This window comes from Chitinophaga sp. G7 BAM 1005, from assembly GCF_057126945.1.
On the sequence record NZ_CP181478.1, the window covers coordinates 1,268,772 to 1,326,442 of the forward strand.

At 47.1% G+C, this 57,671-nt stretch carries 46 protein-coding genes and 1 tRNA gene (2 of these 47 cut by a window edge); 35 read left to right on the plus strand and 12 right to left on the minus strand.

The window, feature by feature from the left end:
* On the plus strand, nt 1–541 hold the 3' portion of the coding sequence (locus ACMXI2_RS05095) for an alpha/beta fold hydrolase (RefSeq protein ID WP_483780622.1). The gene continues 383 nt to the left of window position 1, outside the view; only the last 541 of its 924 coding nucleotides appear in the window; its start codon lies beyond the left edge, outside the window; the stop codon is at nt 539–541.
* Here ACMXI2_RS05095 and ACMXI2_RS05100 read toward each other — a convergent pair.
* On the minus strand, nt 528–2,435 hold the full coding sequence (locus ACMXI2_RS05100; RefSeq protein ID WP_483780623.1) for an AAA domain-containing protein: 1,908 nt from the start codon (nt 2,433–2,435) through the stop codon (nt 528–530). The two genes, ACMXI2_RS05095 and ACMXI2_RS05100, sit on opposite strands and share 14 nt — an antisense overlap.
* Nucleotides 2,436–2,562: 127 nt before the next feature.
* Between ACMXI2_RS05100 and ACMXI2_RS05105 the strand changes: the two genes are divergently transcribed.
* The 11 genes from ACMXI2_RS05105 to ACMXI2_RS05155 all read left to right on the plus strand — a co-directional run bounded on the left by ACMXI2_RS05105 (nt 2,563) and on the right by ACMXI2_RS05155 (nt 19,572).
* Entirely contained in the window at nt 2,563–2,976 is a 414-nt protein-coding gene (locus tag ACMXI2_RS05105; protein WP_483780624.1) for a DoxX family protein, read from the plus strand.
* Nucleotides 2,977–3,160: 184 nt separating this feature from the next.
* Entirely contained in the window at nt 3,161–3,517 is a 357-nt protein-coding gene (locus ACMXI2_RS05110) for a hypothetical protein (protein ID WP_483780625.1), read from the plus strand.
* A gap of 189 nt (nt 3,518–3,706) precedes the next feature.
* Nucleotides 3,707–4,309 carry an RNA polymerase sigma-70 factor gene (locus tag ACMXI2_RS05115; protein ID WP_483780626.1) on the plus strand — a complete coding sequence of 201 codons (603 nt, stop codon included), beginning with the start codon at nt 3,707–3,709 and terminating at the stop codon, nt 4,307–4,309.
* Nucleotides 4,310–4,405: 96 nt separating this feature from the next.
* On the plus strand, nt 4,406–5,368 hold the full coding sequence (locus ACMXI2_RS05120; RefSeq protein WP_483780627.1) for a FecR family protein: 963 nt from the start codon (nt 4,406–4,408) through the stop codon (nt 5,366–5,368).
* Nucleotides 5,369–5,574: 206 nt separating this feature from the next.
* Entirely contained in the window at nt 5,575–9,174 is a 3,600-nt protein-coding gene (locus ACMXI2_RS05125) for a SusC/RagA family TonB-linked outer membrane protein (protein ID WP_483780628.1), read from the plus strand.
* Nucleotides 9,175–9,191: 17 nt separating this feature from the next.
* Entirely contained in the window at nt 9,192–10,802 is a 1,611-nt protein-coding gene (locus ACMXI2_RS05130) for a SusD/RagB family nutrient-binding outer membrane lipoprotein (RefSeq protein ID WP_483780629.1), read from the plus strand.
* A 32-nt stretch (nt 10,803–10,834) separates the two neighbouring features.
* Nucleotides 10,835–11,455 (plus strand): hypothetical protein, encoded by a 621-nt coding sequence (locus ACMXI2_RS05135; protein ID WP_483780630.1) that lies wholly within the window; start codon nt 10,835–10,837, stop codon nt 11,453–11,455.
* Between the two features lie 36 nt (nt 11,456–11,491).
* Nucleotides 11,492–14,239, plus strand: coding sequence for a M14 family metallopeptidase (locus tag ACMXI2_RS05140; RefSeq protein ID WP_483780631.1), 2,748 nt, complete (start codon nt 11,492–11,494; stop codon nt 14,237–14,239).
* Between the two features lie 3 nt (nt 14,240–14,242).
* Nucleotides 14,243–15,694 carry an amidohydrolase gene (locus ACMXI2_RS05145; protein WP_483780632.1) on the plus strand — a complete coding sequence of 484 codons (1,452 nt, stop codon included), beginning with the start codon at nt 14,243–14,245 and terminating at the stop codon, nt 15,692–15,694.
* A gap of 17 nt (nt 15,695–15,711) precedes the next feature.
* Nucleotides 15,712–18,522 (plus strand): M14 family metallopeptidase, encoded by a 2,811-nt coding sequence (locus tag ACMXI2_RS05150; protein WP_483780633.1) that lies wholly within the window; start codon nt 15,712–15,714, stop codon nt 18,520–18,522.
* Between the two features lie 249 nt (nt 18,523–18,771).
* Nucleotides 18,772–19,572: a DUF4382 domain-containing protein gene (locus ACMXI2_RS05155; RefSeq protein WP_483780634.1), complete on the plus strand. Its 801-nt coding sequence runs from the start codon at nt 18,772–18,774 to the stop codon at nt 19,570–19,572.
* A 4-nt stretch (nt 19,573–19,576) separates the two neighbouring features.
* Here the strand turns inward: ACMXI2_RS05155 and ACMXI2_RS05160 are convergent, their stop codons facing one another.
* Entirely contained in the window at nt 19,577–19,711 is a 135-nt protein-coding gene (locus tag ACMXI2_RS05160) for a hypothetical protein (protein ID WP_483780635.1), read from the minus strand.
* 206 nt (nt 19,712–19,917) lie between these two features.
* On the opposite strand from ACMXI2_RS05160, the gene ACMXI2_RS05165 reads away from it, so the two are divergent.
* Nucleotides 19,918–20,727 (plus strand): carbon-nitrogen hydrolase family protein, encoded by an 810-nt coding sequence (locus ACMXI2_RS05165; RefSeq protein ID WP_483780636.1) that lies wholly within the window; start codon nt 19,918–19,920, stop codon nt 20,725–20,727.
* Between the two features lie 170 nt (nt 20,728–20,897).
* Here ACMXI2_RS05165 and ACMXI2_RS05170 read toward each other — a convergent pair whose 3' ends face one another.
* The gene (locus ACMXI2_RS05170; protein ID WP_483780637.1) at nt 20,898–21,617 is read right to left on the minus strand and encodes a FadR/GntR family transcriptional regulator; all 720 of its coding nucleotides are present in this window, start codon (nt 21,615–21,617) and stop codon (nt 20,898–20,900) included.
* 204 nt (nt 21,618–21,821) lie between these two features.
* Between ACMXI2_RS05170 and ACMXI2_RS05175 the strand changes: the two genes are divergently transcribed.
* From ACMXI2_RS05175 to ACMXI2_RS05205, 7 genes are all read left to right on the plus strand, one after another.
* Entirely contained in the window at nt 21,822–23,030 is a 1,209-nt protein-coding gene (locus ACMXI2_RS05175) for a sialidase family protein (RefSeq protein WP_483780638.1), read from the plus strand.
* Between the two features lie 21 nt (nt 23,031–23,051).
* Nucleotides 23,052–23,993, plus strand: a complete 942-nt coding sequence (locus tag ACMXI2_RS05180) for a D-2-hydroxyacid dehydrogenase (RefSeq protein WP_483780639.1) — start codon at nt 23,052–23,054, stop codon at nt 23,991–23,993.
* A gap of 12 nt (nt 23,994–24,005) precedes the next feature.
* Nucleotides 24,006–25,133 carry a mandelate racemase/muconate lactonizing enzyme family protein gene (locus ACMXI2_RS05185; RefSeq protein ID WP_483780640.1) on the plus strand — a complete coding sequence of 376 codons (1,128 nt, stop codon included), beginning with the start codon at nt 24,006–24,008 and terminating at the stop codon, nt 25,131–25,133.
* Between the two features lie 51 nt (nt 25,134–25,184).
* Entirely contained in the window at nt 25,185–25,952 is a 768-nt protein-coding gene (locus tag ACMXI2_RS05190; protein ID WP_483780641.1) for a hypothetical protein, read from the plus strand.
* A gap of 479 nt (nt 25,953–26,431) precedes the next feature.
* The gene (locus tag ACMXI2_RS05195; RefSeq protein ID WP_483780642.1) at nt 26,432–27,184 is read left to right on the plus strand and encodes a MerR family transcriptional regulator; all 753 of its coding nucleotides are present in this window, start codon (nt 26,432–26,434) and stop codon (nt 27,182–27,184) included.
* A 446-nt stretch (nt 27,185–27,630) separates the two neighbouring features.
* Complete coding sequence (locus tag ACMXI2_RS05200; protein WP_483780643.1) at nt 27,631–28,992, plus strand: AAA family ATPase; 1,362 nt, start codon at nt 27,631–27,633, stop codon at nt 28,990–28,992.
* Nucleotides 28,976–29,623, plus strand: a complete 648-nt coding sequence (locus ACMXI2_RS05205; RefSeq protein ID WP_483780644.1) for an RloB family protein — start codon at nt 28,976–28,978, stop codon at nt 29,621–29,623. Before ACMXI2_RS05200 ends, ACMXI2_RS05205 begins: the two co-directional genes overlap by 17 nt.
* Nucleotides 29,624–29,675: 52 nt before the next feature.
* On the opposite strand, the gene ACMXI2_RS05210 is transcribed toward ACMXI2_RS05205, so the two are convergent.
* Nucleotides 29,676–29,819, minus strand: a complete 144-nt coding sequence (locus ACMXI2_RS05210) for a hypothetical protein (RefSeq protein ID WP_483780645.1) — start codon at nt 29,817–29,819, stop codon at nt 29,676–29,678.
* 120 nt (nt 29,820–29,939) lie between these two features.
* Here ACMXI2_RS05210 and ACMXI2_RS05215 point away from each other — a divergent pair, with 120 nt between their 5' ends.
* Nucleotides 29,940–32,549, plus strand: coding sequence for a DUF7133 domain-containing protein (locus ACMXI2_RS05215; protein ID WP_483780646.1), 2,610 nt, complete (start codon nt 29,940–29,942; stop codon nt 32,547–32,549).
* Nucleotides 32,550–32,666: 117 nt separating this feature from the next.
* Entirely contained in the window at nt 32,667–33,203 is a 537-nt protein-coding gene (locus tag ACMXI2_RS05220) for a hypothetical protein (RefSeq protein WP_483780647.1), read from the plus strand.
* Between the two features lie 202 nt (nt 33,204–33,405).
* Here ACMXI2_RS05220 and ACMXI2_RS05225 read toward each other — a convergent pair whose 3' ends face one another.
* Entirely contained in the window at nt 33,406–34,692 is a 1,287-nt protein-coding gene (locus ACMXI2_RS05225) for a hypothetical protein (RefSeq protein ID WP_483780648.1), read from the minus strand.
* Nucleotides 34,693–34,863: 171 nt separating this feature from the next.
* The gene (locus ACMXI2_RS05230; protein ID WP_483780649.1) at nt 34,864–35,958 is read right to left on the minus strand and encodes a terpene synthase family protein; all 1,095 of its coding nucleotides are present in this window, start codon (nt 35,956–35,958) and stop codon (nt 34,864–34,866) included.
* Between the two features lie 604 nt (nt 35,959–36,562).
* On the opposite strand from ACMXI2_RS05230, the gene ACMXI2_RS05235 reads away from it, so the two are divergent.
* Nucleotides 36,563–36,886 (plus strand): ISAon1 family transposase N-terminal region protein, encoded by a 324-nt coding sequence (locus ACMXI2_RS05235; protein ID WP_483777571.1) that lies wholly within the window; start codon nt 36,563–36,565, stop codon nt 36,884–36,886.
* A gap of 40 nt (nt 36,887–36,926) precedes the next feature.
* Nucleotides 36,927–37,862 (plus strand): ISAon1 family transposase, encoded by a 936-nt coding sequence (locus ACMXI2_RS05240; protein ID WP_483782390.1) that lies wholly within the window; start codon nt 36,927–36,929, stop codon nt 37,860–37,862.
* Nucleotides 37,863–37,967: 105 nt separating this feature from the next.
* Here the strand turns inward: ACMXI2_RS05240 and ACMXI2_RS05245 are convergent.
* Nucleotides 37,968–38,051: transfer RNA gene (locus ACMXI2_RS05245), tRNA-Leu, on the minus strand.
* Nucleotides 38,052–38,169: 118 nt separating this feature from the next.
* On the minus strand, nt 38,170–38,982 hold the full coding sequence (locus ACMXI2_RS05250) for a 2,3,4,5-tetrahydropyridine-2,6-dicarboxylate N-succinyltransferase (protein ID WP_483780650.1): 813 nt from the start codon (nt 38,980–38,982) through the stop codon (nt 38,170–38,172).
* Between the two features lie 138 nt (nt 38,983–39,120).
* Here ACMXI2_RS05250 and ACMXI2_RS05255 point away from each other — a divergent pair, with 138 nt between their 5' ends.
* From ACMXI2_RS05255 to miaA, 5 genes are all read left to right on the plus strand, one after another.
* Nucleotides 39,121–40,263 carry a glycosyltransferase family 4 protein gene (locus ACMXI2_RS05255; RefSeq protein WP_483780651.1) on the plus strand — a complete coding sequence of 381 codons (1,143 nt, stop codon included), beginning with the start codon at nt 39,121–39,123 and terminating at the stop codon, nt 40,261–40,263.
* Nucleotide 40,264: 1 nt separating this feature from the next.
* Nucleotides 40,265–40,831, plus strand: a complete 567-nt coding sequence (locus tag ACMXI2_RS05260) for an L-threonylcarbamoyladenylate synthase (protein ID WP_483780652.1) — start codon at nt 40,265–40,267, stop codon at nt 40,829–40,831.
* A 70-nt stretch (nt 40,832–40,901) separates the two neighbouring features.
* Nucleotides 40,902–42,338: a CCA tRNA nucleotidyltransferase gene (locus ACMXI2_RS05265; protein WP_483780653.1), complete on the plus strand. Its 1,437-nt coding sequence runs from the start codon at nt 40,902–40,904 to the stop codon at nt 42,336–42,338.
* Between the two features lie 102 nt (nt 42,339–42,440).
* Nucleotides 42,441–43,019, plus strand: coding sequence for an IS1096 element passenger TnpR family protein (locus tag ACMXI2_RS05270; RefSeq protein ID WP_483780654.1), 579 nt, complete (start codon nt 42,441–42,443; stop codon nt 43,017–43,019).
* 127 nt (nt 43,020–43,146) lie between these two features.
* On the plus strand, nt 43,147–44,049 hold the full coding sequence (gene miaA / locus ACMXI2_RS05275; protein ID WP_483780655.1) for a tRNA (adenosine(37)-N6)-dimethylallyltransferase MiaA: 903 nt from the start codon (nt 43,147–43,149) through the stop codon (nt 44,047–44,049).
* A gap of 218 nt (nt 44,050–44,267) precedes the next feature.
* Here miaA and ACMXI2_RS05280 read toward each other — a convergent pair whose 3' ends face one another.
* Together ACMXI2_RS05280 and ACMXI2_RS05285 are read right to left on the minus strand one after the other, a co-directional pair.
* Nucleotides 44,268–45,821 carry an OmpP1/FadL family transporter gene (locus ACMXI2_RS05280; protein ID WP_483780656.1) on the minus strand — a complete coding sequence of 518 codons (1,554 nt, stop codon included), beginning with the start codon at nt 45,819–45,821 and terminating at the stop codon, nt 44,268–44,270.
* Between the two features lie 157 nt (nt 45,822–45,978).
* A complete protein-coding gene (locus ACMXI2_RS05285; protein WP_483780657.1) occupies nt 45,979–46,992 on the minus strand; it encodes a hypothetical protein in 1,014 nt (337 codons plus the stop codon).
* 285 nt (nt 46,993–47,277) lie between these two features.
* Here ACMXI2_RS05285 and proS point away from each other — a divergent pair, with 285 nt between their 5' ends.
* From proS to ACMXI2_RS05300, 3 genes are all read left to right on the plus strand, one after another.
* Nucleotides 47,278–48,753: a proline--tRNA ligase gene (proS, locus tag ACMXI2_RS05290; RefSeq protein WP_483780658.1), complete on the plus strand. Its 1,476-nt coding sequence runs from the start codon at nt 47,278–47,280 to the stop codon at nt 48,751–48,753.
* Nucleotides 48,754–48,873: 120 nt separating this feature from the next.
* Nucleotides 48,874–51,798: a sensor histidine kinase gene (locus ACMXI2_RS05295; RefSeq protein ID WP_483780659.1), complete on the plus strand. Its 2,925-nt coding sequence runs from the start codon at nt 48,874–48,876 to the stop codon at nt 51,796–51,798.
* Nucleotides 51,795–52,556 (plus strand): LytR/AlgR family response regulator transcription factor, encoded by a 762-nt coding sequence (locus ACMXI2_RS05300; RefSeq protein WP_441574461.1) that lies wholly within the window; start codon nt 51,795–51,797, stop codon nt 52,554–52,556. The genes ACMXI2_RS05295 and ACMXI2_RS05300 overlap by 4 nt, the downstream gene beginning before the upstream one ends.
* Before the next feature lie 192 nt (nt 52,557–52,748).
* Here the strand turns inward: ACMXI2_RS05300 and ACMXI2_RS05305 are convergent, their stop codons facing one another.
* A complete protein-coding gene (locus ACMXI2_RS05305) occupies nt 52,749–54,323 on the minus strand; it encodes a trypsin-like peptidase domain-containing protein (protein ID WP_483780660.1) in 1,575 nt (524 codons plus the stop codon).
* A 234-nt stretch (nt 54,324–54,557) separates the two neighbouring features.
* The gene (locus tag ACMXI2_RS05310; protein WP_483780661.1) at nt 54,558–55,556 is read right to left on the minus strand and encodes an acyl-CoA reductase; all 999 of its coding nucleotides are present in this window, start codon (nt 55,554–55,556) and stop codon (nt 54,558–54,560) included.
* Between the two features lie 94 nt (nt 55,557–55,650).
* On the opposite strand from ACMXI2_RS05310, the gene ACMXI2_RS05315 reads away from it, so the two are divergent.
* The 3 genes from ACMXI2_RS05315 to ACMXI2_RS05325 all read left to right on the plus strand — a co-directional run.
* On the plus strand, nt 55,651–55,998 hold the full coding sequence (locus tag ACMXI2_RS05315) for a 4Fe-4S dicluster domain-containing protein (protein WP_483780662.1): 348 nt from the start codon (nt 55,651–55,653) through the stop codon (nt 55,996–55,998).
* A 147-nt stretch (nt 55,999–56,145) separates the two neighbouring features.
* Complete coding sequence (locus ACMXI2_RS05320) at nt 56,146–57,132, plus strand: D-alanine--D-alanine ligase (protein ID WP_483780663.1); 987 nt, start codon at nt 56,146–56,148, stop codon at nt 57,130–57,132.
* A gap of 26 nt (nt 57,133–57,158) precedes the next feature.
* Nucleotides 57,159–57,671, plus strand: the 5' portion of a protein-coding gene (locus ACMXI2_RS05325; RefSeq protein ID WP_483780664.1) for a PASTA domain-containing protein. Its footprint extends 306 nt past the window's final position; only the first 513 of its 819 coding nucleotides appear in the window; its start codon is at nt 57,159–57,161; its stop codon lies off the right edge, out of view.

Sequence of the window (57,671 nt, forward strand, 5' to 3'; positions counted from 1 at the left end):
TGCCCACCCGGAAAAGGTACGCGCACTGGTGCTGGCAAATCCCGGCTATTATAAGTTCTCGGCCGGTTTCATGACCACGCATATGAACAACCTGCGCGGGCGGCTGGGAGTGTCCGACCTGGTTGTAATGGACTCGCTGGGCAAAAAGATAGAAGGAGGGAAGGCAAATGGTGCGGATAGTGCGCTGTATAACCGTACCGTACGACTGGCATACATTTACAACAAAGCGGACATCGACAGCCTCATGGCGAAAATTTATGTCGCAAAACCCAATGGCCGCATGCAAACGCTGATGGTGTCGGACCTGCAGCGGGTACATTTTGATCTCAGTAAAAACCTGCCGCAATATAAAGGGCCGGTAACCGTGATTGGCAGCCGCCAGGACCCACTGGCTTTCTATACTTACGAACTAAAAATCATCCGGCCGGATATAGTACTGCATTGGATCCAGGCTTCGGGCCACTTTCCGATGTTTGAACAACAACCCGCGTTTTTCCAGGTATTGGAAAAGGTAATGACAGCCAGCGTTACACATCCATAAATTCCCAGGCGCTCTGGTAAGCGTTTTTGTGCGCTGCATAAGTGATAAAGTCAGCATAAAACCCAAGCTGGGAAAGGGTGCCGCTGTCGCCTATCACCACCAGCTTCTTACGGGCGCGGGTCATCGCCACATTCATCCGGCGGATATCTGATAAGAAGCCTATTTTATTTTCCGTGTTGCTGCGCGTCATGCTGATGTATACAATATCACGCTCCTGTCCCTGGAAACTATCGATGGTGTTTACAGATATTTTGTCTGCATAGGGCTGTAACAGCGGGGAGTGGTGCAGTTGTTCTTTTAATAATTGTATTTGTTGTTTATAGGGAGATATAACCGCCACCGTTGGAAAGTCTTTCGGCTGGTAATGTTCTCCCAGTGCGGTGACCAGCCGGGTAAGATGTTTAAATAAAAATACAGCTTCTTCCGGGTTGGTGGTGCTGGTGCCATCCAGCTTTTCATCAAAACCGCAACCGGCGGTATCTACAAAGCTGAGCGGGTTATCTTCAGAAAACAGCAGGTGTCCGGCAACAGAGGCGTGTGCCTTTAGTTTATCTTCATAAAAGATGCTGGCAGAATATCCCATGATGGTAGCATGCATGCGGTACTGCTCTTCCAGCAGGGTTACGCTTTCCGGGTGAAGGGTAGTGCATTTCTCCAGCAGGGTAGTGCTGAGTCCTTTGTGGGCGGCTTCGTCCGATTTTACGGTGGGCGACAGCTGGCAATGATCGCCCGCGAGGATCACCTTCTGCGCTTTCAGGATGGGAATCCAGCAGGCGGGTTCCAATGCCTGCCCCGCTTCATCTATTACCACCGTGTGGTACTTTAAATTTTTCACGGTATAATGATTCGCGCCCACGAGCGTGGCGGTGATCACCTGCGCTTTGGAGATCAGGTCATCAATAATATATTGCTCGGTATTACCCACTTCTTTCATGATCTTGCGGGCCTCGTCAAACAAGGCTTTCCGCTGGTCCCTTTCCGCTTTGCCAAAGTTACGTTTGTATTTATGCGCCATGTCGCGGAATTCATTGGCCTGTTTCTTCAGGCGCTTGATTTCTTTGATGCTGGCATGCTCGGATACTTTGCTGTCGAGTGTGAGCGACATCAGCCGCTCTGATACGCGCGCCGGATTACCTACCCGCAACACATTCAGCCCTTCATCCGACAGTTTTTCGCTGAGCAGGTCCACGGCGGTATTGCTGGGCGCTACCACGAGTATCTGTTGCTGTTCCTGTTTGATCAGCGCTTTAATGGCCTGTACCAGGGTGGTGGTTTTACCGGTTCCCGGCGGACCGTGTACTATAGCCAGATCACCGGCGGAGAGTATTTTATTAACCGCCGATTGCTGGGAAGCATTCAGCGCGGGATTTACATAAGGAGTTATATCAGGGTGAAATACGGGCTTCTTTTCCCCGGTCAGTATTTTTATCAGCCGTCCTTCCGGCTCTTTATCCTGCAATGCGTCCGCCTGTTTCAGCGCGTTTTGCATTTCATCATAACTGTTGTCGTCAAAAAGCACATCGATGCCCAGTTTACCATCGCTGGCCCATTCCGGCAGCTCGTCGGTGCGCAGGGTGATTTTCAGGCGGTTGCCGCCCTGGTAAGTGATGGTACCTTCAAGATGGTCCTGCTTTGGATCATGATTGGAAAATAAAACGGCAGAAGCGCCAAAACGCAACTGATGCGGCAGGTCCTGGTGGGTGGTGCGTTCTGCTTCCACGGTCAGGTAATCTCCCCGGCTCATTTCTGATCCCCTGATGGCAATCGGGTACCAGGTAAGTCCATTTGCCCTGCGATCTGCTACAGACGTGGATTCCGTCATTTGTTTGTATGATTTCCGGTCTTCTTCCCGCTCTGTTTTTAATAAATCAAGCTGCTTTTTGAAATAATCCATGACGCAAAGGTAAGTTGTTCCTGAATTGTCGCAATCAACCATTAAGAATGTCGTATTCGCCCAGCAGAAATGCACACAAATGCCGGTAAGTTTGTATCGTCAATCAAACAACATAAAAACAACCTATATGGAAGCGCAAACAATTTATCTGAATAAAAAAGCTCCTTCTAAAGCAGCTAATATTACCGGTTGGGTAATCACCGTTCTTTGTGTACTCTTTCTGCTGGTGGATGCCATCATGAAAGTAATTAAGAACATCTATTCAATGGAAGGCAGTGTGAAGCTGGGCTGGCCGGCAGAACAGGTACAGGGTATCGGTATTGTATTGCTCATCGCTACTATTCTCTATGCCATTCCACGTACGGCCGTACTGGGCGCTGCACTGATCACCGCTTACCTCGGCGGCGCCGTAGCTATCATGACAAGGGTTAACGAACCAAACTATTTCCCGATCGTATTCGGTATCCTGGTGTGGGTAAGTCTTTTCTTACGTATTCCTGCGCTGCGCATGGTTTTCCCGGTACAAAACAGCCAGGCGTAACGTTATCTGTAATCCATAGTAAATGAAGCTATTATGTGCCTCTCGGCCGATAACAAAGCAGCAGTAGATACATTGGTGGAAAAGGCAGTACAAAGGCTTTTTGTTATGGGTGCTGGAAAAAAATTCCCCTGCGGATAGGGGAATGGCAAATTCCATGCGTCCCGCATATAGGAGGACTATCACCATGCTATTACCAGATAAGTTGAAAATTACCGTGTTCACCGCCTGTTTGGCCGTGGGCGTTACTTTGGCCGCAGCTGCGCAGGACAGCAGCGCCCTCGCCGGGAAGAAGGGAATGTTGCTGCTGCCGGCGCCTAAAACCGGTTCCTTTGGCGAAGCTACCAATAATAAACAGTGGCAATGGCAACAGTACCTGCCTGCCGTAAAGGATAGCAGCAGCAGCAGGAGCTTTATATATGAGGCGTACCCATCTCACTACCACTATAATATAAATAACAACCGGCAAACATCCCCTTTCCGGTGGAATGATGTGGCAGGCATCACCGCTATGGCGCTGGTAGCTTATATCCTTTCCCGTTAAAAATATTTGTAAAAGATCAGTACGGCAATATCTAAAATAAAGAATCGCCATTTTATCATGTTACTTAACATGTTATCTATAAAAAATCGATTTATTTAAGTGTTCTAACATAAAATATCAGGTTATTATTATGATAATTGGTATTTTTTTCGTTTGTTTATGTTTATAACATCTGAATAAGCGAAAATATTGAACATTATAAAAAAATATAATCAATCAGATGAATCTCACATATTAGCCTTACTGAAAGAAGGTGATATGGGTGCATATGAGGCCATCTACAACGAATATTGGCCCCGTTTATATGGATATGTATACAACAGGTTAAAAAGTAAAGAGGTAGCTGAAGAAATCATCCAGGAAGTATTTTTCTCTCTCTGGAAAAAACACGAACAACTACAACTCACACATTCCCTCTCCGCTTATTTATTTACTGCGGTAAAATACCAGTTACTCAACTATCTCAAATCAGACCGTATCCGCAAAACCTATATCCACCAGTTTGCGCAATTGCCGGAACAGCAATCCGATAATTCCAACGAGGAAAACATGGCAGCCACCGATCTGAAAAATACAATGGAGAAAGAAGTATCGCGGCTGCCGGAAAAATGCCAGCAGGTATTCAGGATGAGCCGTCATGAACATCTCTCTGTTACCGACATTGCCAGTACACTGAACATCTCCCATAAAACAGTGGAAAATCATCTCACCAAAGCCCTCCGGCAGCTGAGAATGGTGCTGGGTCATCATCTGTGTCTTATCATCCTGCTGGATGCTGCCCTTAATTTTTAATTTTTTTTAAAAGACGTAGGTGTTACTGTTTTCCCGGTGTACTTATCTATAGGTGACACTATTAACTGCCTGATTAAATACAAGTATGAAAAACTGATGAACAACCAGGATCTTAAAAATTTAATCGAGAAATATTTAAATGGCACGCTGGAGGCCTCCGAAGCACAACAGCTGGAGCAGTGGCTGGATGTAGCCGGCGACGAGCACGCATTTGATGCCATGCCTGAAGCAGAAAAGGAAGCAGCCAGGATAGCAGGATATCATCACCTGGTAGAACGGATCAATAAACACAAACAACCGGGTATCATAAGGCCAATACTCCATTACTGGAAAGCCGCCGCCTGCATTGCCTGCATAGTTATTGCCGGGGCTATATTCAGCAGGGAATTGCTGAACATCGTTGCGCCCCATCGACTGGTATCGCTGCAAAGCATTTCCGGCAAAACAAAAAAACATATCCTGTCGGATGGCTCTATTGTATGGCTCAAAGGAAACAGTAAACTGATTTACCCGGTAAGCTTTGGCGCCGGTAACCGCGAGGTAACACTACAGGGAGAAGCGCTCTTTGAAATTGCAAAAGACCCGCGGCACCCTTTCCTGGTGAAGTGCGGTACCCTCACCACCACAGTGCTCGGCACCAGTTTCAATATCCGCGAAACAGGCAGGGAAACACAGGTGACCCTGCTCACCGGGAAAATTGCACTCAGCGCGCCGCAGTCGGCTCCCATAGTATTATACCCGGAACAACAGGCTGTATATGCCACTACCGGCACGGCTATACGGAAACAGGAAGAAGGAACGCCACCCATCAACGATATCACAAAAGGTACGGAATATAACATGGCATTCAATGATGCCACCATGCAACAGGTTTTACAAAGGATAGAAAAAAAATTTGAAGTAGACATACAACTGCAGGATGCAGTGATCAACGCTAATCTAATCACGGCAGATTTTACTGACCAGTCTTTACAACACACAATGGAGATGATCGGCCAGGCACTCAACCTGGACTTCGGGATCAAAGGGAAAACTATTTTACTCAAACAAAAAAAGTGAAAAATGAACCTGTTATCAACCACAATCAAATCGAGTCAAACACAAAAAATCAACATCATGGCTAACATCAATTCCAACTAAAAAAAGCCGGAGGGGTGACAGCCCCGCCAGCTTATGATAAATAGCCCTGTTTATCACCGCGTGACAGCGCGGTAAGGGAATTCCTTTGTCAAATTCTTTCCGAAATCTAACAAAGTACAAGGTCTATGCTCATAAATTTAAAAACAAATGCCTTCCTGTCCAAATGCAAGAAAGTAACGGCGGTCAACCTGATAGCAGGCGTATTACTTTATGGGATCACCGGCCCCGCTGCTGCACACGCACAGGGAATCCTCGACAGGAAAATATCGCTGCAGGCAGATGATATGAGCCTGAAAGGTGTGCTGAACCAGATCCACAGCAAAGCAGAAGTGAAATTTGTATATAGCTCCAGCCATATCGCGCTCGACAAAAAAGTATCCGCAAAAGCCGACCAGGAAGCACTCGGTAAAGTGCTCGACAGGCTCCTCGGCCGCCTCGAAATAGGTTTTGTAGTGAACGATGATTATATCATCCTCACAGATAATGAGGCAACCTCCAAACGCGCTGCCACCCTCGATATGAACTCCATTCCTCCGGCCGACATTGTAGTGAAAGGAAAAATATTGAGCGAAACAGGCGATCCCTTCCCCGGCGCTACCATCATGGAAAAAGGTACCGGCAACGGCGTCACCTCCGCAGGCGACGGCACCTTTACCCTCAAAGTGAAAGAAGGCGCCACACTGGTGATCACCGCCATCGGCTACAGCATCACCGAAGTAAAAGCGTCAGAGGCAGGCATTGTACGCCTGAAAGCCGCCGTAAAACAACTGCAGGACTTCGTGGTAACCGCCGCCGGTATTGCCCGACAGAAAAATAGCCTCGGCTATTCTGTGAGCACCATCACCTCGGATAAGCTGGCGCAGAAATCAGAACCGGATCCCGTAAGGGCCCTCACCGGCAAAGTAGCCGGCGTAAATGTACAATCCGCCGGCGGCGTGGCCGGAGGTGGTACCAACATCACCATCCGCGGTAACTCCTCACTCAACGGTAACAACCAGCCACTGTTTGTGGTCGACGGTGTGCCTTTCGACAACTCCAGTTTCGCCAACGTAGGCGCTACCACGGTAGGCGGCGCAGGCGTTACCAACCGCGCATTCGATCTTGATCCGAATAATATTCAAACTATGACGGTGCTGAAAGGCGCCGCCGCTGCTGCATTGTACGGATCAAGAGCCGCTAATGGCGCTATCATCATTACCACAAAAGCAGGTAAAAAGAAAAGCAGGAAAGGCACGGAGATTACTTATAACACGGGCTATTCTGTGGAAGAGGTGTCCGGTCTGCCCGATTATCAAACCAAATACGGACAAGGTACCAACAACGACTATCGCCAGGGGGTATACGCTTCCTGGGGCCAACCCTTTGAAGGAGTGGAAAGCATCCTGCCTACACGCGCTACTATCCCGCACCAGCTCACACGGCAGTTCTCTTCCGCCGTGTTCCCGCAGTTCTACGAGGCCGATGGCGTAACACCCATCCAGGTGCCTTATAAGTCGTATGCAAAAGAAAATGCAAAAAACTTCTTCCGGCAGGGTAGCGTATACGAAAATGCCATTACCATCTCCTCCGGCAGCGAAAAAGGAAACTTCAACGCAGGCTTCTCCAATACAAAAAATAAAGGCGTAGTACCCGGCAACGAAATAAGCCGCACCTCCGTTAACATCGGTGGAAACATCCGGCTGGAAAATAAATTCTATGCCAGCGGCGCTATCAACTACGTCACCACCCGGCAGAAAACGCCCCCGGTTGGCGGCCTCACAGGCTCTATCATGTCTACCCTCATGTATGTACCTACCAGCTACGATCTCACTAATTATCCTTACGAGAACCCGATAGATGGTAGTAACGTATACGACTACACGGGAGTGGATAACCCTTACTGGTCGGTGAAACATAGTCCCTCTACCAGCGACGTGGACAGGTACTACGGTAACCTCGTACTGGGCTTTGATCCGCTGCCCTGGCTCAACGTACAGAACACCATCGGCTTCAACGCGTACACCGACAGACGAATGAGCGTACGCGGTAAAGGCAGCTCTTCCTATCCCAACGGAAGCATCACTTCAGATAATATTTACCGGCAGGAACTGGATAACACCCTGCTGGTAACCGCCACCAAACCTCTTACATCAGATATATCACTGCGCGCAATTGTGGGTAATAATGTGAACCAGCGGCTTACAGACAGGAAAGCTTTTTACGGGGATAATATCATCGTAGCCGACCTGATAGACATGAACAACACCAGCTCTGTAACACCCATACAGCTGATCAATAACAGGAACATCCTGAAACAGCGCTATTACGCCTTCTTTACAGACATCACCTTTGATTACAAAAACTTTGCCTCCCTCAACTTCGTAGGGCGAAACGATATTTCCTCTACACTGCCTTCTGATAACAGAAGTTATTTTTACGGTGGCGTAAACGGATCACTGGTATTTACAGAAGCACTGCATCTGCCAAAAGGAGTGCTGAACTTTGGTAAGGTAAGAGCAGGTTATACCAAAGTAGGTAACGAAGCATCTCCTTATCAAACACAAAACTTTTACCAGATCAATCCTATCCTCGGCGCTACCACTACGCCCGCAAACGTAGGACTGCCCTTTACACCGGCAGGCGGCAGTGTGTATAACGTGGTAACACAGGCCAACCTGCTTACCAACGCTAACCTGAAACCGGAGTTTATCACAGAACTGGAACTGGGAACAGAACTACAGTTCTTTAATAATCGTATAGGCATCGACTTTACCTGGTACAATAAAAAGAGTACCTCGCAGATCTTCGAGGTTACCGCCGCGCCTTCTTCCGGTTATACCACCCAGATCCTTAATCTCGGTGAAGCCACCAACAAAGGAGTAGAGCTGGGTTTGACCGTGGTGCCACTGCAATCCAATAATGGCCTCAACTGGGACATCTCGGCCAACTTCACCCGCAACAGGAACATCATCCGCGACCTCGGAGGATACGAACGCTTCAGCTATGGCGGCGCCAACGGTACCAGCAGCGTACATGTGGTAGGACAGCCATACGGCCTTATCCAGGGAACGGCCTATGCACGCGACGATGAAGGCAATGTGCTCATAGATCCCAAAACCGGTAAGCCACTGGTTTCCGGCGCACTCAAAGCAATCGGTAATCCCAACCCCGATTTCATGGTGGGCATTACCAATACGTTCCGCTTCCGCAGCTTTTCACTGAATATCCTGTTCGATTGGAAACAAGGCGGACAACTATACTCCCGCACCGTTGCGGAGATGCTGTCACGCGGCGTTACACGCGACATGGAGAACCGCGAGTTCACCATCGTATCACCGGGCGTACTGGGCGATATCAATACACAAACGCCACTGCTGGACGATAAAGGCAATAAGATCCCGAACAACGTGGGCTTGTCTTTTGAAGACCATTTCTTCAGCGGCGGTATGGGGCCCGGAAATGGCGGTATCAACGAAGGATCGGTATTCGATGCTACCGTATTCCGCCTGCGTGAAGTAGCGCTGGGATATGAAATTCCCAAAAGCTTTTTAGGTAAAACACCCTTCGGATCTGCTTTCATTTCTGTTACCGGTCGTAACCTCTGGTACAGCGCACCCAACTTCCCGAAGTATACCAACTTCGATCCCGAAGTAAGCTCGCTGGGTGTTGGTAACTCACAGGGGTATGATAACCTGGCAGTACCCACCACCCGTCGCTTTGGTGTAAACCTGAAATGTTCTTTCTGATCATAAAACCTGATATGATGATGGCACTTAAATATATTGCATATACCATAGCACTGGCAGGTGTTTGCTTCGTTACCGGTTGTAAAAAGTTTGTAGATATCAATACAGACCCCAACAATCCCACCACTGCCCAGTTATCTTTATTGCTGCCGGCTACTGAAGTATCAATGGCCGCCAACATGTACCAGCTGAACAGCGGCACTGCCACTTTTATGCAGTACGCCGTTTTTTCCTCCAACCTCAGCAGGCTGCAGCAACAAGGCACCAGCTTCAACGACTCATGGGACGGCTTTTACACCCAAACGCTGAACGACCTGGAGTCCATTATAAAAGCCGGCACAACACAGGAACAATGGGGCTATGTAGCCATCGCCAAACTGGAGAAGGCATACCTCGTGAGCCTGATGGTAGACATGTGGGGAGATATCCCTTATTCACAATCACAGAAAGGCCAGGAAACCGTGAGCCCGCCCTTTGAGAAAGGCGCGGATATTTATGAAGATCTGTTGAAGATGATCGACGAAGCAGCTGTTGATGCCGGTAAAATTTCCGCCACCACCCTGGTTCCTGCTACATCCGACCTTTTGTACGGCGGTCTTAAAAGCTCCTGGCTCATGATGGGCAACTCGCTGAAGCTAAAGCTATATAACCAGATCCGCCTGGTGAATCCTGCACGGTCCACTACCGCCATACAGGCGCTGATAGCCGATCCGGCCACACTGATAGGCGGTGCTGCCAATACCAACGCATTGGACTTCACCTTCCGGTTCGGACCCGGCCAAAATCCCAACAACAGGCATCCCTGGCACCGGTCGGAATACCAGGGAAGCAAAACGTTTTACATGAGCCAGTCGCTGATCGACCTGCTGTTTAACAACGATGATCCCCGGTTGCGCTACTACATCATCCGCCAGAATGCGACCGCAGGGTTAAACAACTCGGCCAACAGCAACGGCTACTACGGCCGCAATCCCGGCGATGGTACGGCCGCACCCGCCGATCTGAACCGGCGCTCTACTTTCGGCATCTATCCCGCCGGCGGATTGTACGACAACGCACCGGTGAATAACATCCCCGTTACCAATCAATTCCTCACCAATACCAATGCCACCGGCGCCCTCAAAGTAGTAGGCCCCACAGATGGCACGGGTGCAGGCATCATGCCCATGATCACCAACGCAATGGTGAAGTTCATCCGCGCGGAAGCAGCCCTTACACTCAGCACCGGCGACGACGCCCGGCAGGCTTTTAAAGATGGTGTCACCGCACATCTCAACGCGGTGAGTACCTACGCTGCTGCCAATGGTGGCGTTGCATTACCAGCCACCACTATCGCTGATTTTGCCGCCGGCCTGCTGGTGAAATATGATGCAGCCAGCAATGCCGGTAAACTGGAACTGGTGATGACGCAGAAATACATCGCGCAATATGGCAACGGCATGGAAGCGTATAACGACTATCGCCGTACCGGCTTGCCGGCACTACGCACCCCGCTGTCGCCGCTCAATACCTTTCCGCTGCGCCTGTATTACTCGGAAACAGAGCTTACAGCCAATACCAGCTTAGGTGACGACGCCAGCCGCTTACAGGTAGCGCAGCAAACAACACCGGTTTTCTGGGATAAATAAGTGAAAAAAATTACGGGACTAAAATTATAATTATGAAACATTTTATAGTTGCCATACTGCTTATTTCATCGGTTGCATTTTCCTGTAAAAAGGTGAAGTACGAATGGGAGGAATATACCTATACCGCCGTGCCGGTAGTTACCATAGATACTACCAAAACAGCCCTGCCAACGCGGCAGGCAGGCAAAGTAGCTTTCTTTAACCTGAAAGATGCAGATGTGGCCAGCCAGCAGTTTGCCTTTGCCCTCAGCTGGGAAGGATTTGGGAAAGAAACAGTTACTTCTATCGAAGTGTACACCAGTTACAATAAAGCGGAAACCAGCGTACCTGCTTACCCGTTAGTCATCTCTTCTCCCGGTAATCAATATACGAATATCGCACAGTTTCCGCTGCCCAGCATAGTAGGTACCAACGATCATTTATATGAAACGGTGACTGCCTTTCCAAAAGCGTATTCCTTTACTGCAGCGCAATTGGCAACACTGAATAATGTAAGTCTTTCAAATGTGGGCGTAAACGATTACTTTTTGTTCAAATTTATCCTCAACCTGGCCGATGGCCGCAGGATCGTTACCTTCTTCAACAATATCTGTGATGAAGCAAGAGGTGAACCCGGCGACTGCCGCGTAGGTGTGAGGTTTAAAAAACAATAGAAAACCCGTTTTGATCAACTGAAACTGACAACCCGTATGAATAGTAAATTTTACTACCTGTTGCTCCTGTTGCTGACGACTGTAGCGGTGGCATGGGCACAGCAGGCGCCATCTCCCAAAGAACATTTTGGTTTTAATATAGGAGATGATTATAAACTGGCTAACTATACTCAAACGGCTGCCTACTTTAAAAAACTATCCGCTTCTCCCCGTACCAAACTGGTAGATATCGGGCTCACAGAAGAAGGCCGCCATCAGTATATGCTCATCGTTTCTTCTCCGGAAAATATAAAACGGCTGGAACGGTATAAAACCATCTCACAGCAACTGGCACATGCAGAAGGTCTCACAGACCAGCAGGCCCGCGAACTGGCCGCAGAAGGAAAGTCCGTGATCTGGATTGATGGCGGGTTGCATGCCACAGAAGTAGTAGGCACGCACCAGCTCATAGAAACCATGTGGCAGCTGGTAAGCCGCACCGATCCGGAAACCATGAATATCCTGGATAATGATATCATCCTCTTAACACATGCCAACCCCGACGGGCAGGAGCTGGTGTCCGACTGGTACATGCGGGAACCCGATACCAGCAAAAGGGCTACTAACATACCACGGCTATACGAAAAGTATGTAGGGCATGATAATAACCGCGACTTCTACATGATGAACATGAAGGAAAGCCAGAACATCAGCCGCCAGCTGTTTGTGGAATGGCTCCCGCAAATCATGTATAACCATCACCAGCGCGGCCCCGCAGGCTCGGTGCTCGCCGGCCCGCCATACCGCGATCCCTTCAATCACGTATTTGATCCGCTGATCGTAACCAGTATCGACGCCGTGGGCGCAGCGATGAACAACCGGCTCAACGTGGAAGGAAAACCCGGCTACACCCAGCGTGCAGGCTCACAATTCTCCACCTGGTGGAACGGCGGCCTGCGCACTACGCCCTACTTTCATAATATGGTAGGAATCCTGACGGAAATAATCGGCAACCCAACACCGGAAAATGTACCTTTGGTACCGGAACGGCTCATCCCCAACGGCGCTACCCCCAACCCGGTAACGCCCCAGCGGTGGCACTTCCGGCAGTCGATCGATTACTCCGTATCGCTCAACTACGCCGTACTCGACTACGCCTCCCGCTATCGCAGCGAACTGTTGTTCAATATCTACCGCATGGGCAGCAACGCTATTGCAAGAGGAAACCGTGACAACTGGACGTTCTATCCAAGTTATATCGACAGCATAAAAATTGCCAATAAGAACAATAAAAAATCCGAACCCGGTACAGAAGGAGAAGGTGGTGGCGAATTCTCCTTCGGCCGGGAGGATACCGTGGCAGTGAAATATTATGATGCCGTGCTGAAAGATCCCGGTCGCCGGGATGCCCGCGGGTACATCATCCCGGCAGATCAGGCAGATTTCCCCACCGCCGTGAAATTTATCAACGCCCTCATTCAATCAGGCATAGCGGTGCAGAAAGCCACGGCTGCTTTTACAGTGGCAGGAAAACAATACCCTGCCGGCTCATACATTGTAAAAACCAGCCAGGCTTTTCGCCCGCATGTAATAGACATGTTTGAACCACAGGACCATCCAAACGATTTTCAATATGAAGGAGGTCCGCCTATCCGGCCCTACGATGCCGCCGGTTGGACGCTGGCCTTCCAGATGGGCGTGAAGTTCGACCGTATCCCCGACAGCTTCAGCGGCCCCTTTGAGAAACTGCCCTACGGTAGTTTGCAATCCCCGCCAAAACAGGAAGTAGCCACCGGCAAAGGATACCTCATCGATGCCCGCATCAACAATGCTTTCATTGTAGTAAACGATCTCCTGAAAGCAGGCGTGAAAGTATTTCGTGTGCCCGTTGGCGTTAAGGAGTCCGGCAGCTTCTATATACCTTCTTCTGCAAAGGCGCATGAGCTGCTCGCAAAAGATGCGGCCTCCTTTGGTATACCCGTTACCGTTAGTGAAAGTAAACCTGCCGGGTTAAAAGCAGTGGCGCCCATGCGCATCGGCATCTGGAACAACTACGGCGGGTCTATCCCCGCAGGCTGGATCAGCTGGCTGATGGAACAGTATCATTTCTCCTACGAATTCGTTTACACTTCGGCGATTGATAGCGGAAAGCTCCGCAGCAAATACGACATGATCATCTTTGCCACCGGCGCTATACCCGACACCGGTAAACCTAAAAAGGCACGCGGCGGGTTTGAATCCAAACCACCCAAACCGGAAGAACTTCCTGCGCAGTACCGCAGCTGGCTGGGGAAAATTACGGCAGATACCTCTGTTCCACAGCTCAAGAAATTCCTGGAAGAGGGTGGCCGTATCGTTACCATCGGCAGCAGCACCAACCTCGCTTATCACCTGCAGTTACCGGTACAGAATGCATTGGTGGAAAAGAACAACAGGAATGAAATGAAACCACTCAGCGGTACCAAATACTATATTCCTGGCAGCCTCCTGCTGGCGGATATCGATACCACCGCCGCGGAAACCTTTGGCATGGCGGCAAGAAATGATGTGTATTTTGAGCGCAGTCCGGTTTTTAAACTGAGCGCCGCCGGCGATACTGCCAGCATTAAAAAACTGGTGTGGTTCTCTGACGATAAACCATTACATAGCGGATGGGCCTGGGGCCAGCAGTATCTCAAAAATGGCATTGCAGCATTTGTGGCGCCGGTAGGCAAAGGCAAACTATATGCTTTCGGCCCGGAGATCACGTTCCGGGGCCAATCTCACAGTACCTTTAAATTACTGTTTAACCAATTGTATAAATAATCTATGAGGCAGCAAATCATTTTGGGCAGTATCGGGTGTTGTTTCGCTTTAACGGTGGCAGCACAGCAGCATAAAGATAAAACAGCCATGATCACGTACCTGGATCAGCACACCGCCAGCTACGATACCATTGCAAAAAAGATCTGGAGCTATGCAGAACCGGGTTACCTGGAACAACAAAGTTCAGCGCTGCTGCAAACAACTTTGCAGCAACAGGGCTTCACCGTAAAAGCCGGTATTGCCGGTATTCCCACGGCTTTTGAAGCCAGCTATGGCAGCGGTGAACCAGTAATCGCCATCCTCGCGGAATACGATGCATTACCCGGTTTGTCGCAGGAAGCGGCAGTACCTGAAAAACACCCGGTTAAAGATGGCGGACCCGGACATGGTTGCGGGCATAATCTTTTTGGAACCGCTTCCGTGGCTGCTGCTATCAGTGTGAAAAACTGGCTGCAATCCAGCGGCGCCAAAGGAACCATCCGTTTATATGGTTGTCCTGCGGAAGAAGGCGGCTCCGGGAAAGTATACATGGTAAGGGAAGGATTGTTTAAAGATGTAAGCGCTGTATTACACTGGCATCCGGGCAACCAGAACTCTGCGGCAATAGCGCCGTGGCTGGCCAACAAGAACGCTAAATTCAGATTTTATGGCACGGCGGCACATGCGTCCGGTTCTCCTGAAAAGGGCCGCTCTGCCCTCGATGGCGTGGAAGCAATGGATTATATGGTGAACATGATGAGGGAACATGTACCTTCTACCACCCGCATTCACTACGTGATCACCAAAGGTGGCGACGCTCCCAACGTAGTACCCGCATTTGCAGAAGTATACTACTATGTAAGACATCCGGAAATGAAAGTGGTAAAGAGTGTGTGGGAACGGCTGGTAAAATGCGCCGAAGGCGCTGCGCTGGGAACCGGTACCCGCATGGATTACGAAGTAATAGGAGGGGTTTACAACATGCTGCCCAATATCACGCTGTCGCAAATAATGGATAAGAACCTGCACCAGGTAGGCGGTTTCAGCTATACCCCGGAAGAAAAGGATTTTGCCAAAAAGATCCAGGCCACCTTCGTGGAAAAAGATAACACCCCCAACCCTGATACAGTTACCTCCCGCGTAAGTCCTTTTACCATGATCAAAGACGCCGGCGGCGCTTCTTCCGATGTGGCGGATGTAAGCTGGGTTGCCCCTACAGCCGGTATTGTAACCGCCACCTTTGTGCCGGGATCTTCCGGTCACAGCTGGCAGAATGTGGCTGCCGCCGGCAGCAGCATCGGCGTAAAAGGCATGATGGTAGCCGCCAAAACAATGGCGCTCACCGCATACGATTTGTTTAAAAGCCCGGAAACCCTGAAAGTGGCAAAAGAAGAACTGGATAAAAGACAGGGAACCGGGTTCAAATATGAAGCAATGCTGGGAGATAGAAAACCCGCACTGGATTATCGTAAATAACTCAATCAGTAAACGCTATGAGAAATAAACTGCTTGTCACCCTTACCGCTGTTGGACTGTTTTGTACAACTGCGGTGGCGCAAAATATTCCCTCTCCGAAAGAACATTTTGGATTTAACATCGGGGACGATTATCAACTGGCTAACTACACACAAACAGCTGCATACTTTAAGAAACTCGCTGCCACATCGAACCGCGTGCAGCTGGTAGATATCGGCAAAACAGAAGAAGGCCGCAATCAGTATATGCTGATCATCTCTTCTCCGGAAAATCTTAAACTGCTGGAGAAATATAAAAAGATCTCGCAGCAGCTGGCACGTGCAGAAGGTATCTCTACGGAACAGGCCCGTGCACTGGCCGCAGAAGGAAAAGCAGTAGTATGGATCGACGGCGGACTGCATGCCACCGAAGTAGTAGGTACCCACCAGCTCATTGAAACCGCCTGGGAACTGAGCAGCCGGAAAGACCCGGAAACCCTGCGCATCCTCGATAATGTGATCATCCTCATGACACACGCCAACCCCGACGGGCAGGAACTGGTGTCCAACTGGTACATGCGCAATGCCGATACACTGAAACGTTCCGTTGATCAGTTGCCTGTACTGTATCAGAAGTACATCGGCCATGATAATAACCGCGATTTCTACATCATGAATATGAAAGAAAGCGTGAACATGGGACGCCAGCTGTTCCTGGAATGGATGCCACAGATCATGTACAACCACCACCAGCGCGGACCGGAAGGATCTGTACTCGCAGGCCCTCCCTACCGCGACCCTTTCAACTATTTCTTCGATCCGCTGATGATCACCGGTATAGATGCGCTCGGCGCAGCTATGTATAACCGCCTCAATGCGGAAGATAAACCCGGTTATACCCGTCTCAATGGCTCCAGTTTCTCTACCTGGTACAACGGCGGCTTACGCACCACCACACAGTACCATAACATGATCGGGCTGCTCACGGAAATTATCGGTAACCCCACCCCGGAAAAGATCCCGGTAGTGCCGCAACGCTTAATACCCAACGGCGCTACCCCCAACCCCGTAACACCGCAAAACGACTGGCGCTTTAAACGTTCCATAGATTACTCGGTATCGCTCAACTACGCGGTACTCGACTATGCAGCAAGACAACGCGATGAAGTGCTTTTCAATATTTACAAAATGGGTAAAAATGCCATCGAAAAAGGCAGCCAGGACTCCTGGACATTATCACCCAAACGTTCCGCAGCCATTACCGCCGCTTTTAAAAAGGATCATGTAGATTCCACCGATAAAAACGATGGCAGCGATCCATACGGCTGGATGCGCAGGGGAAGCAATATCCCCATGAAGTATTATGAAGCGGTGTTTAAAGATCCAGCCGGGAGAGATCCCCGCGGCTACATCCTGCCCGCCGGCCAGGCCGATTTTCCCACTGCCGTAAAATTTATCAATGCCCTCATCAAAGCAGGTATACAGGTACAAAAAGCAGATGCGCCGTTTACAGTGGCGGGTAAACAATACCCTGCCGGTTCCTATATCGTAAAAACAAACCAGGCTTTTCGCCCGCATGTACTGGATATGTTTGAACCACAGGATCACCCAAACGATTTTCAATATCCCGGTGGTCCGCCTATCCGGCCATATGATGCCGCCGGATGGACACTGGCCTTTCAAATGGGCGTGCAGTTCGACAGGATCCTCGATAGCTTCGACGGGCCATTTACAAAGCTGCCCTATGGCGCGTTACAAACGCCTCCCAAAGCAGCATTGGCTACTGCAGGCGGCTACCTCCTGAGCGCGCGGGAAAACAACGCCTTCATCGCGGTAAATGACCTCATGAAAGCCGGTGTGAAAGTATATCGTCTTACCAAAGGAGTGGCCGGCAACGATAAAGCCGTTCCGGGTAATTTTTATGTGCCTGCAGATGGCAAAGCAAAAGAAATACTGCAACAATCAGCTGCTACCCTCGGCCTTAAAACCACCGGTATCAGCAAACGCCCGGCAGGAGCCGTAAGCATGGCGCCCATGCGTATTGCATTATGGGATACCTACGGCGGCTCTATGCCTTCCGGCTGGATGCGGTGGATCATGGAGCAGTATCATTTTCCTTTTGAAGTAATATACCCCCAGGATATTGATACCGGTAATCTCCGTAGTAAGTACGATGCCATCATCTTTGCAACCCGCGCTATCCCGCCGGTATCAGGCGCAGAGCCCAGCAGGTATGGATATGCCCTTAAAGATCCTTCGCCCGCAGATATTCCGGAACAATACCGGCACGCTTTAGGTAAGATCACCAAAGAGAAATCCATTCCGCAGATAAAAACCTTCCTGGAAGAAGGCGGCACCGTGATCACCATCGGCAGCAGCACCAACCTGGCCTATCACCTCGGTTTGCCGGTACACAATGCGCTGGTGGAAACAGATAACACTGGTAAGGAAAAACCTTTACCCGGTACCAAATATTTTGTGCCCGGAAGTATCCTGCAGGTATCGTTCGATAGCACGCATCCCGCTGCATGGGGGCTCCCCGCTGTGGGAGATGTAAACTTCGATAACAGCCCCGTATTCCGACTGGATCCGGATGCCACGGGTAAAGGAATCAAACCGATTGCCTGGTTTTCTACAGACAAACCGTTGCATAGCGGCTGGGCATGGGGACAAGCATACCTGAAAGACGGGGTAGCCGCATTTTCTGCCCCCGTTGGCGCCGGCACGCTCTATGCTTTCGGTCCTGAAATTACTTTCCGCGCACAGTCGTTAGGCACCTTTAAATTATTATTCAATGACCTGTACGGAATGGATATCAAAGAAGCAAAACTGGTGAGAAAGAAAGGATAAGAGATATTGTTTACTCATATATCAACAGAGCGGCCGGGCAATTTGCCTGGCCGCTCTGTTACCGGGAAACCGCATCCGAAGGGCGTTGCGGTTTCCCGGTACAGTTTTTGTTTTTCCCAAAGCGATGTCATGCGAATAACATTCGTATATAAATAATAAATAATACCAAATCTGTCACTATCTTTGTCAACTTTATCAACTCAAATTCAATTTTAACCAACAACTGTTATTCAATTCAATTCTTGAATCATGAAAAACCAATTCCTTGCCACGTTAATGGTGGTTTCCGCATCCATGCTATTTTTTAGTGCATGCAGCAAAGATGAATCTTCCAACAGTGGGAAGTCAAAGCTCACCGTGTACCTGACAGATGATCCGGCTATTTACGATGAAGTGAACATTGATATCCAGGACATCCAGGTAAATGCATCGGCTGATGCAGCAGAAACGGGTGCAGGTTGGGTATCTGTTCCCCTGGCACGTCCCGGTGTGTATAACCTGCTGGATTTCAGAAATGGGTTAGACACCTTACTGGCGTCAAAAGAATTACCCGCTGGTAAAATTTCGCAGATCCGGTTGGTATTGGGTACCAACAACAGCGTAGTATTGAATGGGGTATCTCATCCGCTGGAAACGCCTTCTGCACAACAATCAGGTTTAAAACTGAATGTTCATGCTGACCTGGTTGCCGACATCGAATACCGCCTCTGGATCGATTTTGACGCGGGCCGCTCTATTGTTACCACCGGAAGCAATAAGTACATCCTGAAACCAGTGGTCCGTACTTATACAGAAGCAACCAGCGGTACTATCAAAGGAATCGCTTTGCCATTGCTGCAGGTGAAAGGCGTTTACGCCATTCAGAACACTGATACAGTTGCTTCCGCATTGCCGGACGCATTAACCGGCGCCTATGTAATATCCGGCTTAAGCGCAGGTACTTATAATGTGGCTATTGCCGGTAATGGTATCTTAAAAGATACTACCGTTGCAGCCGTAGCAGTAACAGTAGGGCAGGTATCTACTGTAAGCACTATCACATTGAAATAATTGATCAATAGCATTGATAAAACAGGCTGACCAAACCGGTCAGCCTGTTTTCAATTTCGCCGGTATACATGTTGAGCATGGCGTATCTGCTTCCTTCCGGAGGAGCGTCGGGTTTGGCTCTTGTTTTTATCTTCCTCATCCCAGAAGATATACCGTATCTTTTCCGCTTATACCATAGAAACCAATGCCTGGCGGTTGTTATATTCATTACTTAAAGTATATAATTCAACCCCAAAGTTAATAGCTTCCCTTAGCTTTGGTTTAGGGGATCCGGAATTTTATAGGGTACAGATCATCTTCTTCTTTAAAAATTCTGAATAACTTTGCTTTCATAATCTGCATTTTATGAAAATAGCATTGGCTTCTCCACCACCCCCAACATCTGTCAGCGAAGGTTTATCATGGGCTGAAAAACTAATAGGGGAGGCAGCAAAACAACATGCGGAAATTATCTGTTTCCCTGAGTCATATATCCCCGGTTATCCCGGAATGGGTTATACGGAAGAAGATCGTTCTCCCGGAAAATTGCAAACAGCATTGGAAAAAGTGGGCAAACTTGCCGCTGAAAATTCCATCGCCGTTATTATGCCGATGGATTGGTATCAGGGAGCAGCATTGCTGAATGTAGCCTTTGTGATTTCGGCAACCGGCGAAGTATTGGGATACCAGACAAAAAACCAGTTAGATCCCACCGAAGATCATATCTGGATTCCCGGTACAGAGCGCAGTATTTTTGAAGTGAATGGAGTAAAATTTGGTATCACCATCTGTCATGAAGGATTCCGTTATCCTGAATCTGTCCGGTGGGCAGCCCGGCACGATGCCAAAATAGTATTTCACCCGCATTGTACCGGCAGCAACACTACCGGCGAATTACTTACCGAATGGGGCCATATCAATAATCCCTACTATGAGAAGGCCATGATGATGCGCGCATTGGAAAATACCATCTATTTCGCCAGTGCCAATTACGCGTTTACATACCCCGATTCTGCCAGCTCGGTAGTAGCTCCGGATGGCGCCTGCATAGCACACGGGGAATATGGTAAACCGGGTGTAATTGTAGCAGATATTGATCCGGCTTGGGCTACCGGTTTGCTGGCAAAAAGATACAGGTCGGCGTTATATGAAAAGCGGAGCAAAGAAGCCACCTGATACAACAACCCGACTGAATTGTGTTATTGGTAATCCGGAAAAGAGCTTTTACACATTGAGGAAACTTAAAAAGAAGTCCCGTTACCTAGATGTTTTCATCAACGGAGCAGGACTATGTCCTGTTCAATCTGGACCACCGGCTGGCGGATATGGGATTAACCATTCAGAAGTTAAGAAAGTGAGGGTGTTGCCTTCCTTGATTTCACAAACTCCGCATAAGGTTTAAGATCCTGCATCATCGCTTTCCGGTATCCTTCGCGGTCACCTTTTTTCAGGTAGTTCAGCAGGTCTTTATGCGAGATCACTTTTTTCTTTTGTGCGAAGAAAGGTGCAAACTCATCAAAATGCTCATTTACATAATTGAATAGCGGCAGCAGGATCGCCTGGAATCCTTTGATGATCTCATTATTGGGGATCTCATACAACTTGCGGTGAAACGCATGCTCGCTTTCTGCTGCATAACGGTTGCCCCCGAGCGCGGGTTGTTCCTTCACGATCTTTTCCAGGTCTTTAATATCCTGCTGCGTAATATTATCAAAGATCTGGTCACAGATCCCGATGTCCAGCGATATCCTGAATTCAATCAAATCCAGTACAGACCTTTCTTTCAGCATATAGGGATTGATCATCTTGTCCAGGTTTTCCATCACAGCAGGTTCTGATAACACCATCCCGCGTCGCGTTCTGCTTTCAATGATACCCAGCATCCTCAGCCGGCTCAGTGCCTCGCGGATTACACTACGTCCTACCTGCAGCGTGTCGGTGAGTTCCACCTCTCCGGGAATGCCGGCCCCCGGACCAAGTTTGTTCTCTTTGATATAGTCCAGTATTTTCTTTTCCACGAGATCTACTAATGTAACAGATCTTAGTTGGTCGTGCTTTATTTCCATAACTGTAAATTTTCCACAGGAGCTCAACATAACGGTCATACCTTATTTACATAACCGTAATTTCTTTTTATCAGATCTCCCCTGCAAAGTTATTATTTTTTGTCTGACAAATAATTTTTGTCAAATAATTTGTCAGACAAATCTGAATTATATACTTTTGGATCATTATAGCAACCACTAAACAAAACAGATATCGCCACAGTTATGAAAAAGATTTTCATTCTCCTGATCCTGGTATACGCAACAGGCGCCAACGCTCAGCGGCAGCCCTTCTCAGACACCACCTTGTTATTTGAACCTGACCGGGATGGCTATTCCATTATGCATGTACCCGCCCTGGTGGTCACCAAAAAAGGCGTGCTGCTGGCATTTGCAGAAGGCCGCGCCGGTAACGGCCAGGATTGGGCGGAAATGGATCTCCTGATGCGCAGAAGCGTCGATAAAGGACGCCACTGGGAACCGGTAACAGTAGTGGTCCCACATACCACCGGCGTTCCCACCAGTAATATTACACCCATTGTGGATGAAAATGGCGCCATACACCTGCTCTATCATGTGGATTATGCCCGCGCTTATTATATGAAATCAACAGACGACGGCAAAACCTGGTCACGCCCCGTAGATATTACCTCTGCATTCAATGGCTTCAGCGCTGTCTATAACTGGAAAGTACTGGCCCCCGGCCCTGGTCACGGTATCCAGTTGAAAAACGGCCGCCTCATAGTACCGGTGTGGCTTTGCATTCCCAATAAAAATATTCCGGGCGGCGATCACCGCCCTTCCTGCACGGCTACCATTTATAGCGACGATCATGGGAAAACGTGGAAAAGCGGCGCCATCATTGCCAACACCGGCGATAAGATTGCAGGCTCAACAGATACCGTGGTAAATCCCAGCGAAACAGTAGCATTGCAACTCACCGATGGCCGCGTTATGGTAAATATGCGCAACGAATGCGCCCCCAACAAACGCCTCATCAGCTATAGTCCCGATGGCAGCAGCAACTGGTCCACCCCGGTGCTGGATGAACAGCTGTTTGAACCGGTATGCATGGCCAGCCTGCTCCGCTTATCCGGTAATAAACCTAACAGCATCAACAGGATCCTGTTCGTAAACCCCGACAGCCGCTACAATGCCACCGAAATCCGCAAAGGACAAAAAGTATATAAACCCCGCGAACGCCTGGCAGCTAAACTCAGCTATGATGAAGGACGCACCTGGCCCGTGGAAAAAGTACTCTTCGAAAAAGGCGCGGGTTACTCTGATCTGGCAGCAGACAAGGACGGTACCATTTACTGCCTGTACGAAATCAGGGACGGCGACGATAACGACTGGAAATACCGCATCGTTATACAACGCTTTAACCTCGAATGGTTAACAGCCGGAAAAGATTTTACCGGGAAAAAACGCTGAATAAACCCAAACCATAAGTATATGTTGATCTTTGTTGACGCTCCCCTCGCAGAGCGCCATAAATCCACACTGGCTGCCGGCGCCGCCGGCGATAGCTTTATCTTCAGAGATGAATTACCCGGCGAAAGCGAACAACGCGAAGCGCTGTTAAAAGCAGACATCCTGCTCGGAAATCCCCAACCCGTGGAATGGCTGGAAAAAGCTGTCAACCTGCAATGGATACAGTTGTACTCCACCGGGTTTGAATATTACCGGCATATAAAAATACCGGCAGTAGTCACCAATATGCAGGACTACTACTCCCAACCCTGCGCGGAAACAGCCATTGCAGGCATCCTGTCGCTATACAGGGGAACCGGTGAATTTGCAGCACTAAAGAACAAACAACAATGGGTAGGACATATCATCCGTCCCGCATTACAAACACTGCAAAACAAACACGTCATCATCCTCGGCGCCGGTAACATCGCCAGGAGGATAGAAAAAATACTACAGGGCTTTAATTGTACCATCAGGTTTTATGCACGCCGCTCACCAAACGCCGTCATAAGAACAACAACGGAACTGGAAGCCGCCTTGCCCACAGCCGATATCGTGATAGCCTGCCTGCCCGGTACTGAAGAAACAAAAGGACTGTTTACCCGGGAAATGATCGCCGCACTGAAACACAATGCCATCTTCTGCAACGTGGGAAGGGGTAACCTGCTCGCCGACGAACAGGCACTCACCGAAGCACTCATGCATCGTCGTATAGGCGGCGCCGTATTAGATGTAACACAGGAAGAACCACTGCCGGCCGGCCATCCGTTGTGGAGTTGCCCCAACACCGTTCTAAGTCAGCATTCCGGCGGAGGCAGCACCTCAGAATATGAAGGAATTGTAGCCTGCTTTCTCGAAAACCTGGCTGCTTTTAAAAATGGTATCCCCCTGAAAAATATTGTCCGCTTCGATAAAGGCTATTGAAAAATAATAATCATGAAGATCACAGATATTACTACAAAAATTATCAGGTTATCATCTGAACTTTGGTACGCTCCTCATCCGGTGCCACCTGGCTATATACCTTTTTTTGATTTTCCGCTGACCATCCTTCATACAGATGAAGGAATCGAAGGATATACAATGGACTATTGCCCGTTGGGCCAGGGGGTAGCATCAGCTTACGCGGTACATGATATTTATTATCACGACCTGGTTGGTCATGATCCCCTGAACCATGAAGCTATCTGGCAACGACTGAGAAGCAAACAACGGCACCTCTACAACTTCCGTGAAACCATCTGGGGTAACCTTGATGTAGCACTATGGGATATCAAAGGAAAGGTAGCCGGCTTACCCATCGCCGTGCTGCTGGGAAAGTACCGCGATAAAGTACCGGTGTACTCCAGCTGCCCGCCGCAAACCATCACCACGCCCGAAGCCCTGGAACAACAGGTACGGCTGAAAATAGCCCAGGGCTTCAAAGGAATAAAGCTGCAACTATCCGGCGGCTCGGCACAGGATATCCCAAAGCTGCGGCTGGCAAGGGAAATAGCCGGCGGCAGTTTCCCGCTCATGCTGGACTCCTCCGCCGTATTAAGCTTTGAAGATGCATTGAAGATAGGATATGAGCTGGACGATCTTCACTACGAATGGTTTGAAGAACCTTTCCCCGACGCGCACATCCTCCAGCTGCAAAAACTATCGCAGGCCATCAGAACACCCGTGCTGGCGGGAGAAACCGTGGGACTCTTCGAATTACCAAATTACATGATACAGGGCGCCATAGATATTGTTCGCGGCGATGTACATCATAAAAGCGGCATCACCGGTGTTATGAAAGCCATCGGCATGTGTGAAATGATGGGCTTTGAATTTGAAATTCACACCGCAGCCTCACCATTACTGGATATCGCTAACCTCCACGTGGCATGCGCTGCACGCACCCCCCGTTTCCTGGAATCCCATCACCCCATGTTCCGGTTCGGCCTGAAAAACAATCCGCTCGAAATCCGGGAAGATGGCTGCCAGCACTGCCCGGAACAGCCAGGATTGGGCGTGGAAATAGACTGGGACTGGATCAATGATCACACCGTGGAAGAGATAAAAGGCAGACGGTGGTAGCATGGCGGACTGAAAATATTTTCGTATTTTCAGTAAAAATGTTAACCCCTTATGGCAAAACAAACAGGGTTGCTCCAATTCACCGGTAAATTGGGCAACGTCATAGGATACCGGAGAAATGGATCTTACTTTATCCGCAGCATGCCGGATACGGTACAGCAAACCACCGCTACACGGAGGGCATCACGCGATTTTGGTATCGCCAGCAGGAAAGGGAAACTGATCCGGCGGGCTGTCACTCCTCATTTGGCGATAAACCCCGGCGGTACGCTGGTGAACCGCTTAAACAAAGTGCTGATCACCGCAACGCGGGATCGCCTGCCGGAGCTGAAAGGCTTCCGCTTTAACCCGTATACCGGTGTGGAGCAGTTCTTTTCGCTTCAGCCCATTATCACAACTGGCGGGGTACTGCATATACCGGCCCAGAAGCTATGGCCACCGGCCAAAGCAACACACCTGGAAATTGTTGTGGTAGCCGTTCGTATTAACTTCGCGCAGCGGCAAATAACAGGACGCGCGGAATCGGCCATCATAGTCGATTTGAGCCAGCCTTTCAACGGCGCTGAACTGGCCGCCACCGTTCCGGGGAGAGGTACGTTGCTGGTCACTTTACAGGTAAGAGCATATGAACATGGCGCTGTTATCGAAAACCGCCGGAGTAAGGCCGCCGATATCATAGCGGTTGTTGCACCTGCTACCATAAAGAAGCAGCCTGTTAAAGTAAACAGTATTCCCCGTGTAAAAAGAGTGCTGCCGTATCAATCCCTGTCCGTTACAGGAAAAGCGGTATTGTCAGTGCCTGCACGGCAGCGGGAATGAAGGTAGCCACTACCAGCAGCACCACCATAACTCCCATCAGCATATATTTTCCCTGTAACGGAAACCGCCTTTCCGTGCGTTGCTATACCCGTAAGTGTGCATCCGGTGGCTTTGGGAGAATAATCAAGGGTACGTACCAACGAAAATTACATCATCATCTCTCTCCAAATACCTTTTACTACGGTTAAATTCATCCCCATAACATCTCCTGATCAAGTCCACCTTTCCAGCACGTTTTCTGCAGGTAAACGTCTGCTGCTATTGCACTCCTACTCATTTTCAAAGCGACAGCACCGTATTCCCTCCGCTTGTTTTAAACGCACATAGAAAATATATTTCAGTAATAGGAGTAGTAGTGAGCAATGTCTTCTCCAAAAGTTCAACATACTGATACTGAAAAGAAGGATTCATTAAATAAAAAAAAAGACTTGACTCTCACCCTGCGTCATAGGATATATTTGTATCCGAAAGTATCGATCATGGAATATTACGCGGTAAAAAAATTGGCAAAATTGGCAGGTGTAAGCGTGCGCACCTTACACCTCTACGACCAGATAGGGTTACTGACGCCCTTCACCCGTACCGAAGCCCGGTACCGGCTTTACGGGAAAAAGCAATTGTTACGGCTTCAGCAGATACTCTTTTACCGGGAGCTGGGCATCCCCCTGAAGGAGATCGCAGATATACTGGACAATCCCGCATTTGACCTCATACAGGCATTGGAAATGCACAAAACAGCGCTGCAGGCAAAGCGTGACCGGATCAGCACATTGATCGATACGATCGACAAAACATTATATCACTTAAAAAACAAAACGATGTTAAAGGTAGAAGAACTATATGAAGGATTATCGCCTGAAACAGTAACCGAATATAGAGAAAAGGCCATAAGTCAATGGGGAGAGGAACGCATACTGAAGGGGGAAGATATCCTGCGTAACCTCAGCAAAAACGAGGTGAATGACATGAAGGAAGAACTGGGTACTGTTACCAGGCAGTTATTAACCTGTAAGGATAAAGACCCCGGGAGCAGGCAGGTACAGGCCCTCATAACACGGCATTATGAAGTGGTCATGAAATTCACCGGAAGAACAGCAGAACACGGCACAGCGGATTATGGCAAATGCCTGGGAGAACTGTATCTTTCTTTTGCAGATGGGAGCTTTGCTTCAGATACTGCTGTTTCACTGTTCGTGAAAAAAGCGATACAATATTTTGTAACGGCATCTTAAAAGAGCGGGCTGTCCCGGAATTACTTTGAGGCAGCCGTTGTTTTTTCAATAGAGAAGTGATGTTTATTTAAGAGCGGGATCAGTTGGATCATAGGTTTCCCGCAGAGCAGTCATACTGAAATACCCTATGGAAAACCCGGTATCTTCTTCTGATTATCTTTTGTATTTCACTGCTGAGATATTTTATTCATAAAACTGCGGGTACAATTATGCAGTTTTTTTTAACAGGAAGCCCCGGGGCGAAATAATACGCTTTGCACTGTTTGCGGCGATGCTTATTGTATGTCTCTTTATAGTTCCTCATGTATTTTCCGTTTATGGCTGCTTTATTATGGAGTCACCGATTTATTTGTAATCGTTAAAATTTCACTTGTATGTCTATTATTTATCAATATTTCTTTATTTTATAGACTTTTAATCTTATTTTGCGTGAAAAAATCACGAATATGTTGATTCGTCTACTAATAAAGAACCTTTTCTCCTTCAAGGAGCTCACAGAATTCAATATGGTTCCGGGCCGATGTAGTCGCCTTTCTCATCACATATTTAAAAGTGAGGGTATTGAGCTTTTAAAGCTAAATGCTCTCTATGGAGCTAATGGCGCCGGTAAGAGCAATCTTATACATGCACTTGCTATTCTCAGAGACTTTCTTCTCGATGGAGAGATGCCAATCGCATTGATTACAGAAACGTTCAAGTTTGATGAAGGTGGTTACTCAAAGGATGTTTATATCGGGGTAGAGTTTATTAAAGGCAATACCCCTTATTACTACGGCTTAACAATTAATCAAGGTATTATAATAGAAGAAGAATTGTTAATAAGCGGACTAGGCAAAAAGGATGATTATGCACTTTTTGTTAGAACTGATAAAGTTGGTGAGAAGGATCTTGAAATTTCTTTTTCCGACGAGGTGCAAAAAGATACCGAAGCATCACTATTCCCCACCTTTTTAAAGAATGAAGTTTTAGAGAGAAACAAACCTGTACTATTTCATATGAAAAATAGACAGAATAAGGTTTTTGAACCCTTTAAAAGCGCCTTTGAATGGTTTGATAAAGGACTCGAAATAATATCCCCTGATTCAAGACCAGGGGGGCTGGTTTTGCAGTTAGAACAAAACACATCCTTCCTTGATTTTACCAAAGATATGATGAAGACTTTCAATACAGGTGTTATAGACATTCATATCGATACAATTCCCATTGAAGTTTTCTTTGGGGAAGACAATAAGCATGAGGCAGAAAGAATTACGGCCGATCTAAGGGCAAAGTCGGGGAAAGCAAAGTTTTTGCGTAATCAATATGAAGATGTTGTTTTTGTTTTTGAAGACAATAAGCCTGTCGCTAAAAGGATACTATTTTCTCATGGTGAGGATAACGGGAAAGTTCGTTTTGAACTTTCAGAGGAATCCGATGGCACCAGAAGATTACTTGAATATCTGCCGGCTCTGTTTAGTGCAGTCAATAAGTGTAAAACATACCTGGTCGACGAAATTGAAAGAAGCATTCACCCTTTACTCATAAAAGAACTAATTAAGAAGTTTTCACATGATCCTGAAACTAAGGGACAATTGATATTCTCAACTCATGAATCAAATCTTCTTGATCAGGAAATTTTTCGACCTGATGAAATCTGGTTTGCAGAAAAGAATAAGGAGGGAGCAACTGAATTGTATGCCTTAAGCGAGTTTAAAGAGCACCATACTATTGACATAAGAAAAGGATACCTGAATGGCAGATACGGAGGCATCCCCTTTTTAGGGAATTTAAAAGACTTAAACTGGGAGAAATATGCCGAAACCAATTAAGTTTATCTACGAAAAGAAAGCCGCCTACAGAGATGCTTTTTTTTTTATCATAGTCTGTGAAGGTCAAAATAGAGAGCCTGATTACTTTCGCTTTTTTGACGGCATGTCATCAAGGGTTAAGATAGTGCCAGTTGAAAGTGAGCATGGGAGTGCTCCGAGATTATTGATAGAGAAGGCGATTGCAAAAGAATATGAGCTAGACGCAAATGCAGATAGGGACCGGGTTTGGTTTGTTATAGATACAGACAGATGGAGAGATCAGTTGCATGATATAAGACATGAATGCAATGTCCACTCTCACTGGCGTGTTGCTCAAAGCAATCCTTGTTTTGAAGTGTGGTTATATTTTCATGCAAAGGCGCAGCTGCCGGTACTACCAAATATTACACAATGTAATAGCTGGAAGCCCCATTTACCAGAAGTAATTCAAGGTGGCTTCAATCCTGATTTTCATCCAATTGCTATTGAAACAGCAATTATGAATACGAAAGCCGCTTACGCAGCCACGGGTTATTTCCCTAACCCCGGCAGTACCCAGCTTTGGTCTTTAGGAGAGGAATTACTTCCATTGATAAAAAAGGAACTAGAACAAATAAAGCACAGATTCCCTGCGCCTGTAGTAATTAAGTAATTAATAAAACCAATTTACTATCTGGTTTACTTTTGGAGATTCAATTTCTTGCTTAATAAGTCAGCCCATGATGATATTTATCATACAGCGCTATAAAGGCTGCCTGATTGCCGGCGGACACTCTTTTCAGGAGTGTCGTCAGATAGCTGGTCGCAGGGTCATATTCCACCCATTTATACCACCAGATACCGCGCATTCAATAGTATTTGATGCCGCTCCCCAAATAATTCCGGCCTGAAATTTTATTTTTTCTATATTGACCAATGCTTTTGATAAAGCACTGAATAATACTATTTTATTAATACCGCGAACCAAAATGACGAAATTTTCTATTGGCCTGATCTATTCTCTTGCAGTATTTATTGGCACAAAGCAGTTTATGGGAGACCCTCAAACCACTTCTCCTAATCCCCCTGAATTAACTATTACAAGATTTTCCGGTCCTGATATCACGCCCAGCCCCGCTTGCCTCGCAGTTGCGCCAACCGGTGAAGTGTTTGTAGGAGTGGATATGATGGGTTCATTGGGAAAGGACCCGGGGAAAGGCCGGATTCTTAAGCTTATAGATAAGGATAATGACGGTAAAATGGACCAGCATATTGAGTTTGCAACGGTAGATAACCCACGCGGCATTATTGTGCAGGGCAGCCGGGTTTTTGTATTGCACACCACATTTTCCAAAGAATCCGGTAAAGCTTCCGGGATGGCCCTGGTTGTTTTTGAAGATAAGGACGGAGATGGAAAAGCAGACGGACCTCCTCAGCCACTTATCGAAAATCTCAGTAACACCAAATACATTCAGGAGCGGGGAACGGATCATGCCACTAACGGTATCAGGATGGGTATCGATGGCTGGATCTATATTGCGGTAGGTGATTTTGGGTTTCATAATGCAACAGATCGTTCCGGTAAGAAACTGACCATGCTTGGCGGTGGTATTGTAAGGGTACGCCCCGATGGTACCGAAATGGAGATATTCACCCACGGTACACGCAACGTGTATGATGTGGCCATTGATCCATATATGAATATTTTTACGAGAGAAAATACCAATGATGGTGGTGGATGGAATGTGCGGTTTTCCCATCATATCCAATCCGGGGAATATGGATACCCGGTATTGTTTCAGCATTTTACAGATGAAATATTACCTGCGCTGGCAGATCTTGGAGGCGGCTCGGGTACCGGCGCCTTATATATGGCGGAACCCAGCTGGCCTGAGAAATACAATAACGTTCCAATGATGGCGGATTGGGGAAGAAGCATGCTTTACATTCACAGGGTAACGCCTGATGGCCCTACATTCACCCAAAAGGAAGAAGATTTTTTAGAACTTCCCCAGATTACGGATCTGGACGTTGACGGATCCGGCCGGCTTTTCCTTTCTGCATGGGATGGCGCAGGCTATTCCGGCAGTCCGGATAAGGGCTATGTGATCCGGGCGGTACCAAACAACTGGACTTACCAGGCATTTCCTAACCTGGCCACTGCCCCGGTGGAGGAACTGGCAGGATTGCTTAAATCGGCCAGTGCGGTTGCCCGTTTAAATGCCTCTCAGGAGTTAATTGCGCGTGGGGGTAAACAGGGAATTTCTGCTGCATTGGAAATCGCTTCAGATGCCCAATTGCCATTATTTGCCCGTGTGGCCGGTATCTATACTTATGCGCAGGCTGCCGGCGCAGATGGCATTCCTGCTTTAACATCATTAACAAAAGATGTTTCCGTAAGGGAACATGCATTGCGGGCGTTGGCAGACCGGAAAGGTATCCTGAAAGATGTTTCAACCGAACCTTTCCTGGAAGGACTTAAAGATCCGTCTCCGCGTGTGCAGGCTGCTGCGATCATCGGGCTGGGGCGTTTAGGCCGTATCGAGACAGCCAGCGCATTGTTGCAGACTAAAGTTCCCGCATCATTTATTGCTCCTGTTAAAGATGTGGAAGGACCGCACGCTACGCCCAATTCTGCCATCGTACTGCCTCATCTGGCTGTTCGGACCCTGGTTGGCCTTCATGCAGTAGATGCCGCGGTAGCGGGAATCAACGGTGAAAACGCCACCCTCGCATTGTGGGCACTACGATATATGCATGATCAGAAAGCAGTGGACGGCTTAATGAATGCTTACGCGGTATCGAAAAATGAGCAATTAAAACGGCAGATCATTATCACATTAGCACGCCTCTACAAAAAAGAAGACACCTATGATGCATCGTGGTGGTGGGGAACCAGACCGGATTCACATGGTCCCTACTACAAAGGCGTAACCTGGGAAGCATCACCGGCTATCGAAAAGTTCCTTAAAACAGCGTCGCTGAAAACCAGCCCCGGCAAAGCGTTTTTCAGGGATCTCGACGCCCGCAACCGGATGGATATTGCCGCATTCGCACCAGAGAAAAAAGTGATTGCAGCTCCGGTTAAAGAACCTAAAGTGGATCTTGAAAAAATAAAAAGTAAAAAAGGTCAGGTGGGCAAATCATCTATCGAAGATGTTTTATTAGCCATCAATAAATTAAAAGGAGATCCGGCCAGAGGGAAAGTACTGTTTACCAACCAGGGTTGTGTAGCCTGCCACAGTATTAAGAAAGGAGAAGTAATGAAAGGTCCTTTTATGGGACAAATCGGCTCTATCATGAACCGGGAGCAGATCACAGAGTCCATTCTCAAGCCTAACGCATCTATTTCACAGGGATTTGCCACAGTGATGATCACTGCGAAGGGTAACAAATCCTATATGGGATTTGTTACAGAAGAAACTTCTGCCAGAGTAGTTATGAGAGATATCAGCGGCGAAGTATTCACCGTTAAAACAGCCGATATCCTGACCCGCAAGGAAATGAAAACGTCTATGATGCCAACGGGTCTTGCTAACGCATTATCCTACGAGGAACTTGCATCGCTCGTTTCTTTCCTGGCACAGCAAAAAAAATAAAGTATAATACATATCTGAAAGAAAAGGCCCGCCCGATTGAGCGGGCTTTTTCTTTCAGATCACATATTGTGATTATGTTAGCATTTTAATAAAAAAAGGATGCTTATCTTTATTGGTATGTTACGGATAATTCTTTTTGCTGCTATTTTAATGTCGGGTATGACGGTAAATGCACAGATAGACTCATCTTTCGGAGCTATGAATGGCACGGAATCAGTCTTCAAACACCCTCAACAGGGAAGCGATACCAACAATATCCATAAGAAATGGTTTGTTACAAAATATAGCGGCGTTTCCGCTGGCTTTGTAGCATTTAAAGGAGGAAGTGGTTCTTTCCTGTCGGTACCTTTGGGATTGCAGTTAAATCGTCAATTGACCAATAACCTGTACGCCTTCGGAGGCGTATCGGTGACACCTTACGTTTTCCGTTACAACAGTGTCCCCTATCAACCTGCGATTAATAAGAACAATGGTCTGATGCAGACTAACAACTTTGCTGCCTATTCAGATGCAAAAATAGGTGTGATGTATATCAGCAATGACAAAACATTCTCCATTTCCGGTAGCGTTGGCGTAAGTAGAGGCGGTTATAATGGTTATTCTCCTTTTTATGGCCCGCTGTATTCTCCGGTGGGGGGGAATATTCAACGATAAAGTAGGAAGCCTTTAATTAGGGTGACGCATTGTTAACCAATTAGAGCCGCTCTAGCATTGATTATTATGAAGTTAATGTAGACGCAAGGAATAAAGAAACAGGCTTACTATCTCTTAAAATCCTTATCAAGGTTATCCAACATAATTATTTGTATATATCAATTTAGGACAGCCAAAGCATCATCGAGCGGGCTTTTGGTTTTTAAAGTGCAGATTTAATGATTGCGGCATCGAACAATGGGTTGTACATACTTCCTATGGCCGATGGCAGTGAATATAAAGGACTGGCTTCCCACTGGAATCCTGGTCTGTCAATGCGTTGGAGCAACAAACTGGTACGGTCCGCTGTATTATTTATACCTAACCATTTACTGATTATAAGCCTGATACCAAGCTCCAAAGGATTGGAAACCGCGCCTGTCCTGTGGGCCAAACCTGACATCAAACCATCCTGGAATGCTTTGCTGATAACATTATTGAATCTTCTTACAAGCCTGAATGTCACCAACAGAAAAAATTCCGGAGAGGGATAAAAATAAGTTCCATGTTCCCATCCTTTATTCAGTAATATCTTTTCAACAAAATGCTGGTTTTCCCTGATCACGGGATCATGCTGTCTATTTAACAGGTTAGCAAGATATATTACATTGATAATAGCAGCAGGTTCGATGCGGGGCCTGTATTTATCAAAATACAACAGCAATATTCCGGAAGAGTTTACGTTTGTAAGTATTCTGTCTAGTTCTCTTTCTGCTACCTCCTTTGAGAGCGCGCCATTCTCATAGGTAGTTCCCAAAAATACAGAGCTGGTATCGATGTCATATGGCAATGTATTGAAGGCTTGTATATCTTTTTCATTTTCAAAAAAATTGATTCGCTCTTTTTTTCCGAGCAGTTTCAGTTTATCCACAACAACCGGCGGCACAGCTTCCGGAAGCAGGCTCCATAACAGGAGTGGTGCATATGGTTCAGGGGTAATCACTTCCTTATTCGTTTCTGCATACCGGATCAGGGTTTTGTTATAACCTTCCGGAAATTCTTTTTCTAAATATGTTGATATATCCCTGATGATTTTCTCATCAGGTGTGATCATGTTTAATAAACGGTTCTGGTCATCCAGGAAAATGGATCTTATGCCGAATACGCTGCTAAAGGGAAATATTTCCAGTTCGCGGTCAATGACGATGGTTTCAGCAGGCGATATCTCCCCTGTTTTTATCACCTCATTCCAGAAATTCAAATCGGGAGTACCACTTGAAAAATCAGAGAGGTTCCATAACACATCGAATATTCCTGTATCAAACGGATCGTTTTTATTGATCTGGCTGTATTCTGACGCTGCTATTGTGAACAGGCCGATCACCTTTTTACCATGATATTTGAGCTGTTTTAGTTTTGCCCATACCTGCAGGTCAAGCGTAGCGGAAGTACATATTGAGTTGATGGTCTGGATAATTTCTTCTTCCGTTGCCTTGAATGTTGCTGTCATTTCTTTTATCATATCATCCTTTGAGAGAGTTCCTTGTATATAGCCATACCAGGATTTATTTCTAAGGATCCGAAAAGGTTTCACCGGAGTTTTTTTTACATTCTCACCGAGGCGGAATAATACTCTGGGTACATTTACAATGATGTTAGCATAGTCCATTTCTGAAAAATTTTAAAATTTGCCTACTTTCCACCACCAGGCAATAGATCCAATCGGCAACGGTTCATAGGAATCATCACTGGGATGATCAGCATAGCCGCTGATCACAAAAGTAGATCCTTTGCCATCTCCATCGAGAGAGGTATAGCGTTTGGACTGCATGCTCCACTCGGCTATTCCCCTGATGTATAACCCTAATCCTTCCAGATAGGGTTCCAGCAATGAATCTTTCGTATTTAACGACTTGTCTTCCAGCACCTCATCACGCAGCCGGATGAAGCGGCATGCAGCGCGGTCGCGGAAGGCCTTCATTTTATGAAGCGCGTCCTCAACAGAAAGGTTATAGGTATGTCTTATTACATCAATCATATTGTGCCCGTCACCCGTACGATGGTATTCTTTAGCATATGAGAATTGTTCATTATCCCAGTTCGTAAGTAAGGCGGCACACTCAGCAAGTGCGCGGACACGTCTGTCTTCCAATACAGAAATCGGAATATCTAACCCACGTACAAGGTATGGAAGCATAGCCAGTGGGAGAGTGGCTCCGGTATGACGACGAATGAACGAGTAATCGCTGATGTTGGGTTTAGTATTTCCTATTGCATTATTTCCGGCTCTGAGGATCTCCACAAAGAACCAGGTTCTGCAGCCTTGTACCCACCGCTCTGTAAGTACCGGCCCCACCTGTTTGTTCCATCGATGCCACATGTCATATAATGCCATGCACCAACTGTCGCTTTCATCAATCGGATGTTCCGGCCCTTCCAGTTGCTGGAGCATTTTAGCCGTAACAGCAGCAAGTGCGATAGGTTGTTTGCCAATAGGAGTTTCATCGCAGAAAGTATCGTCAAATGCAAATGCAAACTGAGTGAAGTCAGCAGCGATCTGTAAGGCCACCTCAGAACCTATGGGTGCAAGATACCCGGCGGTAGCACCGCTATTTCCTACCTCAAGCCGGAGTAACTGTTCTTCACTGTGATATAATTTGAATTTTCTGACAAACGCTACAGACTGTTTATTAGTCCTCTCCGTTGCCGGATGTATCATGAATGGAAATGGCATGTAAAACGGCGGTAACACCAATGGCTTTTTTTCCTGCTGCATGGGTAATAATAATTGAGCAGATAAATTTAAAATCATGCAGCAGAAATCTGACAGCAGTAAGTAAAAATTAAAGGGACTTTCGGCATTGTGGTGTCAAATTCTTTCCTGCACCCATTTATATGTGCTACCCATTTTTTGAACGTGACCAAATCCTGGCCAGGGAAGGTGGTATGAAAAAACGCGCTGCCTCGAACGGGCAAATTGATCCAGTATATCCTTTCGTGTCGTTGCCGCCAGTTCAAAATCAATGTCGAATATGGTACCCCAATGCGGATTGGAAAGCGATCCTTTGCTTGTTGCTGCACAAACAAGCAAGACTCGATTGTATTTTTACTTTTGGAGAAATCAGGAGTAGCAGACATCCAGGAATTATATTCCGTTTTGGGCAGATATAATAGGCTACGGTCGCATCGTCTGCATTCTTGTCCGTAGTAATATTGAGAAGCGCAGTCCGGCACAGGACCAGGTTTTTTAATCCCCCAGGAATTTAACTTGATCCCAAGAGGATCAAGTTGAAAAGTTGGGGGATAGCGTAGAAAATAGTTGTTTTGCAGCAGATTAGCCAACGACGCACATGGATCAGAACTTTCGTAAACTTGTAGAGATGCTATTACCCGCAGGGGTTTTAGAGTATTTTGACTTAATAGATTCAAGCCAGGACCAAGAGGGTATAAATATATATCTGGAGGAAAAGAATAAGATTCCAGTAGAACATCAGCATAAAAAAGCACACTCCAAAGGCTTCTTCTCAGAAATTGCAATTCAAGATTTTCCTATACGTGGTCAAAGGGTCACCCTACATGCCAAGCGGCGGCGGTGGGAGGTTTTAGAGGATGGAGAAATAATAACAAGAGATTGGGAAATAGTAAAAAAAGGCACGCGAATGACTCCAGAGTTCGGTGCTTTTTTAAAAGGATTACTTAGATAAATATCCTGTAAGCCCAGTACAATTAGGCCATTTCTATCAGATAGACGGAAAACAGTTAGGCCAGCAATACAAGCATCATCTTAGTGATTTTACAACCTGGGATCAAAAGGAACACGCTTGTGAATGGATGCTATTCGAGCAAAATATCGGCACCACTTTAAGCATAGACGAAACAGCCTTTTCAAGTGGAGAACTGTATACCATCGTTACTAATAAGCTAGCTAAAGGACGTAAAGGCTCAATAGTGGCTATGATCAAGGGTACTCAGTCTGAATTTCTGAAAGAAATTCTATTTAAAATTCCTAAGCGTCTTCGCGGGAAAGTACACGAAGTCACTGTTGATATGTCCGGCAGTTTGAATAAGGCAGTAAAAGCCTGTTTCCCTAATGCTCACCGGGTAATAGATCGTTTCCACGTACAACACCTGGCTTTTGAAGCGGTACAGGAAATAAGAATAAAACATCGTTGGGAGGCTCTGGAACAGGAGAACCTGGAATATGAACAGGCAAAACGAACAGCAGTAAAATATGAGCCTGTCAAGCTACCCAATGGCGACACCGCTAAGCAGTTGTTAGCCAGAAGCAGATATTTGCTATTTAAACATCCCAGGCTATGGACCAGGGAGCAGCGGCAGAGAGCGGAGCTCTTGTTTAGTAACTATCCTCTTATTCATAAATCTTACCAGCTATCCCTTCGATTGGGTGAGGTTTATAAGCACTGCAAGTGTAAAGAAGAAGCATTTAAGAAACTGGCTTTGTGGTATAATGACGTAGAGGAAGCGGGGATATTATCCTTCAAAACCGTTGCCAGGACTATCAGAACTCATTATCTGGGCATCCTCAACTTCTTCAATAACAGGGCTACTAACGCCGCTGCCGAATCTTTTAATGCAAAAATAAAGTCCTTTAGAAACGCCCTAAGAGGGGTACGGGATGTGGAATTCTTTCTTTATAGATTAACTAAACTGTATGCTTAAAATTTACACTATCCCCCAACTTTTCAACTTGATCCTCAATTACCCCGGTGGTTCAATTACTGGAATTAAAAAAGGCTTGTAAGCCTAAACTTACAAGCCTTCTCGTGCCCAGAACTGGATTCGAACCAGCACATCCTTGCGAACGCTGCGACCTGAACACAGTGCGTCTACCAATTTCGCCATCTGGGCATCGCATATCCCCGTAAAAGGGATTGCAAAAGTAAACACTTTTTTAAACTAACCAAATTTTTTTTCAGGACATAAAAAACGGCGCCCATAACAGGCGCCGTCAGTCAATATAAAAAATTTATACCGCTACATTGAACTCACGAAGGGTGTCGTTCAGGCTGGTCTTCAGGTCTGTAGAGGCTTTACGCTGACCAATAATCAGTGCGCATGATACCTGGTATTCGCCGGCAGGGAATTTCTTGGTATAAGTACCCGGAATTACCACGCTGCGGGCTGGTACACGGCCTTTGTACTCTATCGGCTCGCTGCCGCTTACATCAATGATCTTGGTGGATTGGGTCAGCACTACGTTTGCACCCAGTACAGCTTCTTTTTCTACAATAACGCCTTCTACCACAATACAACGGGAGCCGATAAAGCAACCATCTTCAATGATCACCGGGCTGGCCTGTAATGGTTCCAGTACGCCGCCGATACCAACGCCACCGCTCAGGTGCACGTTTTTACCAATTTGCGCGCAGGAGCCTACTGTTGCCCAGGTATCCACCATTGTTCCTTCATCTACATAAGCGCCGATGTTAACATAAGAAGGCATCAGGATACAGCCCTTGGCAATGAATGCACCATAACGGGCCACTGCGTGCGGAACTACTCTTACGCCCAGGTCTTTATAATTCGACTTCAATCTCATTTTATCATAAAACTCAAACGGAGGCACTTCCATTGTTTCCATTGGTTGAATGGAGAAGTAAAGTAAAATAGCCTGCTTCACCCACTCATTCACCTGCCAGCCGTTTTCTGTTGGCGCCGCAACTCTCAGATGTCCTTTGTCTACTGCTTCTATCACCGCTTTAACTGCATCTGTGTACTGTGTCTCCTGTAAGAGACTGCGATCAGCCCAGGCAGCCAGTATTTGTTGTTGTAAATCCATTTTTTTTATTTTTTGCAAACATAATACGTAGAAAATAAAATTACGAATTACAAAGAGGTATTTCCGGAAATCTTATCAGATATACGTAATTCGCCATCTGTAATCCGTAATTTTGCCTTTTGTGGAAGAAAGAACTTTATGAAAATAGGATTCGACGCCAAACGCGCATTCCAGAACGACACTGGTCTTGGGAATTATAGTCGTACCCTGATATCATCCCTGGTAAAGGATTTCCCGGAAGATGAATATTACCTGTTTGCACCAAAGCAAACCGGTATGTACGATCTTAGTGCCCTGCCGGATCTTAAAGTAGTGGTGCCGGAAAAGCCGCTGTACCGCTGGTTTAAATCGGCCTGGCGCAGCCGTTTTGTGGTAAAGGACCTGTTACGTTACCAGATTGCTATTTATCATGGTCTCAGTCATGAACTGCCGTTTGGTATCCATAAAAGCGGTATCAGGTCGGTTGTTACCATGCACGATCTTATTTTTGAAAGATACCCGGAGCAGTACAATCCTATCGATGTAATCACGTATCGCCGTAAGGCCCGCTACGCCTGCCATCAGGCCGACAGGGTAGTGGCTATCAGCGAGCAGACAAAGCAAGACCTGATCACCTACTATCATACGCCGGCTGATAAAATTGATGTGGTATACCAAAGCTGTGATCCTTCTTTTGCCATCACTTATCCCGATGATGATATTGCTGCAATGGGCGCCAGGTACCGTTTGCCGTCGCAGTACTTTCTGTATGTGGGGTCGCTGATCGAACGGAAAAACCTGTTAGGCATTGTAACGGCCATGAATACACTAAAAGGTACACTGGATTTACCATTGGTGGTATTGGGCAATGGCAGCGGTTATAAAAAGAAAGTAAAAGCATACCTGGCAGCAAACGGACTTACACAACAGGTGATTTTCCTCAACGAACAGGTACGGCTCAAAAACAGTGAGCTGCCCCTCCTGTACCAGGGCGCGGTGGCGCTCCTTTATCCCTCTTTCTTTGAAGGATTCGGTATCCCCATTCTGGAGGCCCTCTGGAGCCGTACACCGGTGATCACTTCCCACGGATCCTGTTTTGCAGAAACTGCGGGAGATGCAGCCCTGTACGTAGATCCCCGGGAGCCCGGCTCCATAGCAGATGCTATGAGGAAGGTAATTGAAAATCCTTCCCTGGTAAAGCAGATGCAGGAAAAAGGATGGCAGCATGCACAACGTTTTACCCCGGAAAAATGCGCCGCCGCCATGATGAAAGTATATAAACAACTAAATAAGAAAATATAAAATGTTTGAAGATGATATCAGTGCGGCCATGCCGGTGCTGCGTACCGGCGGACTTATCCTTTATCCTACAGACACTATCTGGGGCATCGGCTGCGATGCCACCGATGAAACGGCCGTACAGAAAATTTATGCCCTCAAAAAACGGAGCGAAAGCAAAAGCCTGGTAATATTACTGGCCGATGCGAAAGACCTGCTGCACTATGTGGCAAACCCACGGCCCGATATGGCAGACATCATCGCCGGCTTCACACGCCCCACTACCGTTATTTATGAAGGCGCACTCGGACTGGCCCCCAACGTTATCAGCGAAGATGGTAGCATCGCCATCCGCATCGTGAAAGATCCTTTTTGCCGCCACCTGATCAAAAGATTACGTAAACCACTGGTTTCTACCTCCGCCAACATCAGCGGGGAACCCGCGCCGGCCCGCTTCAGCGAAGTGTCTGCCAACATCCGGAATGGCGTGGATTATGTGGTAAAATACCGGCAAAATGATGAAACCACCAGCGCCGCATCCAGGATTATCAGGATAAACAAAGACGGTTCAATCGTGATAATCCGGGATTAAAATCGTTTATTTATTACATTTGCGCCCTGGTTTCAGAGATAGGAATAAAAATTAACAGGAATATTTAAATATGATCAGCAGCAAGCCGTTGGACATACCCTGCTCCCTGCAGGAAAGAAAAGTGCTGGAAAAGATAGCATTGGCCGCCCATGAACTGGGCGTTCCTGCCTATCTGATCGGGGGCTTTGTGCGGGATAAACTGTTGGGTAGGAAAACAAAAGATATGGACATCGTTTGCGTTGGCGATGGCATCGCACTCGCACACAAAGTCGCCGAATGCTTAGGCAACAACATTCCCGTTAACTTCTTCAAAACCTATGGCACCGCCCAGGTTAAACTGAATGACCTGGAAATTGAATTCGTGGGCGCCCGCAAAGAAAGCTACCGCGAAGAATCCCGCAACCCCGAAGTGTCCGCAGGAACCCTGCAGGACGACCAGAACCGCCGCGATTTTACCATCAACGCAATGGCTGTCAGCCTCAGGGACATGGATTATGGCTCCCTGCTCGATCCGTTCGATGGCCTCGCCGATCTTGATAAGAAAATCATCCGGACTCCCCTGGCGCCCGCTCAAACCTTCAGTGATGACCCCCTGCGCATGATGCGCGGTATCCGGTTTGCTTCCCAGCTGCAGTTTACCATCGAGGAAAGCACATTTACGGCCATTCAGGAAAATGCAGAACGGATCAGGATCATTTCCCAGGAAAGGATCTCCGATGAATTCAATAAAATAATGCTCTCAACAAAACCCTCTGTAGGACTGGACCTCTTATATAAATCCGGCCTGCTCAAAATTATTTTCCCCCAAATGATCGATATGGTGGGAGTGGAGATGTACGAGGGAAAAGGGCACAAAGATAATTTTTATCATACCTTGCAGGTAGTAGACAATATATCAGAAAATACAAAGGATCTTTGGCTTCGGTGGGCAGCGCTGTTACACGATATCGGGAAGCCCGCTACCAAGAAATTTGAACCCGGTCATGGCTGGACTTTTCACGGCCACGACGCGGTAGGTGGCAAAATGGTTCCCCGCATCTTTGGCAAAATGAAACTGCCATTGAACGAGAAAATGAGATTGGTAAAGAAATTGGTAGAACTACACCTGCGTCCCATCAGCCTTACCAAAGAAAACATAACAGACTCGGCTATCCGGAGATTACTCTTCGATGCCGGAGATGACATAGAAGGACTGATGATGCTGTGCGAAGCGGATATTACCTCAAAAAATAAAACCAAGGTTAAACGCTACCTCGAAAATTTTGAACTGGTCCGCAGACGCTTAAAAGAAGTGGAAGAGAGCGACCGGATCCGCAACTGGCAACCTCCCATAACCGGGGAAATGATCATGGAAACATTTGGGCTGAAACCAGGCAGGATCGTAGGTGATCTGAAAAGCGCCATCAGGGAAGCCATCCTGGATGGCGAAATTCCAAATACTTACGAGGCGGCATACGCTTTTTTATTGGAAAAAGCCGGCGCATTGAATCTAAGCCCGGTTAAATAAAATTGGTAATTTTACAATACCATAATAAAGTACACTAGCATTCAGGATCCACCGCTCATTGAGGAGTGTTTAATCATTAAATAACTTATAACCTTTTTTGTCATGCCGGTTTTGAAATTCAGAGTTTACTGGGAAGAAGATGAAAGTGTCTACAGAGACATTGCCATTAAGCCGAATCAGACGTTTTTATTATTTCACCAAGCAATTTTGCAGGCATTCGAATTTGATTCAAAACACAAAGCCACCTTTTTCCGCAGCAATGATAACTGGCAACGTGGCCGGGAAATCATCCTGGAAGCAGATAATCAACCCCGCAAAGCAGAACCCCTGCTGATGGCGGATACTATGATTGCTGCCGCAGTGAAAGATCCTAATCAGAAATTTATCTATCTCTATGATTTCGCCAAAAACTGGTCGTTCCTCGTAGAACTCATCGGCGTCTCCAAAGACGAAAACAGTAAAGTGGTTTACCCTGCCTGCGTACGCAAAGAAGGTCTTGCCCCCAGCCAATATGGCACCAAAGGCCTGGTAGGTGATAAACTCGTGGAAATGGAAGAAAAATATGACCTCAATAAAGAAGGTATGGATGCCGATGGCTTCGGCGAAGAAGGAGAAGAAAGCGACGCTATGGGCGGCGATAGTGCAGAAGAATTTGGCGGAGAAGAAGAAAATAACTTTTAAATAGAACTGTCAGTCATTTTAGGGATCTGTTTATTTTTTGCAGAGATCACCCGTTTCATCCACTTAGCTGAAATGGCCCGTCTCCCGGAAAAAATAAACAGATCCCTAAATATTTAGCGCAATACTTATGCAAAAAACCGTCATTATTATCGCAGGTCCCACCGCTTCAGGCAAAACAGCTTTGTCCGTTCAAATGGCGCAACTGTTTAAAACAGCAGTGATCTCTGCAGATTCCAGGCAATGCTACCGCGAAATCAGCATCGGCACAGCAAAGCCCTCTCCGGAAGAATTGTCGGCGGTTCCCCACTACTTCATTAATTCCCACAGCATCCGCGAAGATGTAAATGCAGGCGTTTACGAGAAACTGGCCCTCGGATACGCCCGCGAAATCTTCGAAAAAAACGACGTCGCCGTGATGTGCGGCGGCACCGGCCTTTATATAAGGGCCTTTGCGGAAGGCATCGACGATATGCCTGTTATTGAGCCGGGCATCCGCACGCGCCTCAATGAACAGTATGCGCAACACGGCCTCGCCTGGCTGCAACAACAACTGCAGCAACGCGACCCCGGCTTTTATGCTACCGCGGAAACCCAAAACCCCCAACGCCTCATCCGCGCGCTGGAAGTGCTCGACGCCACCGGTCAATCCATCACCACCTTCCGCAGCGCCACCCGCTCCCCCCGCAATTTCCGGGTGATTAAAGTGGGCATCACCCTGCCAAAGGAACAACTTCACCATAACATCCATCACCGTGTAGATGCAATGGTGCACGCCGGACTGGTGGAAGAAGTCCGCTCGGTACTGCCTTACCGCGAACACAATGCCCTCCGCACGGTGGGATACCAGGAAATATTCAGCTTCCTCGACGGGTACATCTCCCTCGATCAGGCTATCGACGATATTAAAACACATACCCGCCAATACGCAAAACGGCAACTCACCTGGTTCAGAAAAGATCCGGCATTCACCTGGTTTGATCCACGCGATACCGCAGATATCATGACCTATGTGCAGCAACAACTAAAATGAGAATGTCCCGCGCAGGATTTTACCACCAGCGGTAACAACGCACCGGTAACAAAAGCACTAAATCGGCTGGCATATTTGCCGGCCAGGATTACCTCCGGCTGTCCGGACAGCATTGGAAAATCCGGCGAAGAATTTGAAGGCGGAGTGAAGTGTCATAAATAAAAACGCCGGGGTGTAATCACACCCCGGCGTTTTTATTTATGATAAAATGATGTCATTTAGAATTTGAATCCTACTGTCAGCATAATATTGCTTCTGGTATAATCCAGTGTAGCCGCCGCAGGACTCAGCTGTGCGTCATACACGGTGTAAGGCTGGTACCTGTCTTTGCCCTGGGTATAGCTATAGGTAGCATCTGCATAAAGACCTCTATTACGGAAGCCGATACCACCGCTGTAAACTTTGCGGGAAGCATTTACGCCTGCATTGTATTTATCGTCGCTGTATGGATTGCCATAAGAAGCAAAACCCGCCCTTACCGCATATATCGCCATAAATTTAACCTCGGCGCCTACACGAATATTGGAGGTAGATTTATACACAGCGCTGATGTTATCGTTTAGGTTTTTTTCTCCGGCCCTGTCATCACTCATTCTGAATTTACCTGAAGGGGTGTTCACAAATTCATAGTCGGCGGTAATAAAGCCCTGTGTACTCTGTGGTTCCTGCAGGTTACCAAAGAAATAGGATGCGCCGGCAGCCGCGCGTAAAGGCGCAGTGTAGTTGTAATCATATTCCACAGGGTAGCCTTCTGTTTGATCAAATGAAGAAGAGCCTACTTCACCACGACCGTCTTCCACGTCTGAGTACAACTCAGAACTGTAACTGTCGTGAAGAGAATACCAGGTAGGTGTAGCGAAGGTACCACCCAGTCTGAAGTGGTCAGTAACCTTATACAGGATACCAATTTTACCACCAACACCTAAACCGGTACGTTTCAGATCCTTATAATAATCGAAGTATCCAAAGTTGTTACCTTTGTTGCTGCTGGCATCATCTTCCGACCACGCAAGCGATTCTTTATAATTAATACTTGGCAGGTTCAGGCTGGCGCCGATATACAGGCGATCGCCGTAGTTGCCGCCCACCGCAAAAGTATATTCATTCAAACCGCCTTCTGTTTTGAGGGTGCCTCTTTGCTGAATGCCTTCGGTAAGACCTCCGATCTGCCTGGAAGGAGAGGCCAGTGTCATGGGTTCTTTAGCGCCGCTGGTAGGCTGGTAGTCGGCCAATAAACCGGTACTGAATCCAAGATCGGTGCCCAGCGCCTGTGTAGGGGTGCTGCCATCAAAGATGTCGTCTACAAAACGGTCGGAATAAGATGATTGTGTATTGTGGCCGGCAATCGCAATTTCGTTGTTATAGTTAGCCAGGCGCTCCATACCCAGTGAAAAGGTAATGTTGTTCCAGGTGCTGCTGCCGCTGTTCTTGTTGGTAGCCATAATCAGCCCGATGGATGGCAACTGGAAATTGCTGCGGTTTCCTTTATTATCAAGCTGGCTGTTACCGAGGTAATTGGAGGTATTTTGAGAGATGCCTACGCCACCTGAAATATGAAATTCGCCGGTCTTGAAGATGGCAATACCTGCCGGGTTAATGTGAGCGGATGAATAGTCGCCTCCCAGGCCCACACCTGCACCACCCAGTGCCTGGGTTCTGGCTGTACCATGAGGCTGCAGGGGAGAATAAAGTAATGCATCGTTGGAACTCTGGCCCAGGGCTGTTACAGAAATAAACAAGCCACCTAAAAGAGGATAAAGTCTTTTAATCATAATCGGTATTCTTAAAATGAGATTTGCTTGCAGGTTATTTAACGGTTGCTAAGGTTTGCTGCGATAAGTATAACGTGCTGAACTGGCAAAACGTGTGCGAGATAAAAAATAAGCGTAGGTTTTTAGGCTACGCTTATCTTGTAAATAATTTTTATTATTAACGGCCTCCTCTGGATGGACGGCTGTAGCCACCACCGCCGCCACCGGAATTACCACCACCTACACGACCACCGCCGGAGCTGGGGGGAGTGTAACTTGGAGCCGGAGTAGGAGCAGGTCTGCTGTATTCTGTTCTTTGCGGACGGGAGTAACCGCCGCCATTGTTGCTGCCCCTGTTATTCTGATAAGAAGGTCTGGTTACAGGCCTTTCAGAACTGGACTGCTGGAATACACGGCGTGGTCTTTCACCACCGGAGGTACCGCCATTGGCAGGCTGGAAAGTACCGGTCCTGGAAGGACGGGTATAACCGCCGCCGCCTGTACCGCCACTGTTGGTATAGTCCGCCCTGCGAACTCTCTCGTTACCGCCTCTTACGGGACCATAGGAGTTGGAAGGACGTGTAGTATAATGTCCGTAGTAACCGCCACCACCGTAGTAGCCACCGTGGCCATAATAGCCGCCGTAGTATGGGTAGTAGTAAGAAGGCCAGTAGCTACCTACATATGGGTAACCCCATCCGCCATAAAAGCCGCTGCTCCACGGGCTGTAGTAACCACCCATTCCCCAGCCGAATCCAAGACCTAAACCGAAGGATGGACCATAAAAGCTGCTGTACGGGCTGTAGCCAAAACCAAAGCCACTACCGTATCCCATGCCAAAGCCACTGCTCATGTACATGTTGGAAGCTGCATTGTAACCATCCCAGTAATCACCGGAATAGTTGCTGCCACTGCCAAACCTGTTTAAGCGACGCTGGTAATCACCCTGGTCATCGTCCTGGTAGGTTACATAGGTGCCGCCATCGTCCTGTGTTCCTTCAACATAGTTAGCATCGTTTTCATCCTGGCGGCTGTTGCCGTTCGAACCATTGTTGGAGTTGGAGGCATAGGTACGCTGCTGCTGACGCGGAGAATAGTATACATCATCCGGAGTCTGAGCCGTTTTATAGGTACTGGAACACGCTCCCAGTGCGAGCGATGCGGCCAGTCCAATGTATAATATAGGCTTCATTTGAAATATGTTTTAAGCGTGATTCGTATAGTAAATTTACTTCTTTTTAACGGATAATACTGGAAGAAAGTTACAATAACACAGGCTACGTTATATTATTTTGTGATAAGTGTTTGCAACGTTATGTTTTTCATCTATGTTTGTGGAATTTTCTTCTTAATATAATTTGGACAAAAACTAAGCCAATCCGGCCTTTGGCACCCGGCGGACGGATTTAATTTTGTCTCGACAAATTTAACCAGAATTGGCTTAAGAATAACGGTATATAAATAAGGTATAATTTTTATGAGTAAAGAGATTACGGCCCGCTCGGAAGACTATTCAAAGTGGTATAACGACCTGGTACTGAAAGGCGGACTGGCAGATTATTCTGCAGTGAAAGGATGTATGGTAATTAAACCATACGGATTTGCTTTGTGGGAAGCCATGCGCGATGTATTGGACCGCAAATTCAAAGAAACCGGTCACCAGAACGCCTATTTCCCGCTGTTCATCCCTAAAAGCTTTTTAAGTAAAGAAGCTGCGCACGTGGAAGGATTCGCCAAAGAGTGCGCCGTAGTAACCCACTACCGCCTCAAAAATGATCCTGACGGCGGCGGCGTAATCGTAGATCCGGATGCCAAACTGGCGGAAGAACTGATCGTTCGCCCCACTTCTGAAACTATTATCTGGAATACTTATAAAGACTGGATACAGTCTTACCGCGACTTACCCCTCCTGATCAACCAGTGGGCAAACGTTGTGCGCTGGGAAATGCGTACCCGCCTGTTTCTCCGTACTACGGAATTCCTGTGGCAGGAAGGCCATACGGCCCACGCTACCGCACAGGAAGCCATCGACGAAACAGAACAGATGCTGAACATCTATGCTGACTTCGCGGAAAACTATATGGCTGTGCCTGTAGTACGCGGACTGAAATCACCCAGCGAAAGATTTGCCGGCGCCGTGGAAACCTATTGTGTGGAAGCCATGATGCAGGATGGTAAAGCCTTACAGGCCGGTACCTCCCACTTCCTCGGACAAAACTTTGCCAAAGCATTTGATGTACAGTTCTCTAATAAAGAAAATAAACTGGAACACGTGTGGGCTACTTCCTGGGGCGTGTCTACCCGCCTGATCGGCGCACTCATCATGGTACATAGCGATGATGAGGGACTTGTAATGCCGCCAAAAATTGCACCTATCCAGGTAGTAATTGTGCCTATCTACAAAGGACCCGATCAGAAAGCAGGACTGGATGAAAAAGTAAATGTTATTGTTAAGGAACTGAGAAGCGCCGGTATCAGCGTGAAATACGATGATTCCGATAATAACCGTCCGGGCTGGAAGTTTGCCGAATATGAAATGAAAGGCGTACCGGTTCGTATAGCCATTGGCGCGAGGGATCTCGAAAATAACGTGGCTGAAGTAACCCGCCGCGATACCAGGGAAAAAATGAGCCTGTCGCTCGATGGTTTACCAGCCCGCATCGCCGGACTGCTCGACGAAATACAACTCAACCTGTTCAATAAAGCAAAAGCTTACCGCGATAGTCATATTACCCGTGTAGATACTTTTGAGGAATTTGAAAAAGTGCTGGACGAAAAAGGCGGCTTCGTATCTGCTCACTGGGACGGTACCACCGAAACAGAAGAACAGATCAAAGAACGCACAAAAGCTACTATACGCTGCATCCCGCTTAATAACCCGCAGGAAGCTGGCACGTGTATCCTGACCGGTAAACCATCCAAAGAAAGGGTGCTTTTCGCAAGAGCGTACTAGGAAAGATGTTTCATATTAAGTATTACGGGGCCGGATTTTTGCGGAAGTTTCCCTAAAAATCCGTAACTCGTAATACTTACAGGTAATACTCCTGAAATAAACCATTAAAATCCGATGCCCTTGAACCGTTTTATAATGTTATGGGGGTTGGTCTTCCTTTGCACTGTTACAACAACCCTCGCGCAGGGGCTGATGATCCGTAACTATAATGTAAAAGACGGACTGGCCAACGCCACTGTTTATGCTGCTGTGCAGGATAAAGACGGTTTCATATGGTTTGCAACTCCCACTGGTGTCAGTAAATTTGATGGTAAAAGATTCCGCAATTACGCCAAAAAAGACGGTCTTACAGATAACGAGGTGGTGAAACTCGCCGCCGATTCCAAAGGAAGGGTATGGTTTTTTACCCTCAACGGAAAACCTTCCTTCTATGGGAAATCAGTGATCCATAGCGAAGACAATGATTCTTCCCTCATTTTTAACAGCCGTAGCCACTACATGCAGTATGCCTTCGAAGGCAAAGGCGGTTACATGTGGTTCCTCAATACCAACAACCGCATCGTTCAATACAACGGCAAAAAAACAATCTACGATAAACTGGGCGCCTCCGGCTCAGACCTGTATTTCCTGATGCGGAACGACAGTATCTTTCATCCGCTGCAAGCCTCCTTTCACCTCGAAAGTCTGCATGATCCGGGTAATCCCCAACAAAAGATTTATCCCGTATCCCCGTACCCGTTAGATGACTCCACACTGCACAACCGTATCAATGAAAGTGCCATTGTCATCATCCGGAACACGCTGTACTCCTATACCGCCAAAGATGCCGTATGCTTTTTTAACGGCGCGGAATGGGGGATTAAAGATGATATCAGCCACATATGCATTGATAACGATAACCTGTGGATAGGCACCCAGCGCGCCTTATACTACCTTAAAGGTTATTTTAACGGGGAGCGGAAAATTATCCGGCTGCTGGATAATCATTTTATTACCTCCCTGCTGAAAGACAGGGACGGCAACATCTGGATCACCACTTTCGGCGATGGCGTGTATAATATCCCCTACAAGAATTTTTACTTCAGCTATCTCGATAATACCAACGGACTCTATTCACATTCCATTTTCAGTATCAGCAAAGACAAGAAAAATGACCTGCTGCTGATAGGGCAGAATGCAGGCGTCCTCAATACAATGGATGCGGAAAACAACATCCGGCAATACACAGTGGATACCACTTCCGGCCGGAACAGCGTACTTTCCATTATCCCGTATACCACCGATAATGTGCTCATCGGCACGGATAACGGTTTGTATAAGTTCAACACCGTGTCCCGCAAAACAGCTCTCTTAAAAGCAGTAAAAATGCTGAAAGATGTAGATGTGTCGCCCGGCGGGAAAATCAGGATTGCTGCAAAAAACCAGGTAGTGGCGCTGGATGACTACGCCATCAGCGACCTCGATATGCTGGTTACCTCGTTAGCCAGCATCAATGACTCCGCTTATTATGTAGGTACCAACAATGGCCTGTTCTTTTGTACCGACCGCAAACGGCAACTGCTGCCTGCCGGTGCGGATACCCTGCGGAAGGTGGGCATCAAAGATCTGAAATGGATCGACGGCTCCCTGTGGATCGGCACCAGCGACAGGGGTATTTATGTAATGCAAAACGATAGCGTGGTAAAACACCTGTCAACCGCCGATGACCTCGCCAGCGATATCTGCCAGCAACTTTACTACGATGGCGTGGGCCGGCTGTATGTAGCCACAAACCGCGGGGTTTCTGTAATTGACGTAAAAACGCAAACGATTACACGTAGTATCACTTCCAGCGATGGCCTGATGTCTGACGACATCCGCGGTGTATACGCAGATAACGATGTGCTGTACATTGCTACCTCTAACGGCCTGTGTTACTTCAATGCAGATCATATCCCCCTGGATACTGTGCCACCGGTGATTTACCTGAATAACATCCGCTATGGCGACAGCACCTTCCTGGCCTCCAATAATTTTGTACACCTCTATAAACGCAAAGCTTCGTTTGAAGCAGAATTTGGTACCATCGTTTTTGATCTGCCGGAGCTGGTGGAATACCAGTATAATTTTTCGGGAGATACTACCAGCGGCTGGGTAACCACCATGTCTAACATCATTCCCTTCCCCGATCTGCAGCCTGGCAACTACACCCTCATGATAAGGGCAAAGAAATACAAGAGCGACTGGTCAAAACCGGTGAGCATAGATGTGAATATCCTGCCCAGATGGTACCAGCAATGGTGGGCGAGAGGCATTCTGCTGCTGGCCGGGCTGCTCGTGGTGCTGATAGGATTGCGGTATATCATCCGGCGGATTAAGCAGGCGGAGAAACGTAAAACGGAGTATAACCGGCGTATTGCAGAGCTGGAAGCCAAAGCGCTGACCAACCAGATGAACCCGCATTTTATTTTTAATTCGCTGAATTCCGTTCAGCACCTTATATTGGAGAAAGAAGAGAAGCAGGCGCTGAACTTCCTGGCAGACTTTGCTACGCTCATGAGGCAGATGCTCAATAACTCCAGGAAGTCGTATATATCACTGGAAGAAGAAATCGCTTTCCTGACCCGTTACCTGGAGTTGGAAAAGATCCGGTTTGCCCATTCCTTTACCTATCACTTTATCATGGAAGATGCTTTGAAGGAATATACCATCTACATCCCACCCATGATTATTCAGCCGATAGTGGAAAATGCGATTAAACACGGATTGGCGCCTAAAAATATCAGCGGTTACCTGGAAATCCGCCTGGAAATGGTGGATGACCTGTTATATTGTTCGGTAGATGACGACGGAATAGGCTGGGATAAGTCGAATAGCATTAAAAGTTCAAGGCTCATTAAACACGAGTCTACTGCACTTAGCGTGATTAAAGAGCGGTTGCAGATTATAAAATCTTTTAATGGAAGTGTTGGAAAGTTAGAAATTATTGATAAATTTAAATCTGGTTTCGGCAATAAGGAAGGTACCTTAGTTGAAATACTGATTCCCATTGTTAAGATGTTATGAGTAATATAAAAGCTGCCATTGTAGACGATGAAGTCCGCAACATTCATATTTTACGCAATATACTCGAGAACTACTGCAAAGATGTGACAGTTGTCGGTGAGGCGCAGAATATCAATGAGGCGGCAGAAATGATAAAAAATAACCCCATTGATGTTCTGTTTCTTGACATTGAGATGCCGCCACACAATGGATTTCAGCTATTGGAAATGTTTCCGGTGCTGAATTTTGAGGTTATTTTTATCACTGCTTTCCAGGAATATGCACTGCAGGCAATTAAGTTTGCTGCGCTGGACTACCTGTTGAAACCAATCAAGGTCAGTGAAGTGGAAGATGCACTTGAAAAAGTGAAGAAAAGCAAGAAGGGACGACTCAACGAGCTGGCATCCATACTGAAAGACTACGTTAAGAACAACGATAACGCCTTCTCAAAGATCGTTATACCGGTGAATGACGGGTATAATGTAATCGATCTGAAGGATATTATCTATTGTGAAGCCTTTGACAGCTACACGAAAATTCAGCTGATCAGTAACGTATCTCACCTGATCTCCAAATCATTGAAGGAATATGAGGAAATGCTGTCCGATAAAGGTTTTTACCGGGTACATAAATCTTTCCTCATCAATATTCATCACATCGTAAAAATCATCAAAGGACTGGGAACAGCCGTGGTGATGAGCGATCAGAAGAATATTCCTATCTCTTCCCGTAAAAAAGATGAGTTCTTTACCCAGCTGAAAGGGGTGATCAATCTCTGATATTATTAATTTACGCTAATTATTAAAGCCGGTGAGCCAACGCTCAACCGGCTTTTTTGGGCATTGTCTAAGCCAATCAACCACCTGCTTTTTCGGGCAATGCGTGTGTGACTTAATGAAAAAGTCCCGCTCCGGCCTGCCGGAAACGGGACTTTTATTTTTTAAGACCTAAAACCCGGTTACTTCAGGGGATCAGAGGTTTTCGGCGCCAGTGCCGGTAGCAATATTATAGTAATAGATATTTCCGCCTTTTTCAGGATAGAAACCTATCAGTTTGAGATTCTTTTGTTTTTCCACCACCTGGCTGAGTTCATCCACAGAGGTGATCTGCGTATTGCCGGCTTTCAGGATTACAAAGCCGGGAGCCATCGTGGTTTGTTTTTTCAGGATACCGTTGCCGATATCATTTACGATTACACCGCCATTCACACCCAAACGGGCGGCCTGGTCTTTATCAAGTTCGGAGAGGTCCGCACCCAAACGATCGAGCGCAGTTACCTTTACCAGGTCTGTATTGCCTTTCAGATTCTTCATCACTATATTGTCCACGGTCACTTCTTTACCGTCACGGAGGTAGCTTAAACTGATCTTATCGCCTGGTTTATAACGGGCCACCTGTTCGCTCAGCTGGGAGGTGGTAGGAATTTTTACGCCATTCACGGCAGTAATCACATCACCGGTACGGATGCCTGCGGCCGCAGCAGAGCTGTTGGGCAATACGTCTGTTACCTGTACGCCGTTTACGTCTCTTTTGATACCGGCATCCTTTAACTGCTCATCGCTCATATTGGCAATGAGGGAGGACGGCGCATATCTTACACCGAGGTAAGCCCTTTGTACGTTACCGTATTTCAGGATATCGTTCACCACTTTTTTGATGAGGTTTACCGGGATCGCGTAGGAGTAACCTGCATAAGAGCCTGTTGGGGAGGCAATCGCAGAGTTGATACCTACCAGTTCGCCGGCAGTGTTCACCAGTGCGCCACCACTGTTACCCTGGTTTACAGCGGCATCCGTTTGTATAAAGGATTCGATCGCGCTGTTCACTTTGCCACCGCTTCTGTTGATACCGATAGAGCGTGATTTGGCACTCACGATACCCGCAGTTACTGTGGCATCCAGGTTAAGCGGGTAACCTACGGCCAGTACCCATTGTCCTATTTCCACATTGTCGGAGTTGCCGTACAGCAGATAAGGAAGATCTTTGGCGTCAATTTTAATAACCGCCAGATCCGTACTGGGATCAGTTCCTATCATTTTTGCTTTGAATACTTTGTTTTCGTTGCTGAGGGAAACGCTGATTTCATCAGCGTCTGCAACTACGTGGTTGTTGGTTACAATGTAACCATCTGCTGAGATCAGTACGCCCGAACCGGAAGCCATCTGGCCTGGAACGTAGTACCTGCGGCCATCTCCGCCACCGTTGAATTCATCTCCAAAAAAATCATCTCCAAAAAGGTCCTGCAGGATACTGCGTCTTCTTTGCAGGTTATTACCATTGGTTACCTGCCTGGGGTTGATCTTTGTTTTGATATGTACTACACCCGGCACTGCTGCCTTAGCCGCGGTGGTGAAGTCGGAAGGTGGGGTGGCATTCGCATTCCCTTCCGTACCCGGCATGTAGCGCGCATAGTTTACGGGAATTTCAGTACCATTCTGGAAAACAACCGGCTGCTTTGGCTGGATATATTTGCCATACACAAATATGGAGGCAGCCGCCGTTACAGCACTGATAAGAACAGTTGTAACAATTTGCTTGAATTTCATATTATAGTGTGTTTGCGTGATAATTAATAATAACGCCGGGGTATGATCAATTTACATGCCCTGACTACAAATTTAATTCGCACCATGAATCAAACGCAACAGGGGTGATTTACTTTAACACATTTTTATATCAATCGTTAAACACGGCTTAATACCCCACTGACAGACATGGCAGCCTGCCTGTCAATATAACAAGTAATTGCGACAAATTGTTAGGAGGGGGAGCACCCTCCGCTACACCTCCAGCAGGAACTTCATCGTATCTACCCCGTCTGCATAGTCAGTAAGAGACGGTTGCTGCGCATACCCGAATGGCGTAAACTGTTGTCCCACCAGGCACTGCACGGCGTCTTCCCCGGAAAGCTCCTGTTGCAGCTGGGCCATATCTACATAATAACTATAGTGTAAAACACTGATGGGAGAAAACAGGCCGGTATTTTCCTGCAGCAGGATACTGCCGTTGGTCATATAGGGGCTGCTGTTCAGCAGCAGCAGGGCCAGGTTATAATCGTAGTTGTTTTTGTATTTGTGATGATCGGCGAGGTGGCTGTACTTCTCCAGTGCTTTCAGCAGGGGGGCAAAGTCGTAGTTCAGCGGTACATATATCTTGGTAACGTTTCTGCATCCGAGGCCGAAATACAGCATCACATCATCGGCCAGGGCAGCCAGTTCCTCCGGCGTTTCCTTACCGGTAAGGATGGCGGCGGAAGTACGGTTATGACGGATAATGTGCGGGTATTTGGCAAAATAGTAGTGGAAATACCGGGCAGAGTTGTTGCTGCCGGTGGCAATATAGGCATCGCAGTTTTTCAGCATGTCCTGTATTTCCGTTTGATTGGCCTGGTCCGGATACCATTCACCGATCTTTTCCAGGATATGTTTCATCAGGATTTCATCTTTCCCGGAAAGTTTCATTTTTACCCGGTGCCCGCTGATGAACCCGCAAAGCCAGTCGTGGAAGCCTACCAGGGGAATATTTCCGGCAGAAACGATCCCCACGTTTTTAGGTGTCCGTTCTTCCGTAACTTTGGGGTATCCCTGCAACCACTGCTGTAAAGAGGCGGGGGAGAGGAAATAGCGGGAGATATTATCCAGTGCATTGTCTATAAAAGAGGGAATAAACCAACCATTGGCGATATATGCGCGTTCTTTTACTGCTTCCAATTCCGGGCTCTTATCCGCCAGATACTGCCCCAGGCGCACCAATGCGGCTTCTTTTTCTGCTATGTTCATGAAACTATATAAATAATGACCTAATTAAACCGGGAAAATTTTATTTTTGTCACACAAAATTAATGGCTTACTACTTAACCAAAAAGTTTACACTATGGCAATTAAGATAACAGACGAATGTATAAACTGTGGCGCCTGCGAACCGGAATGCCCCAATAATGCGATATACGAGGGTGGTGTTGAATGGGCGTTAGCCGACGGTACCACCGTAAAAGGCTCCTATACGTTAATGGACGGTAGTGTACTGGATGCTGACCAGCGAAATGCGCCTATCAGTGTAGATACCTACTATATTGTGCCCAACAAATGTACAGAATGCCAGGGATTTCATGAAGAACCGCAATGTGCGGCGGTTTGCCCGGTAGATTGCTGCGTTCCTGACGAAATGTACCAGGAAACGGTAGATGAACTGATGGAAAAGAAGGGAAAACTACACGTTTAAAATATTCTCAAGGAAGCTTAATAACCGTTCCCGCTCTGGCCGGAACGGTTTTTTTATGTAATTTGAACAGCCATTGCCCGCAAGCGCTGTGGCTCTTGACAATTAACAAATAACCTTTAACTTTACCCGCTTATACTAAAATATCTTATGAAGAAGAATATAGCTTTGGTCGCCGGTGGATATTCCGGGGAATATGTGATATCCGTACAAAGTGCCGTAACTATTGAAAATAATCTGGATAGCAGTAAATATAACGTATACAAGATTATTATTACCAAAGAGAACTGGAGCCATACCGGCGCCGATGGTCGGGTGACTGAAGTAGATAAAAATGATTTTTCCTTAACCATCAACGGAAAGAAGATCATTTTTGATTCCGTATTTATTGGTATTCATGGTACGCCGGGAGAAGACGGCCGCCTGCAGGGATACTTCGAAATGCTCGGTATCCCGTTTACCAGCTGTGGTATGGTCACCTCCGCGCTCACATTCAACAAAAGCTATTGTAATAAGGTAGTAGATGCGCTGAAAGTGGTGAACGTGTCTAAATCCGTACACATTTTCCGCCATCAGCCCTATAGTACAGCGGAAATACTGCAGCAACTGCGTTTACCCGTGTTCGTAAAACCGGCAGAAGGCGGCAGCAGCATCGGCATGTCGAAGGTAAAAACGGCCGAAGAGCTGCAACCCGCTATCGATAAAGCCTTTAAGGAAGACTCCCAGATCCTGATCGAAGAGTTTATCAAAGGCCGGGAACTGACTATGGGATTGTACCGCGCAAACGGTGCTATTACCGTGCTGCCCATCACAGAAGTAGTGAGCAACAAGGAGTTCTTCGACTACGAAGCAAAATATACCACGGGCATATCCAACGAAATTACCCCTGCACCTGTAACGGACGATATTGCCCGCCAGGTACAGGAAACCGCTACTGTTATTTACAACAAACTGAATTGTAAAGGCATTGTGCGGGTAGACTTTATATATGAAGAAAGTACCGGGCAATTATATTTCCTGGAGATAAATACAATGCCCGGGCAGTCTGAAAACAGCCTGGTTCCCCAGCAGGTAAGGGCTGCAGGCAAAACACTGACGGAATTTTATGGCCTGCTTTTGGAAGAAAGCCTGAAGTAAGGATTATCACACTTAATATAATTATCGTGTTCGACTTTATTACCAAACGCTCTTTTTTATTTAATCTGCTGGCGGTTATTGTAATGTTTTTTGCCCTGGCCCTGTTGTTTTTCTCCATGCTGGGTTTCATCACCAAACATGGACAGCAGCAAACCGTACCGGATGTTCATGGAAAAAATATAAAGGAAGCTATTGAGTTGCTGGAGAAAGCCGGCTTTGAGGCCGATGTAAGAGATTCTATTTATATCGATTCTATTCCTCCCCTGGCGGTATATGCACAAACACCCGACAAGGGAGCACAGGTAAAGGTGGGCAGAACTATTTACCTGACTGTAAATAAAACAGTGGCGCCTATGGTGAAAATGCCGGACCTCGAAGGACTTACCTTCCGCAGCGCCGAAATGATGCTGAAAAGCATGCGTCTTAACGTAGGAGATACCATTTATAAACCTGACTTTGCCACCAACACCGTACTACAGCAACTGCTGAATGGCAGGAAGGTGAAACCCGGTACCGAAGTGGCGGAAGGCAGCAATATC

Excerpts from the sequence above, each read along its gene's own strand:
- miaA (WP_483780655.1), top strand. The coding sequence starts at position 43,147 with ATGCAAAAAACCGTCATTATTATCGCAGGTCCCACCGCTTCAGGCAAA.
- ACMXI2_RS05320 (WP_483780663.1), top strand. The coding sequence starts at position 56,146 with ATGAAGAAGAATATAGCTTTGGTCGCCGGTGGATATTCCGGGGAATAT.
- ACMXI2_RS05155 (WP_483780634.1), top strand. The coding sequence starts at position 18,772 with ATGAAAAACCAATTCCTTGCCACGTTAATGGTGGTTTCCGCATCCATG.
- ACMXI2_RS05105 (WP_483780624.1), top strand. The coding sequence starts at position 2,563 with ATGGAAGCGCAAACAATTTATCTGAATAAAAAAGCTCCTTCTAAAGCA.
- ACMXI2_RS05255 (WP_483780651.1), top strand. The coding sequence starts at position 39,121 with ATGAAAATAGGATTCGACGCCAAACGCGCATTCCAGAACGACACTGGT.
- ACMXI2_RS05260 (WP_483780652.1), top strand. The coding sequence starts at position 40,265 with ATGTTTGAAGATGATATCAGTGCGGCCATGCCGGTGCTGCGTACCGGC.
- ACMXI2_RS05265 (WP_483780653.1), top strand. The coding sequence starts at position 40,902 with ATGATCAGCAGCAAGCCGTTGGACATACCCTGCTCCCTGCAGGAAAGA.
- ACMXI2_RS05210 (WP_483780645.1), bottom strand. The coding sequence starts at position 29,819 with ATGCGCGGTATCTGGTGGTATAAATGGGTGGAATATGACCCTGCGACC.
- ACMXI2_RS05225 (WP_483780648.1), bottom strand. The coding sequence starts at position 34,692 with ATGACAGCAACATTCAAGGCAACGGAAGAAGAAATTATCCAGACCATC.
- ACMXI2_RS05220 (WP_483780647.1), top strand. The coding sequence starts at position 32,667 with ATGTTACGGATAATTCTTTTTGCTGCTATTTTAATGTCGGGTATGACG.
- ACMXI2_RS05165 (WP_483780636.1), top strand. The coding sequence starts at position 19,918 with ATGAAAATAGCATTGGCTTCTCCACCACCCCCAACATCTGTCAGCGAA.
- ACMXI2_RS05185 (WP_483780640.1), top strand. The coding sequence starts at position 24,006 with ATGAAGATCACAGATATTACTACAAAAATTATCAGGTTATCATCTGAA.
- ACMXI2_RS05170 (WP_483780637.1), bottom strand. The coding sequence starts at position 21,617 with ATGGAAATAAAGCACGACCAACTAAGATCTGTTACATTAGTAGATCTC.
- ACMXI2_RS05300 (WP_441574461.1), top strand. The coding sequence starts at position 51,795 with ATGAGTAATATAAAAGCTGCCATTGTAGACGATGAAGTCCGCAACATT.
- ACMXI2_RS05270 (WP_483780654.1), top strand. The coding sequence starts at position 42,441 with ATGCCGGTTTTGAAATTCAGAGTTTACTGGGAAGAAGATGAAAGTGTC.
- ACMXI2_RS05200 (WP_483780643.1), top strand. The coding sequence starts at position 27,631 with ATGTTGATTCGTCTACTAATAAAGAACCTTTTCTCCTTCAAGGAGCTC.
- ACMXI2_RS05250 (WP_483780650.1), bottom strand. The coding sequence starts at position 38,982 with ATGGATTTACAACAACAAATACTGGCTGCCTGGGCTGATCGCAGTCTC.
- ACMXI2_RS05125 (WP_483780628.1), top strand. The coding sequence starts at position 5,575 with ATGCTCATAAATTTAAAAACAAATGCCTTCCTGTCCAAATGCAAGAAA.
- ACMXI2_RS05205 (WP_483780644.1), top strand. The coding sequence starts at position 28,976 with ATGCCGAAACCAATTAAGTTTATCTACGAAAAGAAAGCCGCCTACAGA.
- ACMXI2_RS05140 (WP_483780631.1), top strand. The coding sequence starts at position 11,492 with ATGAATAGTAAATTTTACTACCTGTTGCTCCTGTTGCTGACGACTGTA.
- ACMXI2_RS05235 (WP_483777571.1), top strand. The coding sequence starts at position 36,563 with ATGCTATTACCCGCAGGGGTTTTAGAGTATTTTGACTTAATAGATTCA.
- ACMXI2_RS05305 (WP_483780660.1), bottom strand. The coding sequence starts at position 54,323 with ATGAAATTCAAGCAAATTGTTACAACTGTTCTTATCAGTGCTGTAACG.
- ACMXI2_RS05315 (WP_483780662.1), top strand. The coding sequence starts at position 55,651 with ATGGCAATTAAGATAACAGACGAATGTATAAACTGTGGCGCCTGCGAA.
- ACMXI2_RS05285 (WP_483780657.1), bottom strand. The coding sequence starts at position 46,992 with ATGAAGCCTATATTATACATTGGACTGGCCGCATCGCTCGCACTGGGA.
- ACMXI2_RS05180 (WP_483780639.1), top strand. The coding sequence starts at position 23,052 with ATGTTGATCTTTGTTGACGCTCCCCTCGCAGAGCGCCATAAATCCACA.
- ACMXI2_RS05100 (WP_483780623.1), bottom strand. The coding sequence starts at position 2,435 with ATGGATTATTTCAAAAAGCAGCTTGATTTATTAAAAACAGAGCGGGAA.
- ACMXI2_RS05130 (WP_483780629.1), top strand. The coding sequence starts at position 9,192 with ATGATGGCACTTAAATATATTGCATATACCATAGCACTGGCAGGTGTT.
- ACMXI2_RS05230 (WP_483780649.1), bottom strand. The coding sequence starts at position 35,958 with ATGCAGCAGGAAAAAAAGCCATTGGTGTTACCGCCGTTTTACATGCCA.
- proS (WP_483780658.1), top strand. The coding sequence starts at position 47,278 with ATGAGTAAAGAGATTACGGCCCGCTCGGAAGACTATTCAAAGTGGTAT.
- ACMXI2_RS05310 (WP_483780661.1), bottom strand. The coding sequence starts at position 55,556 with ATGAACATAGCAGAAAAAGAAGCCGCATTGGTGCGCCTGGGGCAGTAT.
- ACMXI2_RS05215 (WP_483780646.1), top strand. The coding sequence starts at position 29,940 with ATGACGAAATTTTCTATTGGCCTGATCTATTCTCTTGCAGTATTTATT.
- ACMXI2_RS05110 (WP_483780625.1), top strand. The coding sequence starts at position 3,161 with ATGCTATTACCAGATAAGTTGAAAATTACCGTGTTCACCGCCTGTTTG.
- ACMXI2_RS05190 (WP_483780641.1), top strand. The coding sequence starts at position 25,185 with ATGGCAAAACAAACAGGGTTGCTCCAATTCACCGGTAAATTGGGCAAC.
- ACMXI2_RS05135 (WP_483780630.1), top strand. The coding sequence starts at position 10,835 with ATGAAACATTTTATAGTTGCCATACTGCTTATTTCATCGGTTGCATTT.
- ACMXI2_RS05120 (WP_483780627.1), top strand. The coding sequence starts at position 4,406 with ATGAACAACCAGGATCTTAAAAATTTAATCGAGAAATATTTAAATGGC.
- ACMXI2_RS05175 (WP_483780638.1), top strand. The coding sequence starts at position 21,822 with ATGAAAAAGATTTTCATTCTCCTGATCCTGGTATACGCAACAGGCGCC.
- ACMXI2_RS05280 (WP_483780656.1), bottom strand. The coding sequence starts at position 45,821 with ATGATTAAAAGACTTTATCCTCTTTTAGGTGGCTTGTTTATTTCTGTA.
- ACMXI2_RS05145 (WP_483780632.1), top strand. The coding sequence starts at position 14,243 with ATGAGGCAGCAAATCATTTTGGGCAGTATCGGGTGTTGTTTCGCTTTA.
- ACMXI2_RS05160 (WP_483780635.1), bottom strand. The coding sequence starts at position 19,711 with ATGAGGAAGATAAAAACAAGAGCCAAACCCGACGCTCCTCCGGAAGGA.
- ACMXI2_RS05195 (WP_483780642.1), top strand. The coding sequence starts at position 26,432 with ATGGAATATTACGCGGTAAAAAAATTGGCAAAATTGGCAGGTGTAAGC.
- ACMXI2_RS05150 (WP_483780633.1), top strand. The coding sequence starts at position 15,712 with ATGAGAAATAAACTGCTTGTCACCCTTACCGCTGTTGGACTGTTTTGT.